Origin of the sequence: Geodermatophilus tzadiensis, from assembly GCF_003002915.1 — a bacterium.
Classification (GTDB): Bacteria; Actinomycetota; Actinomycetes; order Mycobacteriales; family Geodermatophilaceae; genus Geodermatophilus; species Geodermatophilus tzadiensis.
The window spans coordinates 55,300-111,399 of sequence record NZ_PVTG01000006.1 but is presented as its reverse complement, the minus strand read 5'-3'; the positions used below and the strand labels follow the sequence as shown (position 1 = coordinate 111,399).

Here is a 56,100-nt window from a genome sequence, read left to right as displayed (position 1 = left end):
GGCGGGTCTGCCCGTCGGCCGTGGTGAAGTCGCCGCCGACGTAGACCCGCGAGCCGTCCGGCGAGGCCGCGACGACCAGCGCCTGCGCGTTGAGGCTGGGGGCGAACGACGGGACGAGCTCGCCGGTGCGGATGTCGTAGGCCAGCAGGTTGCCCCGGGGCGTCAGCTGGGTCCCCGGTGCCGCGCCGGCCGGGCGGGCGTTGTCGAACTTGCCCGCCGCGTAGACGGTGTTCCCGACCACCACCTGCGACCAGACGATCCCGTCGACCTGCACCGTGGGCAGCGGGTCGGCGGTGACGGTGGTCGGCGTGGCCGGGTCCGCCGGGTCCAGGGGGGCGCTGTCGGCCCGGGCCGCCGTCGGCACGGCCAGGGCCAGGACCCCGGCCACCAGCAGCAGGCCCAGGACGCCGGCCAGCGCCTTCCTCAGCGTGGTCGCCACGCGTGCGGGCATGATCGTTCCCCCAGTCGTTCGTCGAAGCGCCCACCCCGGTCCACGGGGCGGCCGGCCGACACTATGAGTGACGACGGAGCAGCGACCAGGGTGACGACGTCCCACGATCCAGTGACGAACTGCGGTTTCTCCCCCTCAGGAGGGAGACGCGACACCGGCCGATGACTGCGGAGGGTGACCGCCGGACCGGTCCGGGCCCTGCGCCCGGACCGGTCGGGCGGAGGTGCCGGGGGGCCGGTCTCCCGCCTTGGGGGGAGGCCGGCCGGCTGCGGCGCCCCACCGCCTGCGGTGCTCGGTGAGACTGCCCGCGGGGGTCCGTCCCGGCACCACGGCGCCCGGTGCGCGGCCTCCGCCGTCCCGGGGGGACGACCCCGGTCCGCCGACCGAGGAGTCACGCCATGTCCGCAGCGCCGTCCGCAGCGCCGTCCGCAGCGCCGCCCCGCCGGTCGATCGCCGAGACGATGGCCGAGCTGCGTGCGGCGGGCAAGCCGTCGCACCACGCCCCGCTGTACTCCCGGTGGGTCAACCGCCCCCTGGGCCGCCGCCTGGCGGCGGTGGCCGCGCGCGTGGGCCTGACGCCCGACCAGGTCACCGCCGTGAGCGGGGTGGTCACCTTCGCCGGCATCGGCCTGGTGGCGGCCGCCCGCCCGACGCCCCTGGTGGGCGTGGTCGCGGCGCTGCTGCTCGTCACCGGGTACGCGCTGGACTCCGCGGACGGCCAGCTGGCCCGGCTGCGCGGCGGCGGGACCCTGACCGGTGAGTGGCTGGACCACATGATCGACTGCGCCAAGGGCGCGGCGGTCCACCTCGCCGTCCTGGTGTCCTTCTACCGCTTCGCCGAGCCCGCGGGGCCGGCGCTGCTCGTGCTGCCGGCCGCCTTCGGGCTGGTGACCACCGTCGTGTTCTTCGGCACGGTGCTGACCGACCAGCTGCGCCGCGGGGCGGGGGCCGGGGCGACGGCGGAGCCGGGTCCCCGGTCGGCCGCCCGGTCCTTCCTCACCGCGCCCGCGGACCACGGGCTGCTGTGCGTGGCCTTCGCCCTGTTCGGCTGGCTCCCGGCCTTCCTCGTCGCCTACGCCGTCCTCCTCCTCGGGACGACGGCCTACCTCGCCGCCGGCCTGGTGCGCTGGCGCCGGCAGCTCGCCGCCCTCGACGCGGCGCGCTGACCCCGCGCGGGACCCCGACGGTCGCGGGGAGCCGGCCCGGCTCAGTCCTCGGGACGCATCCGGAGGAGCCGGGCGGGCACGCCGCCGTAGACGCCGTGGGCCGGGTACTCCCCCGCCACCACGACCGCCCCGGCGGCGATCACGCACCCGTCGCCGATCCGGGCGCCGTCCAGGACGGTGACCCGTGACCCGATCCAGCAGCCGGCGCCGACCTCGATGCCCCGGTGCGTGACGCCCTGGTCGCGGATGGGGACCTCGCGGCTGGTGAACACGTGGTCCTCGGAGTGGAAGGACACGAACTCGCCCACGATGGTGTCCGCGCCGATGCGCACGCCGCCGGCGCAGCCGTAGAGGTTGTCCGACCCCAGCCCGGCCCCGGCCCCGACGACGAGGCCCCGACCCAGGGTCGCCACGCTCCCGGTGCACTCGACCCGGGTGTTGCGGCCGACGGTGACGCCGTCGCCCAGGTGCACGCCCTCGACGGAGGTGGCGTCGACCAGGCAGCCGTGCCCGAGGGTGACGCCGCGGCCCAGGGTCAGCTGCCGCTTGCCGCGCAGGCGGACGCCGCGCCCCACGAACGGCCGCGACGGACGGCCCGGGAAGCGGACCGCCCCGCGCGCGGCCATCACCCCGCGTTCGACGACCAGCGAGGCGAGGTACCCCACGCCGATCCGCTCGTCGATGGCGAGGGGCCGGCCGCGCAGCTCCCCGGCCCGCCGGATCACCCACCGCCGGAGGACCGCGCCGCCGGGCAGCGCGCCGCCGGGCAGCGCCGGGGCTGGCCCGGGGCGGTGCGGCGCCGGCCCGCCGGTGGTCGTCGCGGTGCTGGCTGCCACGGTCCCCTCCTGGGGTGCGAGCGGTGCCCCCGCCCGGCCCGCCGAGGGCGGGCCGGGCGGGGGCACCGGCGGGTGGTCTGTGTGTGGTGGGGCTCGGCCGGCCGGGGCTCAGGGAGCGCCGGTGAAGGCGAGCACGGGCGCGCCGGGCCGGTAGCCGACCTGCACGGTGACCGTGTCCCGCTGGTCGGCGGGCACGGTGAAGACGTAGACGCCCTCGGCGGAGGAGCCGGCCGCGAGCGTGCCGGAGAACGGTGCCCGCGACGGGTCGTCCAGCGGTGAGCCGGGGGTCGAGTCGGCGCCGTAGGCGAGGTCCACCGCGACGCCGTCCAGGGACACCGGCTCGGCGGTGCCGTTGTCCAGCCGCACGGTGACCCGCAACGCCGGCCCGGCGATGTTCCCGGGGCCGTAGCCGGTGCCGTCGATCGCCTCGACGGACCGGACCGTGGCGCGGACGCCGTCCCCGACCGCGGCCGGCTCGTCGAGACCGACGGCCGACAGGACGGGAGGCGGCTGGTCCCCGCCCTCGGTGGGCCCGGGGACGACCGGCACGGGAGTCTGCGGGTCCGGCGACGGGGCGGCCGCCGGGCCACCGGAGGTGGCGGCGTCCGGCGCGGCGGACGCCGGCTCGGCCGAGCCGCCGCGGCCCAGGACGAGTGCCAGCCCGGCCAGGACGACGACCGCGGCCAGCGTGGCGAGGAGCACCACCCGGCGCGGGCGCGGGCGGGCGTCGGGGCGCGGGGCGTTCATCGGGACGAGCTCCTGGAGATCCGGGTCCGCGGGGGGAGGGACAGCAGGGAGGCCGCGACCAGCGCGGCGGCCAGGGGACGCTCCGGGCTGCGGCCGGCCCGCGGCGGCACCACCGCGGGCACCGGGGCACCGGTGGGGACAGTGGGCACGGGGCGGGTGGGGGCGTCCGCGGCGGTCGCCGTCCGGCGTCCGGAGGGTCGCCGCACCGGGAAGCGACGCCCGGCCAGGTCGCGGGCGAGGTCCTCGTAGCCCACGGCGACCTCGTCCCAGTCGTAGCCGCGGGCCCGCTCCCGGGCGCACCGGCCGGCGCGGGCCACCCAGCCGGGGTCGGCCTCGACCGCGGCGACCTCGCGGGCCACGTCGGCCGCGGTGCGGAAGTAGCGGCCGGCGTCGCCGACGACCTCGCGGTTGAAGTCGACGTCGTAGGCGGTCACCGCCGCGCCGGCGCCGATGGCGCGCAGGAGAGAGGGGTTGGTGCCGCCGACCGAGTGGCCGTGCAGGTAGGTGCAGCAGTTCGCGTAGAGCTGGTCGAGCAGCTCCTGGTCCCACACGCCGCCGAGGAAGCGGACCCGGTGGTCGGCCAGCGCGTGCACGCGGCGGGTGTAGTCGTCGGCGTAGGGCGCCGAGCCGACGACGACCAGGGGCAGGGCGGCGTCGCTGGCGGCGTAGCCCTCGACGACGACGTCGACGTGGTTCTCCGGCTCGAAGCGGGCCACGGCCAGGTGGTAGCCGCCGGGCTCGAGGCCCAGCTCGGCCAGCCGGGAGCGGCCGGGCGTGATGAGCGGGGCCCCGTAGGTGAGCAGCGTGGTGGGCGCGGCGAAGGCGTCGCGGTAGTAGTCGGCGATGCCCTGCGCGTCGGCGATGAGCACGTCGGACCAGCGGACGGCGAGCGACTCGGCCACCCGGTAGTAGCGGCGGCCGACGCCGTTCCACTTGGCGCGCTTCCACTCCAGGCCGTCGACGTGGGTGGCCACGGGGATGCGCGCGGCCCGCAGCGCCGGCAGCAGCGGCGCGTTGGCGGCGTTGAAGACGAAGGCCGCGTCGGTGCGGTGGGTGAGCAGGTGGCGCACCGACAGGGCCGAGTGGCTCAGCGTCTCCAGCGACCGGCGGCGGGCCGCGGGCAGGTGCACCAGCTCCATGCCCAGGTGCTCGGCGGGGTACCGGTCGGTGCCCGGGACGGTCCGGCAGTAGACCACCACCCGGTGCCCGCGCTCGACGAGGCGCCGGCCGACCTCCTCGACGGCGGTCTCGAAGCCGCCGTAGCGGGCCGGCACGCCGCGGGTCCCCAGCATGGCGATGCTCAGGTGGTCCATCGGGTCCATCCGTTCGGTCGGTCCGGCGGAGGGCAGAGCCCTCCGGCCGGGGGTGCGGACGACGCTAGGGAGCGGGCGCCGGGCGGCGCCTCACCCCGCGGGGTGGGGTGAGCGGAGCGGCGCGGTCAGTACGCGCCGGAGCGGCTGAGGACGGCGCGCACGGTCTTGACGAGGATCAGCACGTCGAGCGCGAGCGACCAGTTCTCCACGTAGCGCAGGTCCAGCCGCACGCTCTCCTCCCAGGACAGGTCGCTGCGGCCCGAGATCTGCCACAGGCCGGTCAGGCCCGGCTTGACCAGCAGCCGGCGGCTGACCGAGGAGTCGTACCGGGCCACCTCGCGCGGCAGCGGCGGGCGCGGGCCGACGAGGGACATCGAGCCGCCGAGCACGTTGAGCAGCTGCGGCAGCTCGTCGAGGGACAGGGCCCGCATCCAGCGCCCGACGCGGGTGACCCGCGGGTCGGCGCGCACCTTGAACAGCAGCCCGTCGGAGGCGTTGAGCGCGGCGAGCTCCTCGACCCGGCGGTCGGCGTCGACCACCATGCTGCGGAACTTCAGCATGGTGAAGCGCCGACCGTTCACCCCGACCCGCTCCTGCCGGTAGAGCACCGGCCCGGGACCGTCCAGCCGGACGGCGAGGGCCAGCGCGAGGAGGACGGGCGCGACGACCACCAGCGCCAGCGCGGCGGCGACGCGGTCCACGCAGCCCTTGGCCACCCGGCGCCAGCCGGCGAAGCGGGGCTGCTCGACCGACAGCAGCGGCAGGCCCTCGAAGGGGCGGATGTGCAGCCGCGGTCCGGCCACCTCGATGAGGCCCGGCGCCACGAGGAGCTCCACCCCGGTGCCCTCGAGCTGCCAGGACAGCCGGCGCAGGTACTCCGCGGCGGTCTCGCTGGCGGAGGTGACCGCCACGGTGTCGGCGCCGAGCCGGGCGGCGGTCGCGGCGACGTCGTCGAGGCCGCCGACCGGCACCCCGAGGGCCCCGGCGACGAGCTCGCGGCTCTCCGGCGTCACGCAGGCGGCCACCACCTCCAGCCCGGCGTAGTTCTCCCGCCGCACCCGCGTGGCCAGCTCGACGACCGCGCCGCCGCGGCCGACCACGACGACCCGCTTGGTGCACCGGCCCTGGGCGCGCAGCTGCCGCAGGTGGGTGCGGGCCACGACGCGCCCGGCGAGGGTGAGCACGGTGAGCGACGGGATGGCGAGCACGACCAGCGCGCGGCTGAGGTCGAGCTGCGCGGCGTAGGACACGGTGCTGGTCAGCGCGAGCAGCAGCAGGCCGGCGCGGCCGACGCGGCGGTACTCGTCGCTGCCGGTGCCGTGGACCCGCTCGTCGTAGGCGCCGGTCCCGGCGAGCAGCAGCGGCCAGGCCGCCACCAGCACGGCGACCGCCCAGGCCAGCGGGGCGACGTCCGCGAGCAGCGTCGGGCGGGCCAGCAGCACGGCGCTGGCGGCCGCCGCGGCGACGGCGACGTCGAGGGTCACCAGCCCGGCGGTGTACCGGCCGGCCCAGGGCCGGGTCGCGGGGACCGCGGCGGGCAGGGCGCCCGTCAGGTCGTCGGGCGCCGGTCGCGGCATGGGTGGGCGGCGGGTGGTGGCCCGTCCGGCACCTCGGTGGTCCAGCAGCACGTCTCCCCCTCGGACTGCGTCACTCTGCGTGCGCGGAGGGCGGAGCAGTCACGGAGCGTGCACTCGTCTCGTGTCCCGTTACCGGAGACACGTCCCCCGACGCACGGAGGACACTCACAGAGGGTCATCGCAGGGTCAATGCGGAGAGTGACCGTTCACCCCGAAGGGGAGGGTGGCCCACCCGTCAGCTGCGGGGGTGCACCACGTTCTGCGCCGCCTCCAGACCGAGGGCGACCAGCTCCTCGGCGGCGTCGGCGGCCTCCGCGACGAGCAGGTCGAGTTCCTTGCGCTCGGTGGCGGAGAAGTCCTTGAGGACGAAGTCGGCCGGGTCCTGGCGGCCGGGCGGGCGGCCGATGCCGACCCGCACGCGCAGGTAGTCCTTCGTCCCGGTGGCCCGGCTGATGGAGCGCAGGCCGTTGTGGCCGCCCTCACCGCCGCCGCGCTTGAGCCGGACCGCGGCGAAGGGGATGTCGAGCTCGTCGTGGACGACGACGAGGTCGGTGGCCGGCAGCTTGTGGTAGTCGAGCAGGCCGCGGACGGGCCCGCCGGACTCGTTCATGTACGCCGTCGGCCGGGCGAGGACGACGCGGCGACCGGCCAGCCGGCCCTCGCCGGACAGCGCGCGGGCGCGCGCCCCCTTGCCGGGGGCCAGCTTCACCCCGGCGCGGGCGGCGAGCTCGTCGAGGACCATCGCGCCGACGTTGTGCCGGTTGCCGGCGTAGCCCGGGCCGGGGTTGCCCAGGCCCACGACGAGGAAGGGCCCCTCGGAGGGAGCGGACGCCGCAGGGGCGCCGGCGGTGCCGGCGCCCCTGCGGGTGGTGCTCTCGGTCAGCGGGGACCTCAGCTGTTCTCGGTCGACTCGACCGACTCGCCGCTGCCCTGCGCCAGCGGCTCGGGGACGACGTCGCCCTGGCCGACGCCCGACTCGGCGGGCGCGGACTCCTCGCGCTCGATGCCGGCCTCGGCCTCGGCCTCGGCGAGCTCCGCGTCGAGCTGCTCGGCGCTCGGGGCGGCCATGAGGTTGACGACCAGCGCCTCGGGGTCGGTCAGCACCGTGGCGCCACCGCCCACGGACAGCTCGGCGGCGGTGACGCCGTTGCCGGCGGCGCGGCCGGTGACGTCGACCTCGATGGTCTCGGGGATCGAGGTGGCCGGCGCCTCGACCGAGACGGTGTTCAGCTCGACGCTGACGAGGGTCTCGGCGGCGGCCTCGCCCACGACCACGACGGGGACGTCGACGGTCACGCGCTCGCCGCGCCGGACGACCAGCAGGTCGACGTGCTCGTGCACGCGGGTGAGCGGGTCGCGCTGCACGGCCTTGGTGAGCGCGAGGTGCTCCTGGCCGTCGAGGGTCAGGGTGATCAGGGCGTTGGTGCCGCCGTTGCGCAGCACCGCGGCGAACTCGCGGGCCGGCAGCGACAGGTGGACGACGTCCTGGCCGTGCCCGTAGAGGACGGCGGGGACGCGGCCCGCACGGCGGGTCCGGCGGGCGCTGCCCTTGCCGAACTCGGTGCGGGCCTCGGCGGCGAGGCGGAAGTCAGCCACGGTGGTGTGCTCCTCAGGTGGGTCGGCCGGTGTGCCGGCGGCCGCGCGCGGCACACCTCACGAGGAGCACACGCACGTCGATCACGGAGTCGGACGGACCGCTCCCTCGCCGGGCTTCCGACGAGTGTACGCGCTGCACCCCGGCCGCCCGGACGCAGGACGACCCGAGCACACGCCAGTGGCCCCCTCACACCGCGCGAGTGGGCCACCAGCGTGTGTTCGCCCCACGGCGCCGCGGCGCACGACGTGAGCCGCCCCCGACGGACGAGCTCGGCGCAGGCCGGGGACGGTACGTGGCCGCGGTGTCGGCCGGTGGGCCGACGACGAGCTCAGCTCGCGCCGCCGAAGAGGCTCGTGACCGAGCCGTCCTCGAAGACCTCCTTGATCGCCCGGGCGAGCAGCGGGGCGATGGACAGGACGGTGAGCTTGTCGAACTGGCGGGACGCCTCGATGGGCAGCGTGTTGGTCACGATGACCTCGCTGACCCGGCTGTTCTTGAGCCGGTCGACCGCCGGGCCGGAGAGCACGCCGTGGGTGGCGCAGACGATGACGTCGGCGGCGCCGGCGTCGAACAGCGTCTCGGCGGCCTTCACGATCGTGCCGCCGGTGTCGATCATGTCGTCGACCAGGATGCAGACCCGGCCCTCGACCTCGCCGACGACGCGGTTGGCGACGACCTCGTTGGGCTTGAGCGGGTCGCGGGTCTTGTGGATGAAGGCCAGCGGGACGCCGCCGAGCTTGTCCGACCAGCGCTCCGACACCCGTACGCGGCCCGAGTCCGGCGAGACCACCGTGATGTCGCGGTCGCCCCAGCGGTCCTTGACGTGGTCGACGAGCAGGTCGAGGGCGAAGAGGTGGTCGACCGGGCCGTCGAAGAAGCCCTGGATCTGCGCGGTGTGCAGGTCGACGGTCATCAGCCGGTCGGCGCCGGCGGTCTTGAACATGTCGGCGACCAGGCGGGCGGAGATGGGCTCGCGGCCGCGGTGCTTCTTGTCCTGCCGGGCGTAGGGGAAGAACGGGACGACGACGGTGATCCGCTTGGCCGACGCGCGCTTGGCGGCGTCCACCATGAGCAGCTGCTCCATGAGCCAGGTGTTGATCGGCGCGGCGTGGCTCTGGACGATGAACGCGTCGGACCCGCGGACCGACTCCTCGAACCGGACGAACAGCTCGCCGTTGGCGAACTCGTAGGCCGCGGTCGGGGTCGGGGTGACGCCGAGGTGGCCGGCGATCTCGGCGGCGAGCTCGGGGAAGGCCCGGCCGGAGAAGAGCATCAGGCTCTTGCTGGTGGTCTGCCGGATGGCGCTCATCGGCTCAACTGCCCCTACTGGTCGTGGTGTCCGTTCGGGCTGTCGCCGCCCGCGTCGTCGGCCTGGGCGCCGACGTCTGGCCCGGTGGCCGCCTCGGCGGCCCGCGCGGCGGCGGAGCCCGGCCTACGGCGGCGCACCCAGCCTGCCACATTGCGCTGTGCGGCCCGCGCCACACCCATGGCCCCCGGCGGGACGTCCTGGGTGATCACCGACCCCGCCGCGGTGTAGGCGCCGTCGCCCACGGTGACCGGTGCCACGAGCATCGTGTCCGAGCCGATCCGCACGTGGTCGCCGACGGTCGTGTGGTGCTTGGCCATCCCGTCGTAGTTGACGAACACGGTGGCCGCCCCGACGTTGGTGCCGCGGCCGAGGGTGGCGTCGCCGACGTAGGACAGGTGCGGCACCTTCGAGCCCTCGCCGACGCGGGCGTTCTTCGTCTCGACGAACGCGCCCACCTTGGCGCCCCGCGCGAGGTCGGTGCCGGGCCGCAGGTAGCTGAACGGGCCGACCACGGCCTGCGGGCCGACGACCGCGCCGAGCACGTGCGAGCGGACCACGCTGGCGCCCTCGCCCACCGTGGTGTCGACCAGCGTGGAGTCGGGCCCCACGACGGCGCCGGCGGCCACCGACGTCGTCCCGCGGAGCTGGACGCCGGGTTCGAGCAGCGCGTCGGCGGCGACGGTGGCGGTGACGTCGACCCAGGTGGTGGCGGGGTCGACGACGGTGACGCCGGCGCGCATCAGCTCGTCGAGGACGCGGTCGTTGAGGGTGCGGCGGCGGGCGGCCAGCTCGCGGCGGTCGTTGCAGCCGAGGACGTCGTCGGGGTCCTCCGCGGGGGCGCCGGCCACCGTCTCACCGTCGCCGACGAGCAGGCCGACGACGTCGGTGAGGTACACCTCGCCCTGGTCGTTGTCCTGGCCGATCCGGGCCAGCGCGCCGCGGAACGCCGCGGCGTCCCCGACGTAGACGCCGGCGTTGACCTCGGTGATCGCCCGCTGCTCCGGGGTGGCGTCGCGCTCCTCGACGATGCCGGTGACCGCGCCGGAGCCGTCGCGGACGATCCGGCCCAGGCCGGTCGGGTCCTCGACCCGGGCGGTGAGCACGGTGAGCGCCGCGCCCGCGGCGCGGTGCGCCTCGACCAGCGCGGTGACCGTCTGCTCCCGCAGCAGCGGCGCGTCGCCGTTGACCACCAGGACCGGCCCCGCCAGGTCGGGGACGGCGGCCAGCGCCACCGCGGCGGCGTGCCCGGAGCCGCGCTGCTCGTCCTGCACCACCGGCCGGGCCCCCGGCGCGACCGCGGCCAGGTGGTCGGCCACCGCCTCGCGGCCGGCGCCGACCACCACGAGCGTCTCCGCGGCCCCCAGCGGCGCGGCCGCGGCCAGGACGTGGCCGAGCATGCTGCGCCCGCCGATCTCGTGCAGGACCTTCGGCGTGGCCGAGCGCATCCGGGTCCCCTGCCCGGCGGCGAGGACGACGACGGCGGCGACTGCCTGCTGCGGGCTCACGGATCTCCTCAGACGGTGGGCGGGCCGCCGGCTGCGCGGCCCCGGCGCTGCTGGGGGACTCGGACTCGAACCGAGACTTCCCGGCTCCAAAGGCCGGCGGGCTGCCGATTACCCCATCCCCCACCGCGGCGCCGCCCGTGCGGCGCCACCGGACGAGCGTAGGGGGCGGCCCGGGCGGGGGGCACGGGAGCCGGGCCGGCAGACCTCCCGCTCCCCGGCCTCGCGGGGCGTGGCGCGCAGCGGTGACGTAGGTTACGGCCTCGTAGCCCCGGCCGTCGCGCCGGAGCGGGCACCCGCAGCACGACCCCTGGAGACTCCGTGACCGCTCCCTCCTCCACCCGGCCGACGGCCACCCGGCCCGCGGCCCTCCGCCCGGCCGACCCCGACCGCGGCCTGCCGCCCAACGCGCTGGGCAAGGAGAAGGGACACCTCGAGCAGCTCACGCTCTACGTCTTCGTCGTCGTCCCGTTCCTCGCGCTGGCCGCCGTCGTGCCGGCGGTGTGGGGCTGGGGACTGTCCTGGCTCGACGTCGGCCTGCTCGTCGCCTTCTACTTCGTCCCGCTGCTCGGGGTCACCGTGGGCTACCACCGGTACTTCACGCACGGGTCGTTCAAGGCCACCCGGCCGCTGCGGATCGCGCTGGCGATCGTGGGCTGCATGGCGATCCAGGGCCCGGTGGTGCAGTGGGTGGCCGACCACCGGCGACACCACGCCTTCTCCGACCGCGACGGCGACCCGCACTCCCCCTGGCGCTACGGCGACGACACCCGCGCGCTGCTCAAGGGCATGTTCCACGCGCACCTGGGGTGGCTGTTCGACCGGCGGCAGACCAACGCCGAGCGCTACGCCCCCGACCTGCTCAAGGACGGCGCCCTGCGCGTCACGAGCCGGCTGTTCATCGTCTGGGCGTTCCTGAGCCTCGCCCTGCCGACCGCGATCGGCGGTCTGGTCACCGGCAGCTGGGCCGGCGCCTGGACGGCGTTCTTCTGGGCCGGCCTGGTGCGCACCGCGCTGCTGCACCACGTCACCTGGTCGATCAACTCGATCTGCCACGTCGTGGGCAGCCGGCCCTTCGCCTCGCGCGACCGGGCGACCAACTTCTGGCCGCTGGCCGTCCTCAGCGGCGGTGAGTCCTGGCACAACCTGCACCACGCCGACCCGACCTGCGCCCGGCACGGCGTGCTGCGCGGGCAGATCGACATCAGCGCCCGGGTTATCTGGGTGTTCGAGAAGCTCGGCTGGGCGCACTCGGTGAAGTGGCCCGACCCGGTCCGCCTGGCCGCCAAGCGCCAGCAGCCCGCCGCCGCCTAGCCCACGAGGCGGGCGCCGGGGACGGGGCCGTGCACCACGCGGACGGTGCGGAACACGCCCTCCCCCGCCAGCACGGCGGCCAGCCGCACGGCGGCGTCCTCGTCCTCGGCGAGCGCGGCCACGGTCGGGCCGGACCCGCTGACCAGCGCGGCCAGCGCCCCGGCGTCGGTGGCCGCGCGCAGCGCCCGCCGCAGCGCGGGCCGCAGCGAGACCGCCGCGGCCTGCAGGTCGTTGGTCAGCGCCGCGGCAAGCGCCCGCGGCGGTCCGCTGCGCAGCGCGGCCACGACGGGCTCCGGGGACGGCGCGCCGTCGCCCTCGGGTGCCCGCCCCGCGGCGCGCAGCCGGTCGAGCTCGGCGTAGACCGCCGGCGTCGCCAGGCCGCCCTCCGCGATGCCCAGCACCCAGTGCCACTGCCGTCGGGCCAGCACCGGCGTCAGCTGCTCCCCGCGGCCGCTGCCCAGTGCCACCCCGCCGGCGAGGCTGAACGGCACGTCGCTGCCCAGCCGCGCGGCCAGGGCGGTGAGGTCGCCGCGGGTGGCGTGGGTCCCCCACAGCGCGTCGAGGGCCACCAGGGCGGCCGCGGCGTCGGCGCTGCCACCCGCCAGCCCGGCCGCGGCGGGGATCGCCTTGTCCACCGCGATGGCGGCGTCGGCCACCACGCCGGCCTGCTCGGCGAGCAGCTCGGCGGCCCGCCACACGAGGTTGCGCCGGTCGGTGGGCACCGGGTCGGGACCGCCGGTGCCCTCCCCGGTGACGGTGACCGAGAGCCCGTCGCCGCGGCGCACGGTGACCGTGTCCAGCAGCGAGACGGCCAGGTAGACCGTCTGCAGCGTGTGGAACCCGTCGGGCCGCAGCGGCCCGACGGCGAGCGAGACGTTGACCTTGGCCGGGGCGTGTGCGGTGACCGTGCCGTCGCCGCGGGTGTGCCCGGGACCGCCGGACGAGGACCAGCTCACGGGGTGGTCGCGGCCAGCCGCGCGAAGTCGGCCACCGAGAGCTGCTCGCCCCGGGTGGCCGGGTCGATGCCGGCCGCGCGCAGCCGCGCCTCGGCGGCGGCCGGGCTCCCGGCCCAGCGGGCCAGCGCGGCCCGCAGGCCCTTGCGGCGCATGGCGAAGGCGGCGTCGACGACGGCGAAGGTGGCGGCCCGGTCGCCCGGCGGCGGGTCGTGCCGGTCCAGGGCGACCAGCCCGGAGTCGACGTTGGGTTCGGGCCAGAAGACGCGGCGGCCGATGGTGCCGGCGCGGTGGGCCCGGCCGTACCAGGCGGCCTTGACCGACGGGACGCCGTAGGCCGGGCTGCCCGGCGGGGCGGCCAGCCGCTCGGCGACCTCGGCCTGCACGAGCACCAACGCCCGCCGCAGGGAGGGCAGCAGCTCGAGCAGGTGCAGCAGGACGGGCACCGCCACGTTGTACGGCAGGTTGGCCACCAGCGCCGTCGGCGGGGGGTCCGGCAGCCCGGTGACCCGCAGCGCGTCGGCCTCCACGACGGTGAGCCGGCCGGCGAGGTCGGGTCGCCGCTCGGCCACGGTGCGGGGCAGCAGGTCGGCCAGCCGCGGGTCGATCTCGACGGCGGTCACCGCCGCGGCGGTGGGCAGCAGGCCGAGGGTCAGCGAGCCCAGGCCGGGGCCGACCTCCAGCACCACGTCGTCGGGGCGCAGCTCGGCGGTGCGCACGATCCGCCGGATGGTGTTGGCGTCGTGCAGGAAGTTCTGGCCGAGCGTCTTGGTCGGGCGCAGGTCGAGCTGCCGGGCCAGCTCGCGGATCGCGGCCGGGCCCAGCAGCCCCTCGGCGCCCGGACCGGTCAGCGGAGGCCGAGCCGGCGGGTGCAGGACGGCCAGGCGCCCCAGCCCTGCGAGGCCTGCACGCGCTCGGCCACCGCGATCTGCTGCTCGCGCGTCGCCAGGTGGGCGTTGGCCGCGTACGCGCCGCCGCCGTTGGCGATCCAGGTGCCGGAGCTGAACTGCAGGCCGCCGTAGTAGCCGTTGCCGGTGTTGATGGCCCAGTTGCCGCCGGCCTCGCACTGCGCCAGCTGGTCCCAGACGCCGCCGCCCGCGACGGAGGGCGCGGCAGCCGCGGGGCGCTCCTTGGTGCCCACGCTGACCAGCTCGTCGACCGGCGCGACGGTGACCGCGGTGCCCACCTGCTCACGCGCGGTCTCGACGCCGTCGACGACGGTGATCCGGAAGGTGGTGCTCTGCTCGCCGTCCACGCCCTCCTGGGTGACCGTCCGCTCGCCCTCGTACACCTCGGGGTCCTCGGTCTCCACCGTGCGGTGCGGCACGGGGCTGGTCTGGGTCACCTCGCCGACCTGCACGCGGTGGACCTGCAGCCGCATGCCGGCCAGCAGCGGCTGCGCCGGGTAGAGGCTGGTGCGGTCGTGCCCGCCGAGGACCACGCCCTGCTCGGCGAGGAGGTCGCCGGCCGTGGCGGCGGTCGTGGTGACGACGCGGGTGACGCCGTCGACGACGAGCGTGACGTCCTTGGGGCGGGAGATGGACAGGGCCATGCCGTCGAGCGGGAGCCGCTCGCTGCGGCTGGCCGAGAGCACCAGGCCGTCGCCGCGGTAGCCGAGCTGCTCGAGCGCCTCGTCGACCGACAGCGCGGTCACGTAGACGGTGCTGGAGACGCCGTCGACGGTGAGCTCCAGCGGGCGGGCGCGGTCGAGCACGACGGTGTCGCCGTCCCCGACCTCGGCGTCGACGTCGGGGAGGACGACGTCGTGCGCCTGCGTCTGCAGCCCCGCGTCCTCGAGCACCTCACCCACGGTGTCGGCGTACGTGCTGACCTCGCGGACCTGCCCGTCGACGGTCAGGGTCACCGACTTCTGCGCGGCGTACCAGGCGAGGGAGCCGCCCACCAGTCCGAGGAGGACCAGGGCGAGGAGGGGCAGCTTCAGCGGTCTGGGCACGGCTCTTCCACGGGTCGGGGGGCCGGGCACGGGCCCCCCTCCGGGCAGCAGCCGGCGCCAGGGGGTCCCCGGGCAGCCGGACGCTCCCCGGGTCGGTCCCACCCCGGCTGTCGGTCACGGCACCATGACGAGTGCGGTGCGTGGTGCAAGGTGCACGGAGAGCAAACCAGGGGGCCGACACGTCGACACGGAGCCGCGCCGACACGGTGCGTGACGGACGGGGTGCGTGGGACGGGTGGGACGGGAGCGGTTCGTGGGGCCGGGGACGGCCCCGGTGGGGCGGCCGGTCAGCCGGCGAGCGCGCGCTCGCTGGTGCTCACGGGGCGCAGCCAGGTGACGAGGAAGACCGCGACGGCCAGGCCCGCGGCGAGGCCGGCGAAGCCCCCGGCGACCAGGGCCACCGGCAGCAGGTCGACGTTCTCGGTGACCCGGTCGCCGAGGTCGATGCCCGCGGCCAGCAGCAGGGCACCCAGCGGGAGGAGGGCCAGGACGCTGGTGGCTGCGGCGACCAGGTGCGCGGTCCACGTGCGCAGCGCCTCGTCGACCGGCACGTCGGCGCCCTCCCCGGCCAGCGGGCGCAGCAGCGCGCGCAGCAGGGCGACCTCGGCGAGCAGCCACACGACGAGCGGCACCACGACCGCCACCCAGCCGACCGAGTCGGGCAGGTCCCCGCGCTGCCACATCACCGCCGCGACGGCGACCTCGGCGACGACGACGGCCCGCGTCGTCCAGAGCAGCCACGGCGAGATCTGCTCCCCGCGCCGGGGGCGGCGGGGCGGGGCGGACAGCCGCCAGCGGGGGCGCGGACGGGTGGCCTCGGCCAGCACCACGCCGGTGAGCAGCCCGATGACGAGGGCCGGCAGCCACAGGAAGACCGACGCCTCGGCGAACACCACGACGCTGGCCACGATGGCGAGGACGCCGAGCAGCAGGCCCAGCCGGCGCACCCGGCGGCCGTGCTGGGCCTGTCGCTGCAGCGTGGCGAGCCCCTCGGGGGTGGGGGTCGCGAACTCCACCGCGGCCGAGGCGACGGCGCGGCGGCCGGCCGCCAGGGCCCAGGCCCGCGCGAGCAGCACGCCGGGCACCAGGACGGCGATGAAGAGCACGACGGCGATGAGGCGACCCACGCCACCAGTGTGCATCGCCGCACGGCTCAGCCGGTCGGGTGGACGGCTGCCCGTGAGGTCCGATCGGTCGGCCCCCTGCAGGGGCCCGGCGCGAGCGTGCGGGGGCAGGGGGTCCTTCACCAGCCGCCGAACACGCGCTCGGCGTTCCCGGTGAGCGCGTCGCACAGCTGCGGGAGCTCCACGCCGGTGACCTCGGCCAGCGCCCGGACGGTGTACGGCACCAGCCGCGAGGCGTTGGGCCGGCCGCGGTGCGGCGCCGGGGTGAGGAAGGGCGCGTCGGTCTCGACGAGCAGCTGCCCGACCGGGGTGGCCGCCGCGGCCTCGCGCAGGTAGCCGGCGTTGCCGAAGGTCAGCGTCCCGGCGAAGGACAGCACGAAGCCGCGCTCGACACAGGCCGCCGCGAACGCGGCGTCGCCGGAGAAGCAGTGCATCACGACGTGCTCGGGCGCGCCCTCGTCGTCGAGCACGCGCAGCACCTCGTCGTGCGCGTCGCGGTCGTGGACCACCAGCGCGACACCGTGCTCCTTGGCGATCCGCACGTGCGCCCGGAACGACGCCTCCTGGGCCGCCCAGCCCTCGGGCCCGGTGCGGTAGCGGTCCAGGCCGGTCTCCCCCACCGCGCGCACCCGGGGCAGCGCGGCCAGCCGGTCGATCTCGGCCAGCGCGTCGTCGTCGGCCAACCCCTCGCCGGCCTCGTTGGGGTGGACGGCGACGGCGGCGAGCACCTGCGGGTGCCGCTCCGCCAACGCGGCCGACCACCGCGAGGAGGCGACGTCCACGCCGACCTGCACCAGCCGGGGGACGCCGACGGCGGCCGCGGCGGCGACCTCGGCGTCCACCGCCGCGTCGTCGGCGGGCTCCTCGGTGCGGAACCCGTTCAGCACGATGTCGAGGTGGGTGTGGCTGTCGACCGCCGGGGCCGGCAGCGGCTCCGGGGACGGCGGCGGCTCACCCCGCCGGTTCGCGCGGGACGCGGCCGAGCGACTCACTGCGCGCCGTCCTCCAGCCGGGCCAGCTCCTCGGCCACGATCGACTCGTCGAGCTTGCGGAACACCGGGGTGGGCGGGCTCAGCGGGGTCCCCGACGGCAGCGGCCGGGAGGCCCACACCGCCTGCGCGTCGCCGTAGTCGCCGGTGATCACCGGGTACGGCGAGCCGTCGTCGAGGTCGGTGACCTCCTCGATGCGCGGGGCCGGCGACCACACGCCGGTGCCGCCGAGCAGCTCGTGCACCTTCTGCGCCGAGTGCGGCAGGAACGGCGTGAGCAGCGCGTTGCAGTCGCTGACCGCCTGCAGGGCGGTGTGCAGGACCGTGTCGCGGCGGGCCGGGTCCTCCTTGAGCTTCCACGGCGCCTGGTCGGACAGGTACTTGTTCGCCTCGCCGACCACCCGCATCGCCTCGGTGGCCGCCGCCTTCTGCCGGTTGCGCGACAGCATCTCCCCGATCGGGCCGAAGGCGCCCTGCGTGGCCGACAGGAGGGCCCGGTCGGCGTCGGTCAGCTCCCCCGGCGTCGGGACGGCGCCGACGTTCTTGGCCGCCATCGACACCGTGCGGTTGACCAGGTTGCCCCAGCCGGCGACCAGCTCGTCGTTGTTGCGGCGCAGGAACTCCGCCCAGGTGAAGTCGGTGTCCTGGGTCTCGGGCCCGGCGGCGGCGACGAAGTAGCGCAGCGCGTCGGCGTCGTAGCGGGCCAGGAAGTCGCGGACGTAGATGACCACCTGCCGCGAGGAGGAGAACTTGCGCCCCTCCATGGTGAGGAACTCGCTGGAGACCACCTCGGTGGGCAGGTTCAGCCGGCCGAGCGAGCCGGGGCTGCCGCCCTTGTCGCCCTCTCCGTCGTAGCCGAGCAGCTGAGCAGGCCAGATCTCGGCGTGGAAGACGATGTTGTCCTTGCCCATGAAGTAGTAGGCGTCGGCGTCCGGCGTCTGCCACCACTGCCGCCACGCGTCGGCGTCCCCGGAGCGGCGGGCCCACTCGATGGACGCCGACAGGTAGCCGACGACCGCGTCGAACCACACGTAGATCCGCTTGTCCAGGCGGTCGCGCCAGCCGTCGAGGGGCACCGGCACGCCCCAGTCGATGTCGCGGGTGTAGCTGCGCGGCTTGAGGTCGGTGAGCAGGTTCCGCGCGAAGTTGAGGACGTTGGGCCGCCAGCCGCGGCGGGTGTCGAGCCAGTCGCCCAGCGAGCGGGTGAAGGCCGGCAGGTCGAGGAAGTAGTGCTCCTCCTCGACGAACCTCGGCGTCTCGCCGTTGATCCGGCTCCGCGGGTTGATGAGGTCCACCGGGTCGAGCTGGTTGCCGCAGTTGTCGCACTGGTCGCCGCGGGCGCCGTCGTAACCGCAGATGGGGCAGGTGCCCTCGATGTAGCGGTCGGGCAGCGTGCGGCCGGTGCTCGGGCTGATGGCGCCGAGCGTCGTCTTCGGGAAGACGTAGCCGTTCTTCAGCAGCCCCAGGAAGATCTCCTGGCTGATCGCGGCGTGGTTGGCCGTCGTCGTCCGGGTGAACAGGTCGTAGGACAACCCCAGCGCCTGCAGGTCGCCCACGATGAGCCGGTTGTTGCGGTCGGCGATCTCGCGCGGGGACACGCCCTCGGCGTCGGCGGCGACGGTGATCGGGGTCCCGTGCTCGTCGGTGCCGCTGACCATCAGCACCCGGTTGCCGGCCATCCGCTGGTAGCGGCTGAAGACGTCGGAGGGGACGCCGAAGCCGGAGACGTGGCCGATGTGCCGCGGGCCGTTGGCGTAGGGCCACGCGACGGCGGTCAGGATGTGCCGATCACTCACGCCCCGAGCCTAGGTGGCGGCGTCCACCCGGTTGACCGGCCGTCAGCCGCCGGCGACGGCCGTGGCCGGGACCGGCGGCTCGCCGGCCACCGGGGTGGTGACCGCCAGCCCGCACAGCGCCAGCCCGATGACCGCCACGGTGAGCACCCGCAGCCGCGGGTGGGCCACCGGCTCGGGCTCCCGCTGCCGCGGCGGGGCGGTCTGCGCCCAGGCGAGGACCGAGGGCGCCGAGGCGAGCAGCAGCTTGCCGACGGGGACGGCGAGGGCGAGCAGCGCCGCCGCGGGGACCGGCACGGGAGCGGGCAGCCGGTCCAGCAGCGCGGTGAACTCGCTGACGGCGAGCAGCGCGACGACCAGCCCGACCTCGGCGCCGGCGACGACGGCCGCCATCCGCCGTCCCGGCCCCTCGAGAACGGTGAGCGCGCTGCCGGCGCAGGCGACGATCCAGCCGGCCAGCCCGCCGAGCACGACGACCACCACGGGCGCCGGCGGCGCCGGGGTGGCGGTGAGCAGCCCGTCGAGCCCGGTCAGCCCGACCGCGAGCAGGGCCAGCGACTCCAGCCCGCACACCGCGGCGAGCGCGAGCACGGCCGCGGGCCACCGGGGGGCGGCGGCGGGGGTGGTCGGGAGGGGGGCGTCGAGGACGCTGGTCGCCACGGGTGTGCTCCTGGCCGGGGACGTCGGTCACCGGTCAGGTCGTCGCGCGGGGGCGGGCTCCGGAGGTGCGCCGGAGCCCGCCTCACCCCTCCGGGGGGATCACCGCCCGCCGCGGGCCGCGCGGTCGGCGACCGCCCGCTCGGCCGCGGCCTCCCCCTCGGCGCCCGCGAGCCGGCTGTGCCGCCGTCCGTACAGGAAGTAGATGGCGACCCCCAGCACCATCCAGACGGCGAACCGGACCCAGGTGTCGGCCGGGAGGTTCAGCATCAGGTAGAAGCAGGCCAGCGCCGAGGCGATCGGCAGGAGCGGGACCAGCGGCACCCGGAAGGCGCGGTGCAGGTCGGGCCGGGTGCGCCGCAGCACGATGACGCCGAGCGAGACGAGCACGAAGGCGAACAGCGTGCCGATGTTGACCAGCTCGGCGAGCGTCCCCAGCGGCAGGAAGCCGGCGAGCAGGGCCACGAAGATCCCCGTCCCGATGGTGATCTTGTACGGCGTGCCGTACCGCGGGTGGACGGCGGCCATGCCCGGCGGCAGCAGGTGGTCCCGGCTCATCGCGAACAGCACCCGCGACTGCCCGAGCATGAGGATCATGACGACCGACGTCAGGCCGGCCAGCGCGCCGAGGGAGATGACGCTGGAGACGAAGGACAGCCCGACGCTGCTGAACGCCTCGGCCAGCGGTGCCTCGGTGGACAGCTCCGAGTAGGGCTGCATGCCGACGACGACCAGCGAGACGGCGACGTAGAGCAGCGTGCAGACCACCAGCGAGCCGATGATCCCGCGCGGCAGGTCCTTCCGCGGGTCCTTGGTCTCCTCGGCGGCGGTCGCGACGATGTCGAAGCCGATGAAGGCGAAGAACACGATCGAGGCACCGGCGATGACGCCGCCCCAGCCGAAGCTGCCCTGGGTGAAGCCGAGCAGCTGGATGAGCGGGGCGTGCCAGCCGCCCTCCCCCTCCGCGGCGGGCTCGGCCGGCGGGACGAACGGCGTGTAGTTGTCGGCCGTCAGGTAGAAGAGGCCGAGCACGATGACCAGCAGCACGATGGCGACCTTGATCGCGACGATCACGCTGGTCACCCGTGAGGACAGCTTGATGCCCAGCACCAGGACCGCGGTCATCGCCAGGGCGATGAAGATGGCCGGGATGTTGACCGTCGCGGTCTCCCCGGCGATCGACGTCGGCAGCGGGATGCCGAGGTCGCCGAGCAGCTGGTTGAGGTAGCCCGACCAGCCGACCGAGACCGTCGCGGCGCCCAGGGCCAGCTCGAGCACGAGGTCCCAGCCGATGATCCAGGCGACCGTCTCGCCGAGGGTGGCGTAGGAGAACGTGTACGCCGAGCCCGCCACCGGCACGGTGGACGCGAACTCGGCGTAGCAGACGGCCGCCAGTCCGCAGACGACGCCGGCGATGACGAACGAGAGGGCCACGGCCGGCCCGGCGGTGGTCTTCGCGACCTCGCCGGTGAGCACGAAGATGCCGGTCCCGATGATCACCCCGACGCCGAAGACGGCGAGGTCGAGGCCGGAGAGGTTCTTCTTGAGCCGGTGTTCGGGTTCCTCGGTGTCGCGGATGGAGTCCTCGACGGACTTGATCCGGCGGGTCCCTGCTGCCACGGCGTCCTCCTCGTGCGCACGGAGCGGCCCGTCCTCGGCCGGTCCCGGAGGCAGCGTGGCACGGGGCCGCGGACGCCGCACGCCTACGCTCTCCTCGCCCGCCGTCCCGGCGGGACGGGAGGAGGCAGACGGTGGGCGACCCGCGAACCGAGGGCGCGCCGGAGCTGTACGCGCCCAGCCCCCGACCGCGGCCGGCCGGGGCCCCACGGCCGCCCCGGGGCCGGCCGCAGGGCACCGGCGCGGTCGTCGACTGCGCGGTCTACGTACAGGGCCGGCGCGAGCCGCCGGTGGACCCGATGGAGGCGCTCGACACCGCCGTCGAGCGCGGCGGGTTCGTGTGGCTCGGGCTGTTCGAGCCCACCGAGGCCGAGCTCGACGCGATCGCCGGCCGCTACCACCTGCACCCGCTGGCCGTCGAGGACGCCGTCTACGCCCACCAGCGGCCCAAGCTCGAGCGCTACGACGACGACCTGTTCATGGTGCTCAAGACCGCGCGGTACGTGGAGCACGAGCAGCTGACCGCCACCAGCGAGGTGGTCGACACCGGCGAGGTCATGGTGTTCGTGGGCACCCACCACGTGATCACCGTGCGGCACGGCGACCACAACGACCTGACCGACCTGCGGCACCGGATGGAGGAGGACCGCGACCTGCTCTGCCACGGGCCCGCGGCGGTGCTGTACGCGGTGGCCGACCTCGTCGTCGACACCTTCGTCGACGTCGTCGAGCAGGTGCAGGACGACGTCGACGAGCTCGAGGCGTCGGTGTTCAGCCCGGAGCGCACCGACGACATCGGCCGGCTCTACCAGCTCAAGCGCGAGCTGATGTCACTGCGGCGGGCGGTGGGGCCGCTGGAGGTGCCGCTGCAGAAGCTCTCCGAGCGGCCCGTCGACGTCGTCCCGGAGGCGATGCGCTCCTACTTCCGCGACGTGCTCGACCACGCCATCCGGGTGCGCGACCAGGTGGGCTCGCTCGACGAGCTGCTGTCGTCGATCCTGCAGGCGTCGCTGGCGCGCACCTCGATGGCCGACAACGAGGACATGCGCAAGATCTCGGCGTGGGCCGGCATCGTCGCCGTCCCCACCGCGATCGCCGGCATCTACGGGATGAACTTCGAGTTCATGCCCGAGCTGCAGTGGCGGTGGGGCTACCCGATGGTCCTGCTGGTGATCGCCACCGCCTGCCTGCTGCTCTACCGCGGCTTCAAGCGCAACGGCTGGCTCTAGCCCGGGGCGGGTGTGCGGTCGGCGGGGTCACCTGCGGGCGGGTGAGCCCGAGGACCGCACACTCGCGACCGCGAGGGCACGGTCAACTCGTGCGACCAGCTCGCCGGGCCGGTGGAGGTCCTCGGCGGTCACGAAGACCACCCGCCACCCCGCCTCCTGCAGCCGGTTGAGCCGCTGCCGGTCACGTACGAACTGCCCCGCCCCGCCGTGCCAGCGACCGTCGTACTCGACGGCCACCCGTAGGTCCGGCCAGGCCAGGTCGACCCGAGCGACGAAGCGGCCGCCGACCCGGATGGTGAACTGCGGGACCGGCACGGGTAGGCCGGACCGGACGACGAGGACGCGGAGTCGTGTCTCCTGAGGGGACTCGGACCGCTCGTCCGCCAGCGCACAGACGGCGCGCGCCCGGGCGCTCCCGCGGCCCCGGCACCGTGCCGCACGGGCGCGGAGGTCTGCGAGGTCGACGAGACCGGACGCCAGGACGCGGTCGACCGCGACCACTGCCTCGTCCCCGTCCACCTGGCGGGCCAGGTCGAGGGCGGTGGTCTCCGGCGTGGTGGCCGGGACGCCTCGGCGGCGCTCGACGTCGTCCCCGGCCAGCGAGGCCCGGCGGACGCGCAAGCCGCCGGCCCGCACGGGGTGGCGTCCCGGCGGGAGCGTGAGCTCGACGTCGTCGTCGGTCCTGGCCAGCTCGACGCCCCAGAGCACCGCCGCGCTCCGGCCCGAGACGACGGCGCCGGGGAGCAGCAGCCCCGCCGCGGCCACCGCGCGCAGCTCGTGGGTGACCGGGACGTCCCGGTGCAGGTAGACGTCCCGGAACAGTCGCCGCCAGGCGCTGCTGCGGAGCTGGTCGGCGGTGAGCAACCCCCGGGTGACCGCGGTGGTGCCCCGGAACGGGCCGGTGGTCAGGCGCGACGGCTGCGCCGGGGGTCGGGACACCGCGGCACCGTGCCGTACGGGGCGGCTCCTCCGTCGGCGTCGTCCACAGGTCGGTGCGACCGTGCACCTGTCGGGGCGTCGCCCGCACCGAGGGCCCCGACGAGCGCACAGTCGGAGGTCAGGCGTCCTTGGTGGCGACGACGGCGTCGTAGACGGTGCGGCGGGGCAGGCCGGTGCGGGTGACGACGGCGCGGATGGCGTCCTTGCGGGTGGCGCCAGCGGCCTCCTCCCCCGCCACCAGCGCGGCCAGCTCGTCGGCCGACAGCGCCACCGGCTCGGGTGACGCCCCCGCGACGACGAGCGTGATCTCCCCGCGCACGCCGTCGGCCGCCCACGAGGCCAGCTCCGCCAGCTCCCCCCGGCGGACCTCCTCGTGGGTCTTGGTCAGCTCCCGGCACACCGCGGCCGCCCGGGAGTCGCCGAACGCGGCGGCGCAGTCGGCGAGGGCGTCGGCCAGCCGGTGCGGCGACTCGAAGAACACCATCGTGCGGCGCTCGGCGGCCAGGCCGGCCAGCCGCGACCGGCGCTCGCCGGCCTTGCGGGGCAGGAAGCCCTCGAAGCAGAACCGGTCCACCGGCAGCCCCGAGACCGCCAGCGCCGTGGTCACCGCGGACGGCCCGGGCACCGACGTCACCTCGGCCCCGGCCTCGATCGCCGCTCGCACCAGCGTGTAGCCGGGGTCGGAGACCGAGGGCATGCCGGCGTCGGTGAGCAGCAGCACGGTCTGGCCCTGGTCGAGCGCCGACAGCAGCCCGGGGAGGCGGGCGCGCTCGACCGACTCGTGGAACGTCACGACCCGCCCGGTGAGCGTCACCTCGAGGTCGGTGGCCAGCCGGTGCAGCCGCCGGGTGTCCTCGACGGCGAGGACGTCGGCCTCGGCCATCACCCGGCGCAGCCGCGGGCCCACGTCGCCGGGCTGGCCGAGCGGGGCACCACCGAGCACCAGCCGTCCGGTCACGTCCCGAGCCTGTCACGCCGGCCCGCCCCGGCGGCGCACATACCCTGAGGCGCATGGCGGTCCTGGCTCCCGAGCGCACGGACGCCGGGGACCCGCCGGGCCCGCCGCCGCGCGCGCACCGCCGCCTGCCGCTCCCCCGCCCGCGCACCGACCGCACCCCGCCGCTGCCCGGCGACCGGCTGCTGTCCTGGGTGCTGGCCGGGGTGCTCGGCGTGCTGACGCTGGTCAGCCGGCTGGTCGGGATCGGCTACCCCGACACGCTGCTGTTCGACGAGGCGTACTACCCGCCCGAGGCCCACGACCTGCTCACCTGGGGCCACGAGTACAACCGCGGCTACACCTTCATCGTCCACCCGCCGCTCGGGAAGTGGCTGATCGCGGCCGGGGAGCAGCTGTTCGGCTACGACTCGTTCGGCTGGCGGTTCCCGTCCGCGGTGGCCGGGGCGCTCAGCGTCGTCGTCCTCACGAGGCTGGCGCGGCGGCTGACCGGCTCGACGCTGCTGGGCCTGGTCGCCGGCCTGCTCCTGGCCCTCGACGGCTTCCAGTTCACCGTCTCGCGCATCGGCCTGCTCGACGTGTTCCTGCAGGTCCTCGTGCTCGGCGCGGTCGCCTGCCTCGTCGTCGACCGCGACCGGGTGCGCGCCCGCGTCCGCGCGTCGCTGCCGGTGCCGGCCACCGGCTCCCCGCTCGGGCCGCGCGGCTGGCGGATCGCCGCGGGGGTCCTCTTCGGCTGCGCGTGCTCGGTCAAGTGGAGCGGGCTGTACTTCCTCGCCTTCTTCGCCGTGCTGTCGCTGTTCTGGGACCGCGCGGCGTGGCGCGAGGCCGGTGTCCCGCGGCCGACCGTGACCGCCCTGCGCCGCGGCCTGCCCGGCGCGACGTGGGCGCTGGCGGCCGTGCCGGTGCTCACCTACCTGGCCAGCTTCACCGGGTGGTTCCTGGGCGAGACGGCGCAGGGCCGCTGGTGGGCGCAGCGCAACCCGAAGACGGCGTTCCCGTGGGTCCCCGACGCGCTGCGCTCGTGGTGGCACATGCACGTCGAGTGGTGGGACTTCCACAACGGCCTGTCGACGCCGCACCCGTGGGAGTCCGGCCCCTGGACCTGGCTGGTCAACGGCCGACCGATCCTGCTGTGGAACCCGCAGGGCCTCACCGACGAGGCCGGCGACCAGGTGATCCGCTACATCCTCATGGTGGGGACGCCGACCCTCTGGCTGGCCTTCGCGCCCGCCCTGGTGTGGCTGCTCTGGCGGATCGTCGCCCGGCGCGACCCGGCGTCGGTGCTGGTCGCGTTCGCCGTGGCCGCCGGGTGGGGCACCTGGTTCCTCAACCCCGAGCGCACCATGTTCGCCTTCTACACCGCACCGGTGCTGCCGTTCTTCGTCCTCGCCGTGACGCTGGTGCTGCAGGACGTCCTCGGCCGGCCCGGGGCGACGCAGGGGCGGCGCACGGTGGGCCTGGCCGCGGTGAGCGGCTACGTCGCCGTCGTCGCCGGCACGTTCGCGTTCTTCTACCCGGTGCTGGCCGGGCGGCCGCTCTCGCACGCCGAGTGGCTGCTGCGGATGTGGTTCCCCTCCTGGTTCTGAGGTGGCGCGCGGCCGGGCCCTACGGTGGTCGCCACCGGCTCCGGGAGGACGACGATGACCACCACCGACCGCCCCCGCGTCCTCACCGCGCTCGACGGGGACGTCTGGACGATCACGCTGGACCGGCCCGAGGCCGGCAACGCGCTCGACCCGGCCATGGCCGAGCAGCTCACCGCCGCGCTGGCCGCCCGCCCCGAGGAGACCCGGACGGTGCTGCTGCTGGGCAACGGCGAGCGGTTCTGCGTGGGCGGTGACGTGCGTTCCTTCGCCGGCGCCGAGGACCCCGGCGCCTTCGTCGGCCGGCTGGCGCACGACTGGCACGAGGTGGTGCGCCGGCTGCTCTACAGCCCGGTGCCGGTGGTTGCCGGGGTGCAGGGCGCGGTGGCCGGCGCGGCCGTCGGGCTGGTGGGGGCCTGCGACGTCGTCGTCTGCGCCCGCTCGACGAAGTTCCGCCCCGCCTACGGCGCACTGGGCTTCTCCCCCGACGGCGGCAGCTCGTGGGCGCTCACCCGGGCGCTGGGCGCGCCGCGCGCGCTGGAGCTGATGCTGACCGACGGCGCGCTCACCGCCGCCGAGGCCCACCAGTTCGGGCTGGTCGCGCGGCTGGTCGAGGACGAGGACCTGCGCGAGGCAGCCGTCGCCCTGGCCCACCGGGTGGCGGCGGGGCCGGTGCGCGCGATGGTGCGCACCCGGGGGCTGGTGCGGCGGGCGGCGATCCGGACCCTGGAGGAGCAGCTGGACGACGAGGCGCGGCTGATCGCCGAGTCGGCCGCCGACCCGGAGGGACGCGAGGGCGTGCGCGCGTTCGTCGAGAAGCGCCGGCCCGACTTCCGCGGCGCGGGCCGGCCCTAGCCGCGCGCGGCCGGGCTCACGGGCGGGCGGGCACCGCGGCCACCAGCAGCGGGTCGGGCGGGCCGAGGACGTCGTCGTCGCGGCCGCGGTAGTCCACCGCCGTCAGCACGTGCCGCAGTGCCGCCAGCCGGGCCCGCGGCTCGTCGTCGGCGGCCAGCACCGTCCACGGCGCGCCGGGGGTCGAGGTGGCGCCGACCAGCGCGGCCTCGGCGACGGGATCGGTGTCGGGACGCCGCACCGAGCACCACAGCTTGACCAGCTGCACGCCGCCGGCGACGAGCGCCCGCTCGCGCGCGACGAGCTCGTCGACCGCCACCGGGGCCGGGCCGCACCAGCACCGGTCGGCGACCAGGATCCCGCCCGGCGGGGGCAGCGGCGCGGTGCCGTCGGGAGCGTCGGTCACCACCCGCGCCCACCGCGGGTCGAGGTGCTCGACGAGCGCGGTGGCGATGCCCTGCTGGCCGGCGTCGCGGCTGCCCTCGAGGACGACGACCACGCGGCGGCGCTCCTCGCGCACGCCGGCCTGGAGCTTGAGCAGCTCGACCTGCAGCCGCAGCTCGGCGGCCGGCGGGACGGCCGGCGGGGAGGGGAGCGGCGAGGCGGGCGGGGAGGGGGCCGCCCGGCGGACCGGGGGGTGCGCGGCCCGGTGCGGCGCCGGCAGCGCGGGTGAGGACCGCCGGGGTGCCGGGACGGCGCCGGGCACGGGCAGCCGCACAAGCGTCAGCGGCACCCAGAGCACCCGCGGGGCGCCGTCCCAGTCCAGGCGGACCCGCAGCCGGGCGTCGTCGGGACCGTCGTGCCGCCAGCCGAGCAGCAAGGCCGGGTGCCAGGTGGCGTCGAGCAGCACCTCGACGGCCAGCGCCTCCCGCAGGAGGGCGACCGGACGCTCCCCTGGTGCCACGGGCACGAACGGTAGGCCGCTCGCGGGCCCGCGGCGGGGAGGTCGCCACCGCGTGGGTTGACGAAGTCGGCGGCGCCGCGCTGTCGATCCGTCCCGACCCGGCGGCGTCAGCAGGAGGGCGTCAGCGAGGCGGTGACCACGCTGGAGGTCCAGGTGCCGCGGTGGGCCCACAGGCGGAAGGAGTACGCGGTGCCGTTGACCAGCGGCCCCTCGGTGGCGGACGTCGTCTCCACCGGCGTGATCGACCGGGTCGACTGCACCGTGCCGCCGGAGCTGCGCTCGAGGCGGTAGCCGGTCGCCCACGTGCTGGGGCTGGCCGTCCAGGACAGGGACGCCGACGGCGTGCCGGGGGCCCGCCGCAGCGCCACCGTCTGCCCCACCCAGGCCGCTGAGGTCCCGGTCGACGGCGAGGACCGGGAGGACACCGGACCGGCGCCGGCGACCTGCTCCTCGCCGGCGCTGTACCCGCCCAGGCCGGACACCGGGCCGACGGCCCACCGCGGGGTCGTGCCGGTCGGCGCCGGGGAGGGCTGGGCGGCGTGGCTGATCAACCGCAGCACCAGGGTGCCGGCGGTCGCGGTGGTCACCGCGGGGGTGGTGGCCGTCGTCCCGGTGCCGGCCTGGCCGGTGTGGGCGTCGACGGGCGTGGTGGTGTCGGCGCCGGTGTAGGCCGCCAGGGCGCCGCCCATCCTGACGGAGCTGCCCGTGGGGAAGCTGAACGTCGCGCTCGACTCCCCCGCCGCCTTCTTCCAGTAGAGGGCGGAGATGATCGCGTTCCCGCTGCTGTCGGTGCGGACGTGGGTCCACCCGGCAGGGGTGCTGAAGGGCGCCCCGGTCCAGTTGTGGGTGATGTGGACCACCAGCAGGTCGCCGGCCGCCGTGCCGGCGGGGACCGGCAGCGTGAGCACCTCGGTGCCGGTGGCGGTCGTCACGTCACGGAAGACGATGGGTGTGGTCACGCAGGCCGTGGCCGCCGAGAAGCCGGTCGGCGCCGCCACGCCGTCGGTGGTCCAGACACCGGCGGGGTTGGCCGTCACCGCTGTGAACCGCGCGGAGGCGCCGGGGAACACCACCGTGAGGACCAGGAGGGCGAGGGCGCCGGCGGTGGCGGCAAGCGCGCGGCGGGGCAGCCGCCGCGGGCGCCTCGACCGTGTCATCGCCGTCCTCCGTCCGGGTCCCGCCCGGTGGCGGGGTCCTCGCCGTCCATCGGCCGCGCCCCGGGCCGACTTGAGCGGCCGTGCGGGCCCTCCCCCGGAGGGAGGAGCCGAGGGAGGTGGGGCGGCGTCAGCAGGAGGGCGTCAGCGGCGCGGTGACCACGCTGGAGGTCCAGGTGCCGCGGTGGGCCCACAGGCGGAAGGAGTACGCGGTGCCGTTGACCAGCGGCCCCTCGGTGGCGGACGTCGTCTCCACCGGCGTGATCGACCGGGTCGACTGCACCGTGCCGCCGGAGCTGCGCTCGAGGCGGTAGCCGGTCGCCCACGTGCTGGGGCTGGCCGTCCAGGACAGGGACGCCTCGACCACGGGGGGCACGGGACGCAGGGCGATCGTCTGGGCGACGTACTCGGTGGTGGAGCCGGCCAGCGCGGTGGAGCGGGACGGTGTCGTCCCCGGCCCGACGAAGGACTCGTCCGCCGCGGTGACGCCCTCGCTGTCGGAGCTGAGCTTCCAGCGTTCCCGGAGGCCCCCCGGCGTCGGGAACGGCGCGACCCGCTTGGCCAGGAGGTACACGACCATCGTGTCCTTCACCGTCGTCGTCACCGCCGGCAGGGTGGCCGTCTCACCGGCACTCGTGACCCGGGCGGAGACGGCGACGGGGCTGCTCCGGTCGACGCCGCCGTAGGCGAGGATCCCGCCCACCATGTCCCCGGGGCTGGACTCGGGACGGGTGAAGGTCGCGGTGTCGGTGCCCGTGGCGACCTTGTGGTAGACGGCGGAGGTCACGAGTCCGCCGCTCGTGTCCGTGAACAGGAGGGTCCAGTCGCCGGTCGCGCTGATCGTCGAGGCCCCGTAGTAGGAGACCTGGGCCACCAGGACGTCGCCCACCTGGGTCGTGGCGGGAGGGCTGAGGGTGAGTGGTGACTGGCTCGTCGACGAGGCGGCACCGCGGAACGTGATGGGCGTCCGGGTGCAGGTCTGGACCGCCGTCAGCCCGGTCGGAGGGGCCACGCCGTCGGTGGCCCAGGCGCCGGCCGGGTTGCCGGTCACCGCGGTGAACCGCGCGGAGGCGCCGGGCAGCAGCACCGTCAGGGCCAGGAGGGCCAGGGCGCTGACGACGGCGGCGAGCGCGTGGCGGGGCAGCCGCCGCGGGCGCCTCGACCGTGTCATCGCCGTCCTCCGTCCGGTCCCGCCCGGTGGCGGGGGTCCTCGACGGTGCATCGGCCGCGGACCCTGCCGACTTGAGCGGCCGCTGCACGGGCCCTCCCCGGAGGGAGGACCCGTGCCGGCGCTCAGTGCGCCGCGGCCGTCTCCTGCCACGGGTACTGCACCGGCACGACCGGGTCCTCGACCTGGACCCCGCTGACCGGCCCCTCGACGCCGGCCATGCGGGCCTGGTCGCGGCCGCCGGCCTTCGACGCGTACAGGGCCGTGTCCGCGGCGCCGAGCAGCTCGGCGGCGGGCAACCCGGCCCCGCGCTGGCAGGCGATGCCGACGCTCGCGGTGATCGTGCGCGGCGCCTCGACGTCGGCCAGGACCCTGCGGATGCGCCGCGCGAACGCGATGGCGTCGTCGGCCTCCGCGCCGGGCATGACCACGGCGAACTCCTCGCCGCCGTAGCGGGCGACGACGTCGCCGAGCCGCGCGCTCGACCGCAGCGCCGCGCCGACGCCGCGCAGGACGTCGTCGCCGGCCTGGTGGCCGAAGGTGTCGTTGAGCTTCTTGAAGTGGTCGAGGTCGAAGATCAGCACCGCCAGCGGCGCGTCGGTGCGGGCGGCGAGCGACAGCTCGCGGTCCAGCGCGGCGTCGAAGGCCCGGCGGTTGGACACCCCGGTGAGGCCGTCGGTGAGCGCGCTGCGCTGCAGGTGCTCGAGCAGCGCCACGCGGGCGAAGGCGGTCGCGGCGTGGGCCACGGCCTGCTCGGCCACGCCCACCCGGCGCTGCTGGATGCGCGACCCGGTGCGGGCGTCGTCGGTGAAGGTGAGCACGCCGCTGCCCTGGCCGTCGAGCCCGAACGGGATGGCCACGACGCGGCGGGCGCCGTCGAGCACCTCGTCGACCCAGGGGTCGGGGGCGGTCATCGCGGCGAGGAACGTGCTGCCGTGGCGGCCGACGTCGTCGAGCAGGGAGCCCTCGGCGGGCGCGCCGACGTCCCGCAGCACCTCCACCTCGCCGTCCCCGCGCCGCCGCAGTGCCAGGTCGACGGGGGGACCGGCCTGGCCGGCCGGCACGTGGCAGTGCACCGCGGCGATCGCGGCGTCGGCCGCGTCGACGGTGAAGTCGAGCAGGGCCTCGGCCACCGCGGAGGTGCTCTCCGCCTCGTGCAGCGCCGCGGCCAGCCGGCGCAGCGCCTCCTCGTCGTAGCGGCGGCGCCGCAGCTCGCGCTCGTTGACCGCGCCGAGGACGGCGGTGGTCACCGCCGTCACCCACACCACGGCCAGGAAGACGCTGTAGGTGACCGCGTCGAAGCCCTCGACGCCGCGCGCGGGCAGCGAGCCGGTGGTGATGCCCTCGAGCACGCACATGACGACGAGCGAGTGCCACAGCGCCAGCTTCAGGCCGCTGCGGAAGGAGCTCAGCAGCGAGACGGCCAGCACGTGCAGCACGATCACGTAGACGACGGGGCTGCCGATGCCCCCGGTGACGTAGAGCGCCCACCCGAGGTGCACGGCGTCGAGCATGACCGGCACGGTGATCGCCAGGACCGCCCACCGGCGTCCCCGGCCCGACAGCCTCTGCAGCAGCAGCCCGAACGCCAGCAGCGCCACCCCGGGCGCCACGAGGTACTCGAGGGGCAGCGTCTCCGCCGTCCGCGTGAGCGGCCAGGCCGCCAGGGGCAGGGCCACGACCAGGCCGGTGCGGACGGCGAGCAGCCACCGCAGCCGGTCGGCCAGCGGCAGGAGGTCGAGGTCCTGCGGCGCGGACGAGGATGCCTGGCTCATGTCGTGGTCCTCGGCGTTCGGGGGAAGTCCTGGAAGTCGTGCACGTCGGAGCTGACCCGGGCCAGCGCCAGCTTGGGGTCCCGCTGGTCGAGCCGGCCCTGGACGAAGAGGAAGCCGACCACCCCGCCCACCAGCGCGAGGGGGAACTGGCCGTCCTGGGCCACGGCGACCGCGGTCTCCCCCACCGCGGCGGCCACCTCCGCGACCGCCTCGGCGACCGCCTCGGCGACCGTCGCCGGCGGGGCCGCCAGCGGCTCGGCCTGGACGACGTCACCGGTCCGCGGCGGGTCGTCCGGCGGCGACGGCGTCGGGCTCGGGACCTCCGGGGTGGGGGTCGGCTCCGGCGGAGGCACGGGGAGCACCTCCGGCGTCGGCTCCGGGGTGGGCGTCGGCGTGGGCGTGGGTTCCGGTGGCGGCACCGGCGTGCGGGCCGGGACCGCGGACGGCGTGGGCTCCGGGGTCGGCTCCGGTGCCGGCGGGTGGGGTTCGACGTCGAGCGCCCAGACGAAGGTGGCCGCGGCGCGGCGGCCCTGCGCCCGGGGGTCGTCGGGGACGGAGACGGTGAGCCGGAAGACGGCCCGGGACGCCGCGTCCGGCCGCCAGCCCGTCGGGATGCCGGCGGTGGCGTCGGTGGGCACCTCGGCGAGCGTCCCGCTCCAGACGGGGACGCCCGTGAAGGTGGCGCACCGGGCCGGGTCGGCGAGGGTGCCGGCCTCGATGCCGACCCGCAGGTACGGGGCGAGGTCGCCGCCGGTGCCCGTGGCGCTGAGCTCGACCTCGCCGAGCGACTCGGCCGACCCGGTGACCGCGAGGGCGACGCAGGCGGTCTCGGTGCGCCCGGGGGTCAGGCCGGTGGAGCGGAACAGCGCGGCGCCGCCGCGGTCGTCGACCAGGCTGACCGCGCTGGTGCCGGCGGCCGCGGGGGTGGTGCCGACCGGCAGCCCCTCGGCGGCGAGGGCGGCGAACAGGGCGGCGCCGACCAGCCAGGCGGCGACGCGGCCGCCGCCGGTGGCACGCCGGGGAGCGGTCTGCGGTGCTCGGCGCACGCTGTCCTCCTCCCCGGCGCGGTACCGGCCTCCTGGTGTCATCGGCTCCGGGGCGCGGTTGTTGAGCGGGGCGGGCGACGGGTCAGCCGGCGGTGCCCGCGACCGGGGCGCCGAGCCGGTCGGCGGTGGTGCGGCCCCGCGGTGCGGGGGCGCGGTCGGCGGTGGTGCGGCCCCGGCCGCCGCCGGACCGGCCGGCGGCGACGACGGCGGCCGCGGCGAGCAGGACGGCGGTCGCCGCGATCGGGCCCCACCGGCCCTCGGCCCGCCAGTACGCGGGGAGGCCGATGTAGGGCACCCGCAGCTGCACCTGGCCGATGACGCTGGCCGCCGGCACGTGCGTGGTGTCGTTGCTCTGGTTGGCGTCGCCCCGGGTGACCAGGGCGCCCTGCTCGTCGAAGGACACCAGCCGGTGCACCACGAGCCGGTCGGCCCCCGAGGGGTCGGGGAACAGCAGGATCTGCCCCGACTCGAGGTCCGGCACGGCGACCGGCCGGGTCAGCACCACGTCGCCCTCGGCGAGCTGCGGTGCCATCGAGCCGGAGACCACCACGTGGCCCTCGAAGCCGACGAGCCGGGGCGCCAGGGCCAGGACACCGAGGCCGGCGAGGGCCACCAGGACGACCGCGACGGCGATCCGGGCGGTGGCCGCCGCCCGGGCCGGCCACGAGGGAGCGGGAGGCGTGGTCACGTGTTGCGCGCTTCCCACGTGATGGTGGCGTCGGAGCGGGACCGCTGCGCGTTGTTGTCGTCCTTGACCAGGTAGGAGATGCGCAGGGTCAGCGACGTGCCCGGGGCGACCGGGGTGCCCAGCGACAGCCCGGTGGTGTAGTCGGCGCGGGTGCGCAGCGCGGTGAGCGTGGCCGCCTGGTCGGCGAGGGGGTCGTTGGCCTGCCGGGTGTTGAACAGGAACGTCCGGGTGGCGTTCTGGGTGAACCCGGCGGTGCAGTCCGGCGCCACCGTGGTCGACGCGGTCACGTTCTGCCCGCGCTCCACGCTCATCACGAGGTAGCCGTCCAGGGTGGTGGCGCCGCCGGCCGGCGTGCCGACGTACATCCGGATGTCGGCGGGGACGTCGCCGGTGTAGTCGAGGCGGATGCAGCGGGACCTCGTGGCACCGGGGACGAGGCCGGTCTCGACGGCACTCTGGAACAGGGCCGTGTTGCTGTCGTTGTCGGCCAGCGCGACGCTGCCGGTCTGCCAGGAGTTGCCCGGGTTGGCCGTGCTGGCCGAGAAGGCCGCGTGGGTCGAGCTCCAGGTGAGCGCCATGCTCAGCACCAGACCCACGGGGACCGCGCCGGCCAGCACGGATCGGCGACCGCGGCGCAGGGAGACGCGCACGATGCCTCCTTCACGTGAGGGGACGCAGAGGGGTCTGCGTGCTGGACACAGCAGGCATCGGGCGTCCCGGCGCGAGCCATGAGCGCGACGGCGGAGGGGTCACCCGACCGGGTGAGTCGGGGGGGTGACGGCCGGCGCGGACGGCCCCGGAGACACGTCAGGCCGGGCCCGCGGTGGGCCCGGCCTGAGGTGGGGCGGGTGGAGCTGAGGGGATTCGAACCCCTGACCCCCTCGATGCGAACGAGGTGCGCTACCGGACTGCGCTACAGCCCCGACGCGGACGAGCTTACCGCCCGCCCGCCCCGGCGCCGCGACGGGGGCGGCGCCGGTGGGTGGCCCCCCTGCAGGGTCCCGCCGCGAGCCTGCGAGTGGCGGGGGCAGGGAGGTCCTCTCTCAACCGTTGACGACGCGCGGCTGGTAGAGGTCGACGTCGGCGAAGCCGATGTCGTCGTCGTCGAGGCCCACGACGGCGCTGTCCTGCCAGCCGGCCGGTGCCGGCGTGCGGGCGGCGACGACGCGGCCGGGGCGCAGCGGGTGCACCGGGGCGAGCGGCAGGCTCGGGTGCGGCAGGCCGACGGTGGAGTGGACGACCTCCTCGACCACGGGCTCGGCGTGCAGCGGCTCGGCGACCGGCCGCGGGGCCGGCCGGGCGGCGGGGCGCACCCGGGCGGCGGCGCGGGCGGCCCGGCGGGCGGCGGCCTGCTCGCGGCGGACGGCGGCGCGCAGCACCACCAGGTAGCCGACCAGCGCGACGTCGAGCAGCCCCTGCAGCAGCCACAGCCACGGCGAGACGAGCAGCGCGCCGGCCACCGCGAGCACCGTCAGCGCCACCAGCCCGGTCAGCACACGCCGGCGGACGGCGTGCACGTCGACCCGCAGCTCGCCGGTGCGGCGCAGCGTCTCCCGGTCGACCGAGACCCGCTCGGTCGCCGCGGAGCGGACCGGGTCACCGGCCCGCCGGCGCTGCAGCGTCCGGCCCTCGGCGACCTCCGCACGGGTCGACGAGGTGTCGCGGGTCACCACCATGGGCACCAGCACCACGAACCACAGCACGACCAGAGCGGCGAGCAGCACGCCTGACCCCATCGAGAACACCACCCGTCACACGAGTCACTTGCTGCGGCAGGTTATGCACGCGGCTCACCCGGGAGAGGGAGGCGCGCGGGCGTGTCGCCGGAGCGTTGTGGGACGGCTGGGGTGCCGGTGGCGGCGTGTCGACACGGAGTCACCCGGACACGCTGAGTCAGCGTGCTAGGAGCGGGGCGCGAGGGAGAGCCAGCGGCCCAGGACGCCGCCCGGGAGGTCCTCGGCCAGCAGCGCGTAGGACAGGTGGTCGCGCCAGTCCCCGTCGATGTCGAGGTAGCGGCGCAGCAGGCCCTCGCGGCGGAAGCCGAGCCGCTCCACCAGCCGCTGGCTGGGCAGGTTCTCCGGCCGGATGTCGGCCTGCAGCCGGTGCAGCCCGGCCGCGCCGAACGCGTGGTCGCACACCAGCGCCACGGCCAGCGAGGCCATCCCCCGGCCGGCCGCGCCGCGGTCGATCCAGTAGCCCAGCGACCCCGACCGCAGCGCGCCGCGCACCACGTTGTCCACCGTCACCTGCCCGGCCAGCCGGCCCTCCATCCGGACGGCGAAGGGCAGCGAGCTCCCGCTCCGGGCGCGCCGGGTCACCGAGCGGCGCATCGCCCGGTAGGCCGCCGGCGTGTGCCGCACCGACCACGCCACCCCGGCGGAGGGCTCCCACGGGCGCAGCCAGCTCTCGTTGGCCAGCCGCAGCCGGCTCCACTCGGCGGCGTCGCCCCGGCGCAGGGGGTGCAGCTCGACCGGGCCGTAGGCCAGGTGGGCGGGCCAGCCCGGGTGCTGCAGGGGGTCGAGGTCCAGCTCAGCCGCCCAGCAGCAGCGGCATGACCGTCACCAGCCCGCCCTCGGCGACCTCGGTGACGTCCTCGTCCAGGACGATCAGGCAGTTGGCGCGGGCCATGCGGGCCAGCAGCGCCTCCTCGCCGTCCCCCAGCGGCTCGACGACGTAGCCGCCGTCGGGGTGGCGCATGACCTGGCCGTGCAGGTACTGCCGGTAGCCCAGCGGCGAGACCAGCCGCTCGGCGGAGATCGCCTGCACCGTGCGGCGGAACAGCTGCCGCTTGCCCAGCATCGAGCGGATGGCCGGGCGCACGAAGACCTCGAAGGAGACCAGCGCCGCCACCGGCTCGCCGGGCACGCAGATCACCGGCACCTGGTCGCGGCCCAGCCGGCCGAAGCCCTGCACCGCGCCGGGGTGCATCGTCACCTGACGGAAGCGCATCGGGCCCAGTTCGGCGAGCACCTCCTGCACCAGGTCGCCCTCGGCGGCGTGCGTGCCGGCGATGAGCACCAGGTCGCTGCGCAGCAGCTGGCTCTCCAGCACCTCGGTCAGCCGGCGGCGCTCCGTGGGCAGGATCCCCCAGCGGTAGGCCGAGGCGCCGGCGTCGCGGGCGGCGGCGGCCAGCGCGTAGGTGTTGACGTCGACCACCTGGCCCGGCGCCGGCTGGGTGGTGATGTCGACGAGCTCGCTGCCCGCGGACAGGACGGCGACCCGCGGGCGCGGGCGCACCAGCACCCGGTCGCGGCCGACGGCGGCCAGCAGGCTGATCTGCGCGGGACCGATCGGCATGCCGACGTGCACGGCGGCGGTGCCGGGCGAGACGTCGTCACCGGCCCGGCGCACGTAGCTGCCGGCGGCCGGGCCGGCGTGCACCTGCACCCGCACGACGCCGCCGTCGGTCCACACGGCCGGGACGACGACGTCGGCCCCGGCCGGCAGCATCGCCCCGGCGGCCACCTTCTGCGCCAGGCCCGGCGCCAGCGACGTCAGGCCGGCCGCCCCGGCGACGGTCTCCCCCACCACCGCGAGCTCGACCGGCGCGTCCGGCGCGGCGTCGACGACGTCCTCGGCACGGACGGCGTAGCCGTCGAGGGCGGCCTGGTCGAAGGCCGGCAGCGCGCGGGCGCTGACCACCTCCTCGGCGCAGAGCAGCCCCTGCGCGTCGAGGACGGCGAGCTCGATCGGCTCGGGCTGCGGGACCGCGGCGAGGATCTCGTCGAGGTGGGCCTCCACCGACCGCAGCACCGGCTCCGGCTCGGGCGCCGGGCGCGGCGGGGGCACCCGGCCGGGGTCGATCGCCGCCGTCGCGTGCACGGCCGGCGCCGGCGCGTCGACCGTGGCGCCGCTGCGCAGGTCCAGCGCCGTCGTGTCCCGGGGTGCCGCCGGGGCCCCGCCCGGGCTGTGCTCGCTCATCGCCTCGATGGTCCCCCTTGCGGGGGCCGGGTCAGGCCTGCGACGCGCCCTCGGCGGGCAGGTCGGCCACGAACTCGGTCAGCCACGAGCGCAGCGCCGGGCCGAGGTCCTCGCGCTCGACGGCCAGCCGGACGACCGCCTTGAGGTAGTCGAGCTTGTCCCCTGTGTCGTACCGGCGGCCGTCGAAGACCACGCCGTGCAGCGGCTCGCCGCGCTCGACCAGGGTGGCCAGCGCGTCGGTCAGCTGGATCTCCCCGCCCCGGCCGGGCGGCGTCTGCCGCAGCACCTCGAACACCGAGGGGGACAGCACGTAGCGGCCGATGATGGCCAGGCTGCTGGGGGCCTCGTCGACCGGCGGCTTCTCCACCAGGCCGGTGACCGTGACGACGCCCTGCTGGGTGTCCTCCTGGATGGCGACCGCGCCGTACTTGTCGATGTTCTCCCGGCCGACGTCGAGCAGTGCGATCACCGAGCCGCCGTGCTCGGTCTGCACGGCGAGCATCTCCTCGAGCAGGTGGTCGCGCGCGTCGATCAGGTCGTCGCCGAGCAGCACCGCGAAGGGCTCGTCGCCGACGAAGGCGGCCGCCTGCAGCACGGCGTGCCCGAGGCCGCGGGCCTCGCCCTGCCGGACGAAGTGCACCTGGGCCACGTCGGTGGACTCCGCGACGGCGGCCAGCCGGGCGGCGTCGCCCTTCTTCTCCAGCACCGCCTCGAGCTCGGGAGCGCGGTCGAAGTAGTCCTCGATGGCGGCCTTGTTGCGCCCGGTGACCATGAGCACCTCGGCCAGGCCGGCCCGTGCGGCCTCCTCGACGATGTACTGCAGGGCCGGGCGGTCGACGACCGGCAGCAGCTCCTTGGGCACCGCCTTGGTGGCGGGGAGGAACCGGGTGCCCATCCCGGCGACGGGGATGACGGCCTTGCGCGCCGAGGGGGTCCGCGAGGTCTCCACACCCGGAGCCTAGCCACGCACCGCAGGCTCCCCGTGGGCGGCCGGGGACGGCGCGCGCGGCGGCCTGGGGAGGCGCAGCCGTTCCGCCGGGCTGCCAGGGGCGGGCTCTAGCCTGCTGCGGTGACCGCCCCGCAGGACGTCGACCCGGTGAAGGCGGCGCTGCGCGAGCGGGTCTGGGCCCGCCGCCGGGACCGCTCCCCCACCGAACGCGCGACGGCGTCGGCCGCGGTCGCCACCGCCCTGCTGCGGCAGCTGGCGCGGGTGCGCACGCTCGCGGCCTTCGTCCCCGACGAGACCGAGCCGGGCCACGGCCGGCTGCCGGCCGCGTTCACCCAGCTCGGCGCGCGGGTGCTGCTGCCGGTGGTCCCCGGCGGCGACCCGCAGCTGCACTGGGCGGTCGACACCGGCCGGCTCGCGCCGGGCCGCTTCGGGCTGCTCGAGCCGGTCGGGCCGCGCCTGGGGCCGACGGCGATCGGCGCCGCGGAGGTCGTCGTCGTCCCCGCGCTCGCCGTCGACCGGGCGGGCACGCGGCTGGGCCGGGGCGGCGGCTACTACGACCGGGCGCTGCAGCACGTGCGGCGCGACGCCGTCGTGGTGGCGCTGGTCTTCGACGACGAACTCGTCGACCGGCTGCCCGCGCTCGACCACGACCGCCCGGTCAGCGCCGTCGTCACCCCGGCCGGCGGCTGGGAGGCCCTACCCGCCGGTAGGTGACACGGTGGGCCGACCCGCCGGAGAGACAGGGAGGCCGCGTGTCACCGGAGATCGTCACCATCCTGGCGCTCGTCGTGATCTTCGCGATCGCGACGTTCCTGCCGATCAACATGGGCGCCCTGGCGTTCGTCGCCGCGTTCCTCGTGGGCACGCTCTCCGTGGGGCTGTCCACCGACGACATCCTGGCCGGCTTCCCCGCCGAGCTGGTGGTGACGCTGATCGGCGTCACCTACCTGTTCGCGATCGCGCAGAACAACGGCACCGTCGACCTGCTGGTGCGCGGCGCGCTGCGCCTGGTCGGCGGATACGTGGCCGCCATCCCGTGGGTGATGTTCGCCGTCACCGCCCTGCTGACCGCGATTGGCGCGCTCTCCCCCGCCGCGGTGGCGATCATCGCCCCGATCGCGCTGGGCTTCGCCGCCCGCTACGGGATCAACCCCCTGCTCATGGGCATGATGGTCATCCACGGCGCGCAGGGCGGCGGGTTCTCCCCGATCAGCGTCTACGGCGTCACGGTGAACACGATCGTCGAGGACGAGGGGCTGCCCAGCAGCCCGGTCACGGTGTTCCTGGGCAGCCTGGTCTTCAACCTGGCCATCGCGCTGGCCCTCTTCCTCGTCCTCGGCGGCCGGCAGCTGATCGGCCGCCGGGTGAGCGCGACCGTGCCGGCCGAGGCCGCGCACGCCGACGCCGAGCACGCGGTGACCGCACCCGTGCGCGGACACGGCGCCCCGCCCGGGCCGGCCGTCGGCGGCGGGGACGGCGACCGGGGCAGCGACGGCGGCGGCGACCGGGACGGCGGGCCGGAGCGCCCCCAGCGGGTCACCCTCGACCAGGTCCTCACCCTCGTCGGGCTGGCGGTGGTCGCCGTCCTGGCGCTGGTGTTCGACCTCGACATCGGCTTCGTCTCGATCACCGTGGCCACGGTGCTGGCGCTGTTCGCCGCCGCCCGGCACAAGGGCGCGGTCAGCCAGATCAGCTGGTCCACGGTGCTGCTCATCGCCGGCGTGCTGACCTTCGTGTTCGTGCTGCAGGAGGCCGGGACGATCGACTACGTGGGCGAGGCGGTCATCGGGCTGGGCGCGCCGCTGCTCATCGCGCTGCTGCTGGCCTACATCGGCGGGGTGGTGTCGGCCTTCGCGTCGTCGACGGCGATCATCGGCGTCGCCATCGCGCTGGCGGTGCCCTTCCTGCAGGAGGGCTCGATCGGCGCGGTGGGCGTGGTGGTGGCCCTGTCGGTCGCCTCGACGATCGTCGACGTGAGCCCGTTCTCGACCAACGGCGCGCTGGTGCTGGCCAACGCGCAGGACGTCGACCGGGACCGCTTCTACAAGCAGATCCTCGCCTACTCCGGGATCGTCGTGGTCGTCGGGCCGTTCCTGGCCTGGCTGGTCTTCGTCGTCCCCGGCTGGCTCTGAGACCCCGGGAGGGCTGTCGTGACCGGACCGCTGGACGGCGTGCTCGTCGTCGACCTGACCCGCGCGCTGGCCGGCCCGCACGCGGCGATGATGCTCGGTGACCTCGGCGCCCGGGTGATCAAGGTGGAGAACCCCGGCAGCGGGGACGACACCCGCGGGTGGGGCCCGCCGTTCGTGCAGCCCGACCAGGGTGCGCGGGAGTCGACCTACTTCCTGTCGGCCAACCGCAACAAGGAGTCGGTGACCCTCGACCTCAAGGACGAGGGCGACAAGGAACTGCTGCGCGAGCTGGTGCGGCGGGCCGACGTCCTCCTGGAGAACTTCCGCCCCGGCACGCTGGCCCGCCTCGGCTTCGGCACCGACGTGCTCGCCGAGCTCAACCCGCGCCTGGTCACCCTCTCGATCAGCGGCTTCGGCCACGACGGGCCCGAGGGCAGCCGGGCCGGCTACGACCAGATCGCGCAGGGCGAGGCCGGGCTGATGTCGCTCACCGGCCCCGGCCCGGAAGACCCGCAGCGGGTCGGCGTGCCGATCGGCGACCTGCTGGCCGGCATGTACGGCGCCTACGGCGTGCTCGCCGCGCTGCACGAGCGGGAGCGCACCGGCCGCGGCCAGGTGGTGCGCACCTCGCTGCTGGCCGCGATCGTCGGCGTGCACGCCTTCCAGGGGACGGCGTGGACCGTCGGCGGGCAGGTCGGCCGCGCGCAGGGCAACCACCACCCCTCGATCGCGCCCTACGGCCTGTTCCACTGCCGGGGCGGCAGCGTGCAGCTCTCCTGCGGGTCGGAGGGGCTGTGGCGGCGGCTGTGCGCCGAGTTCGGCCTGGACCCCGAGGCCGAGGGCCTGGCGACCAACGGCGAGCGGGTGGGCAACCGGCAGCGGGTGATCGAGCTGCTCGAGGGCGTCTTCGCCGACACCGACGCCGAGACCCTGCTCGCCCGGCTGGCCGCGGCCGGCGTCCCCGCGGGCAGGGTGCGCACGATCGACGAGGTCTACGGCTGGGAGCAGACGCTGTCGCAGGGCCTGCTCGTCGACGTCGAGCACGCGACGCTGGGCCGGGTGCAGCTGCCCGGTCCCCCGCTGCGCTTCTTCGCCCCGGGTCCCGACGGCGAGACCGAGACGACGCGCCGCGACCACGGAGCACCGCCGGTGCTGGGCGGGTCCGACGAGGCCATCCGCGCCTGGCTGGCCTCCTGAGCGGTCGCGGCGATGATCAGGTGACCTGATCGTCGCGCGTCCTCCCCGACGGTGGGCGGTCCGGTGGGACACGCTGCGGTGAGGTCGGACGAGGATCCCGCGGCGGGCCGAGGGGCCCGTGTCGAACACCGGCCACACCCCGCCCGAGGCGGCTGCGTGCTGCTCCGGCCACCGCCGCCAGGCCGCCCGGTCGGGGCAGGACACCTGCGCGGCGTCGGGCACGCCCGACTACCAGGTGCCGCCGGGGGCGTAGGTCCCGAAGCTCCACTCCTGACCCTCGGGGTCGAGCAGGCGGGCGCGGCGGGTGCCCCACTCGGTGTCCTGCGGGGCGAGGACGGCGGTGCCGCCGGCGTCCACCCCGCGCGCGAAGCGGTCGTCGACGTCGGCCGCGTCGTCGAGCACCAGGTAGAGGCCCGAGCCCGTGGAGTGCCCGACCAGCGGCGGCCGGGTGTAGTCGGCGTCGTAGCTCGCCACCATGAGGACGACGTCGTCGCAGCGGACCTCGGAGTGGGCGACCGTGCCGTCCTCGGCGTCGGCCCGCCGGACGACGGTGAAGCCCACGGCCTCCAGCCAGCGCAGGGCGGCCGGGGCGTCGCGGTAGCTCAGGTAGGCGGCCAGTCGCGCTCCCACGGGGCGCAACCTAGTCGCGCTCCACCGCCCGGGGAAGGGTCAGCCGGCGACGTCGCTGCCGTGCGCCACCCGGCGGCTGGCGTCGGGGTCGAGGCCCTGGACGACGGTCTCCAGCGCCTCGCACAGCGCCTGCGTCTGCTGCTCGGTCAGCGGGTCGAACAGCGCGGCGCGCACCGCGGCGACGTGCCCGGGGGCGACCGAGCGGACGACGTCCCAGCCGGCGTCGGTGAGGACGGCGAGGTTGCCGCGGCCGTCCTCGGCGGACCGCTCGCGGCGGACCCAGCCGCGGTCCTCCAGCCGGGCGACCGTGTGCGACAACCGGCTCTGCGACTGGTTGGCCCGGCGCGCGAGGTCGCTCATCCGGCGGCTGCGCCCCGGCGCCTCCGACAGCATCGCGAGCACGACGTAGGCGGCATGGGTGAGCCCGGCGTCGCGCTGCAGCTGGGCGTCGAGCTCGCGCGGCAGCAGCTCCGCGGCGGTCAGCCACGCCCGCCAGGCGCGCTGCTGCGTCTCGTCCAGCCAGGGCGGTGTCACGCGCGGCAGGTTACCGGCGCGTACGGGTCCGTTCCGCCACTCCCGGCGCGGCCGCTGGACGACGCGGACCGGCGAACGGGTCACAGTGCGTGGACGGCACGCGCGGCGTGTCGCATCATTGGCAGTCGAGGGTCCCGAGTGCCAGCCCGCGGCGGGCGCCGGACCCGCCCGCCCCTGCCCGACCAGGAGAACCGCCGTGCCCACGTACCAGTACGCCTGCACCAACCCCGAGGGCAAGCACGAGTTCGAGGTCGTGCAGTCCTTCACCGACGCCCCCGTGGCCGAGTGCCCGACCTGCGGCGCCACGGTGCGCAAGGTCTACGGCTCGGTCGGCGTCGTCTTCAAGGGCTCGGGTTTCTACCGCACGGACAGCCGCTCGACGGCCTCGTCCTCGGAGTCGTCCCCGGCGTCCTCGACCTCCTCGGAGTCGTCCTCGTCGACGGCGGCGCCGAAGAAGGAGGCGGCCTCGACCTCGTCGAGCGCCTCGTCGTCGTCCTCCTCGGGCGGGTCGAAGGCCGCCGCCTCCTGACGGGGGCGCGTCCACAGCCGGGCGCGCCGTCCACAGCCGCCCGGCACAGCTCCTCCCGGGCGTGCGCGGCGGCCAGCCTGGGTGCGTGCCGCGCCTGCGCCGACCCCGCTCCCCCGTCCTGCTGCTGCGCCGCTGCCTCGCCGCGGCGCTCGTCACCGGGGCGCTCGTGCTCGCCCTGCGGCCACCACCCGCGCCGGCCGCTGCTCCGCCGCCCGGGACGCCGGTGGTCACCGCGGCCACCGACCTGCCCGCCGGCGCGGTCCTGACGACGGCAGGGCTCGCGACCACCGAGCTGCCGGCCGGCGCCGTCCCCGACGGGTCAGCCACCGACCCCGCCGCGCTCGCCGGCCGGGTGCTCGCCGCGCCGCTGCGGGCCGGGGAGCCGGTCACCGACGTGCGCCTGGTGGGCCCCGGCCTGACCGCGTCGCTGCCGGCGGGACAGGTGGCCGCGCCGGTGCGGCTGGCCGACCTCGCCGTCGCCGGGCTGGCCGGCGCCGGCGACCGCGTCGACGTGCTGGCCACCGCCCCGGGCGCGGCGCGGGCGGAGGTGGTCGCACGGGCCGCGCCGGTGCTGGCCGCGCCCCAGGGCGACGACGGCGGGCTGCTGGTGCTCGCCGTCGACGAGGCCACCGCCGCCACTCTCGCCGCTGCCGCCACCACCGCCACGCTCACGTTGAGCCTGCCGGGGCCGCCGTGAGGTGATGAGTGCCGTGCCGAGGGGCTTCGAGGACTTCCTGCTGCGCGGCAACGTGGTCGAGCTGGCTGTCGCCGTGGTCGTCGGTGCGGCGTTCACCGCGGTCGTCGACGCGTTCGTCAGCCAGGTGATGACCTTCGTGCTGACCGCCGCTGTCGTGTACGTCATCGTGGTCCTGCCGCTGCGCAGCACCGCCGAGCGGCGGGCGCGGGGCGGGGAGCCCGGGCTGGTGGCGCCCACGCAGGTCGAACTGCTGGCCGAGATCCGCGACCTGCTGGCCACCGCTCCGGGCGGTCCGGGGACGCCGGCCCGCTAGTCGCTGCCCCAGTGCGGGGGCCGGTCCTCCAGGTAGCGACGGTCCGCGTCGCGCTCGTCGGGCCGCTCGCCCCAGCCCACGTCGCGGTCGTCGGGTGCCCGCTCCGCCGGCAGCGTCGGCGCCGGGGGCGACGCCTCCTGCACCGGGAGCCCCAGCCCCTCGACCACCTCCGCGGCGGCCAGCCCGGCCAGCGCGGAGCCGGGGAGGGCCAGCTTCGCGCCGCGCGTGCCCGAGCCGACGACGACGAGGTCGGCGGCGGCCACGGCGGCGTCGACGAGCACCGGCCACCCGTCGGGCAGCCCGATCGGCGTGATGCCGCCGTAGGCCATCCCGGACTCGGCGACGGCGACGTCCTGCGGGGCGAAGGACGCCTTGCGCGCACCCAGGTGCCGCCGCACCAGGCCGTTGACGTCGGCGCGGGTGGTGGCGAGCACGACGCAGGCGGCCAGCGTGGTCTGCCCGGCGCGGCGCGCGGCGACGACCACGCAGTTGGCCGACGCCTCGAGCGGCACCCCGTAGGCGTCGGTGAAGGCGGCGGTGTCGGCGAGCGCGTCGTCGACCGGGGCGACCCAGGCCGGCCCGGGCAGCGCGGCCAGCGCGGCGGCCACGGACCCGCCGAGCAGGTCGGGCCGGTCGGCGGCGGGGACCCAGGTCAGCGAGCCCAGCACGGGCGGGGCGGGGTCGGTCACGGACCCGATCCTGCCTGCTGGCCGGATCCCGGCGGAGGACGGCCGGTCCCCGGCGGGTGCGCGGCGCGAGCAGCCAGCAGGATGGGCACCATGATCGGTCAGCTCCACTCCGTCGTGATCGACGCGCCCGACGCGCACGCGCTCGCCACCTTCTACGCCGGCCTGCTCGGGATGGAGGTGAGCAAGGGCGGGCCCGGCGACGACTGGGTCGTGGTCACCGGCCAGGGGTACCGGCTGGCCTTCCAGCAGGCGCCGGACCTGGTGCCCCCGGACTGGCCCGACCCGGCCCGACCGCAGCAGTCCCACCTGGACGTCTACGTGACCGACATCGACGAGGCCGAGCCGAAGGCGCTGGCGCTCGGTGCCCGCAAGCTGCCCGGCGGCGGTGGGGACTTCCGCGTCTACGCCGACCCCGTGGGCCACCCGTTCTGCCTGGTGTGGGACGCCGCGTGAGCGGGCCCGAGCTGCCGCGGGTGGACCGCGCGTCGAGCAGCGCCTTCGTCGCCGCCACCGGTTTCGAGCCCGAGGAGATGACCGGCACCCGGGTCACCGGGACCGTCGAGCTGGGACCCGACCAGCACACGCCGTGGGGCGTGGTGCACGGCGGCGTCTACTGCGCGGTCATCGAGTCGGCGGCCTCGATCGGCGCCAGCGTCGCCGTGGCCGACCGCGGCCAGTTCGCCGTCGGGGTCAACAACAGCACCGACTTCCTGCGGCCGGTGACCGCCGGCCGGCTGCACGTGCTGGCCGAGCCCGTGCAGCAGGGCCGCACCCTGCAGCTGTGGCTGGTGCAGCTGACCCGCGCGGAGGACGGCAAGCTCGTCGCCCGCGGCCAGGTCCGGCTGCAGAACGTGCCGCTGCCGGGGGCGTGAGCGGGCGCGCCGCCCGCGCGGTGGCCGCTGCCTCCGCGGTGGCCGCCGCGCACGGCGTCCCCGCGCGCGAGCCGCGGGTGCTGCACGACGGGGTGAACGCCGTGGTGCACCTCGCGCCCGCGCCGGTGGTCGCGCGGGTCGCCACGCTGACGCCGCTGCTGCGCCCCGACCCCTCCCGGCCGTTCGGACGCGAGGTGGCCCTGGCCGGCGCGCTCGCCGCGGCCGGGGCCGCCGTCGTCGCGCCCAGTGACCTGCTGCCGCCCGGCCCGCACGAGCACGGCGGCCTGGTGCTCAGCTTCTGGCGGCACGTCGAGGTGCTGCCGCGGGCGCCGGGACCGGCCGAGGTGGCCGCCGCGCTGGCCGACCTGCACGCCACCCTGCGCCACCTGCCCACCGCCGGCACGCCGCTGGACACCCCGCTCGACGACCTCGCCGCCTGGGTGGAACGGGCCGGCGGGTGGGGCGTCTCCCCCGCCGTCCGCACCCGGGTGGCGGACGACGTCGAGCGGCTGCGGCCCCGGCTGGACAGCGGGCCCGTGCAGGCGCTGCACGGCGACGCGCACCCCGGCAACCTGCTGGCCACGCCGGACGGGTGGCGCTGGGCCGACCTCGAGGACACCTGTCCCGGCCCGGTCGCCTGGGACCTCGCCTGCCTGCGCAGCACCTCGCGGCTGGACGGCCGGGCCGCCCTGGACGCCGTGGGGGCGCCGTCGGACGCCGAGCTCGCCCCGTGGCTGGAGCTGCGGCGGCTGCACGCGCAGACGTGGACGGCCGTCCTGCGGTCGGCTCACACCAGCGGCAGCGCGGGCTCCCGGTAGGTGGTGCCGGCCTGTGCCGGCGGCAGCACGTCGGGGTCGACGACGACGGAGAACAGCGCTCGGGGATCCTGCAGGGTGGCCGGCGGCCGGGCCGCGGCGCGGGGCACGACGCGGTCCCAGCGGGCGGGGCGGCGGTGCGGCAGCAGCTCGCGGCCCTGGAACAGGTAGTCGCCGAGGACCTCGCCGACCAGCAGCCCGGCGCCGTGCTCGACGGGCAGCGCCACCGGGTCGCCGGGGCGGATCTCGTCGAGGAAGGTCGACAGCTGCCGCAGGTCCTTCGACGGCCGCCGTCCGGAGAGCTCCTTGGCCAGGACGCGCAACTCGGCCGGGGAGAGCCCGGTGGCGTCGACGTCGACCCCCGACTGGGTGCCCAGCCCGACGACGCCCGCGGCCAGGCAGGCGCCGAGCTCGTTGTGCGCCCGCGGCCGCACCACCCACACCCGGGTCCCCTCCGGCTCGGCGGCGGGCGGCACGTCGTCGGCGCCCGGCCACACGTAGGGCAGGTCCTCGGGCTCGGCGCCGAACAGCGGCCGGAACAGCGGCCGGTAGAAGTCCGGGTCCTTGGCCAGCAGGTTCGACCGGTGCGACAGGTGCACCGCCTCGTCGCCCACCCACGAGGGCAGCAGGCCGGCGCGGGCCAGCTCGTCCTGGGTGGCGCCCGCGACGTCGGGCGCGAACTCCGCGATCAGCGTGTGCGTGCTGTCGGCGAACCCGCGCTCGCGCCACACCCGCACCATGGCCAGGCCGTAGACGACGAGCGCCGCCGTCCGCCCGCGCCACATGTGCACGACCGGGTGCGAGGTCCAGCCGTAGTCGGGCAGCTCGAGGGCGCGCAGCACCTGCAGCGTCTCCACCCGCTGCTTGCCCAGGCGCGGCGAGTCGAGCAGCCGCGCGCTCTCCTCGAAGTCGGCCACCGGCAGGAAGGTCTGCATCGCGGGCCTTCCTGCCCGTCGCGGCGGGGCGTCAACCGCCGGTCGCGTCCAGGGCGGCCAGCGCCGCCTCCCACCGGGCCCGGCGGGCGTCGTCGTCCTGGTCCCACCAGGCCGGGCCGCGCTCGCCGAGGCCGGTCTTGGCCAGCTGCACCCGGTCGCGGGCGGCGCGCACGGCGGCCGGGTCGGTGCCCGTGCGCACCGCCGAGCGGGCCCTGCCCAGGTGCGAGAGCAGCCGGGCGCGGACGTCGTCGGGCAGCGACGGGTCGGCCGCCCGCCACCGCCGCCCGTCGACGACCAGCCAGCGGCCGTCGTCGGTGAGCCGGCCTCCCTGCGGGGGCCCGGCGCGAGCCTGCGAGCGCTGGGGGGCAGGGAGGTCCTTCCGCTCCCGCCGGGTCACGCCCCGCAGCGGCGGGCCAGCTCCGGCAGCACCTCGCCGAGCGGCGCGTCGACCTTCACGTCGACCTTCGCGTCGCCGCGGGTGGGGCCGAGGTTGACCACGCCGACCGGGATGCCGAGCTCGGCGGCGCGCAGCACAAACCGGTAGCCGCTCATGACCGTGAGCGAGGAGCCGAGGACCAACAGGCTGCCCGAGTGCTCCAGCAGCCGGAAACAGCCGTCCACCCGGTCGCGCGGCACCGTCTCGCCGAAGAAGACGACGTCGGGCTTGAGCGGACCGCCGCCGCACGCGGTGCAGTCGACCATCACGAAGCCGTCGAGCACCTCGTCGGGCAGCTCGGCGTCACCGTCGGGGTTCACCTCGTCCACGCGCGGTCCGAACGCGGGGTTGGCCGCCCGCAGCCGGCGGTGCAGCTCGGCGCGCCCGGCGACGTCGCCGCAGTCCAGGCAGACGGTGCGGTCCAGCCCGCCGTGCAGCTCGACGACGTCCCGGGCGCCGGCGGCCTGGTGCAGCCCGTCGACGTTCTGCGTCACCACCCCGCCGAGCAGGCCGGCCCGCTGCAGCCGGGCGACGGCGGAGTGGCCGGCGTTGGGCCGCGCGGCGGCCATCTGCGGCCAGCCCACGTAGCTGCGCGCCCAGTAGCGGTGCCGGCCGCGCGGGTCGCGGCGGAAGGTCTGCCAGGTCATCGGCGTGTGCCGGCGCAGCGAGCCGGTCGCGCCCCGGTAGTCGGGGATGCCGGAGTCGGTGGACAGGCCGGCGCCGGACAGGACGAGGACGTCGCCGTCGGCGACCAGGTCGGCCAGCTCGTCGAGACCGGGGACCGCGGTCCGGGGCGGCTCGACGGCGGGGAGGGCGGCGCTCACCGGCCCATGGTCCCCCGCGACGGCGACCGGCGCCGCGACCTCAGACGACGGTGGCCAGCTCCCGCTCGAGCCGGCCGAGCAGGTCGTCGTAGACCCGGCGCAGGCCCCTGGGCGCGAAGGTCCGCTCGAAGAAGCCGCCGACGCCCCCGGCACCGTCCCAGGTGGTGCGCACCCGCACGGTGCTGCGGTCGGCGCCGGTCGGGACGACGGTCCAGGTGGTGACCATCGACGAGCGGGTGTCGCGCTCGACGAGCGTCCCCTCGGGTTCGCTCACCTCGATCTCCTGCTCGCGGACCCGCTTGGACGTCGCGGCGAACCGCCAGTGCACGCGGGTGCCCGCGCCCGTGCCGCCGGCCTCCACCCGGTAGTCGCTGAACTGCTCGGGCAGCACGCGCGAGCGGGTGCCCAGGTAGTCGGCGAGACCGGCGCGCACCCGGTCTGCCGGTGCTGCGACGACGCGTTCGGCGGTGGCCACGACCTGTCCCATGGCCTCCATCCTGCCCTCGTCACCAGCGGTCCCGGCGCCAGGGCCGCCAGTTGCCGCAGGGCCGGGTGAAGCCGGGGCCGACCCCGGCACACGGCGGGTGCTCGGCCGGGCGAGGGCGCCGTCGTCGTCCTCGACGTGCAGGTCCTCGCGCAGCGGCCAACCCTTGAGGAACACCTCGCAGTCGCGGTGACCGCCGCGCGACCCCGGCCGGCGCTCCATGCCGGTGGCCCGGGGGACCCGGAGGTCGCGCCATCGGCCGGCCCCGGCGCTGTGGGGGCCACCGCCACGGCGGCGAGGTGCTGCTCGAGCTCGTCGGGTGTGCTGAGCTCCACGGGTGCCTCCTCGATCGGTGGGAGGCCAGGCTCGGGAGAGCCGGTGACGTCGCCCGTGCGGCCGTCCACACCGCGGTGCCCCGTCCACAGGTGGGCGCGGGGGCGTGACACGTCTCACCGGGAGCCCCGGCCACCCCGGGGTAACCCCATCAGGTGACCGAGACGCTGTCCTGCACCCGAGCCGGCTCCGGCGAAGCCCTCCTGCTCCTGCACGGCTGGGGCAGCTCGCGCCGCGACTTCGCCGCGGTCCTCCCCGCGCTGGCCGAGCGCTTCGACGTCCTCGACGTCGACCTGCCCGGGGTGGGCCGCTCGCCGGCCCTGGAGGAGCGGCCGACCGTCGCCGCGGTCACCGACGCCGTGGAGCGGACCCTCGACGGCGAGGGCGTCGGCCGGGTGCACGTCCTGGGTAATTCCCTCGGCGCCCGGGTGGCGATCGAGCTGGCGCGCCGCGGCCGCGCACGCTCGGTGGTCGCGATCGCGCCGTCGGGGCTCAACGTGCCGCCGGAGCGGGTCGTGCAGGGCACCGGCATGGCGCTCGCCCGGGTGGTCATGCGCACCGGCGCGCCGCTGATCGGGCCGCTGTCCCGCTCGGCGGTGGGCCGGGCCGCGCTGCTGGCACCGCTCAAGGCCCGCCCGTGGGCCTCCTCCGCCGAGGAGGCGATCGGCGCCCGCGAGGGGTTCGCCGACGCCCGCGACTGGTGGCGCACGCTGCTGTGGGGCCTGCTGCTCGACGTCCCGCGCGGCCTGGACCGCATCGACTGCCCGGTCACCCTCGTGCAGGGCGTGGCCGACTGGATCTCCTCGGGTCAGACGGTGCGCTACCTGCCGCTGGTCCCCGGCTCACGGTTCGTGCCACTGCTGTGGGCCGGGCACGCGCCGCAGTCGGACCGGCCGCGGACGATCGTGCGGCTGGTCGAGGAGACGGTGGCACAGGCCGCTCAGCCCGCGGACTCCTCGGCGTTGAGGTACGAGCAGCGGAACCGCGCGGCGGACATCGCCTCGGTGAAGCGCGCCTCCCAGGCCGGGTCGTCCGACGCGAAGGCCGTGTAGACCCGGTCCTCGAGCACGACCGGCAGCCCGTCCGGGCCGAGGTAGGCGCGGCGCAGCAGCACCCGCGTCCGCCCGTCGGCCTCGTCGTGCGCCGGCACCCACCGGGCCAGGACGGCGCCGGAGCGGCGCTGCCGGCGCGCGGGCTGCCGGACACCCGGAGGGACGGGGGGGCGGGCCGACCACACGCCCAGCCCGTACAGCAGCAGGCCGGCCAGGAGCAGGAGGACCAGCAGCTCGGCCAGCAGGACCACCATGAACCGACGGTAGCCAGCCGGAGGCGCCGCGGGCAGCCCCGCTAACCTCGTCCGGCAGTCCCCACCCGGCCGGCGGCCGGCGAGCCCCCGTAGCTCAGGGGATAGAGCATCGGTTTCCTAAACCGTGTGTCGCAGGTTCGAATCCTGCCGGGGGCACCAGTGGAACCGCTGGTCAGCGCACTGATCAGCTCAGTCCGCTGACCGGCGGTCGCCCCCGCCGGAGCCTTCAGTCCGCATCCAGTCCGCACGAGCGGCGTCCATCCGCTCCGCGACGGCGTCCAGCTCGTCGCCGAAGAGGTGGCCGTAGCGGTCGAGAGTCATCGCCGCCGATGCGTGCCCGAGCATCGATTGGACGCCCTTGATGGAGGCGCCGGACGCGATGGCGAGCGAGGCCGCGGTGTGCCGGAGCTCGTGCGGCACGAGGCCGGCCAGCCCCACGACGACGGCCGCGCGGTCGAACCAGTCGCGTCGGAAGTTGCCGACCCGCAGCGGCCCGCCGGTCCTCGAGGGGAAGACGAACTCCTCCGGGTCCCGTCCCGCCAGGTGGCTGGCCAGGTCCTGGCGCAGGAACCGCCGCACCGGCACCCAGCGGCGCGCGTGGGACTTGGGCGGCCCGAAGACCGAGCGCCCCTCGGCCTCGGTCACCGACTCGGCCACCTCGATGCGGCCGCGGAGCCGGTCGACCCGCCGGACCCGCAGCGCGGCCGCCTCGCCCCAGCGGAGCCCGCTGTAGCCGAGGACCAGGACGAGCAGGCGGTGCCGCCCGCAGTGGTCGGCCAGGTCGGCGAGCTGCCCGTGGGGCAGGTACCGCCGATCGGTGGTCGGCAGACGCGGGAGGTCGACGCCGGCGGCCGCGTTGCGCGCCAGCCTGCCGTCCTTGCCCGCGGCGTCGGGCATCGACGTCAGGAGGTGGTACGCCTGGCGGGTCCGGCTGGCGGATAGGCCGTCGGCGCGCATGCCGGCCACCCACGCGACCACGTCACCGTGCGCCACTCGGCCGACCGGGACGTTCTCCCACCGAGGGAGCACCCTCGCCCGGAGAAGTGAGCGATAGCAGGCCAACGTCTTGGGCGCGAGGTGCGAGCGGCCCGTGAACCAAGGTGCACGAACGTCCCCAGGACCAGCGCGACCGTCTGCTCGTTGAGCCACCGCTGGGCATCGACCTTGCGACCGAAGGCCTTGGTGACCTCCCGGCCGGACGGGTCGCGGAAGTGGACTCCGTAGCGCTTGCCCGTGCCGTAGAGCGCAGTTCGCTCCAGGGCTCCCGTCTGACGGTTCCTGCGGTGCCAGCGGTCCTGGATGGTGGCCATCTGGCAGTACCTCAGCTCCCAGGCTCGTAGAAGCCGTCGGCGACGTCCGACAGCCGATCGACGAGATACGACGACTGGGTAGGTGAGCGGCTTCGGCCCAGATCTATGGATGGCCGAGGAGCTGTGGACGGCGCCGTGCCTGCAGCCCAGCTGTGACCCGAGGACCAGCTACACGCCACTTCTTCCGTGCTTCTCCAGCCTTGCGGGCGCGCTCTCTGCCAGGTCGCGTCATGGCCGCGCGGCCGGTGCGTCCCGCCCGATCTGTGGGCGATGCCGGCCATGTCGGCGACCGACCCTGGCGGCTCGACCGGCCCGACCACCAGGGACAGACAGGAGCCTCCTGGAGGTTCTCCGGTGCTCCGCCGGTGAGCTCAACGGCTCTCGAACGCCGACGGACGTGTCACTCGAGGCGACCTCTGGGACGGTCACGGCAGGGGCGGTCAGTCGCCGTCGTGCACTGCATTCCTCCCGGTCCCCGTCTGAGGAGGAAGAGCCCGGCGTCTCAGCTCTCTTTCCTCATGGCGCTTGCAGCGGCGCTACTGCTCCGGACAGTCGGACGGGGCACGTTCGTGACGCCGCTCCGCGTTCGACGTGTCGATGTGCTCTTGCGCGCGCGTGTTCGGCCGGCTCATGGAGGTGAGCAGCTCTGTCCGGTCGGGTTCTCGCCACCGCGTCGAGCGTGTTCGCGATCCTCCCTCGGTTGCGGCGATGTCGCCGGCGGTCGCAGCGAGCGATTCGCCGACCTGCTTTCGCCGCTCGTCCAGCTCCGCAGCGAGCTGGCGCTGCCGCCACGCTTCCCGAGGCACGTCGTCCTTCCTCCGGCCGTCCGCACCAGCGTGCCGGTCCTTCGATGCCATACCGCCGGCGTCCCGCCGTCCAGCCGCCTCTGCACACTGTTCGGGTGCGTCGCTGAGCGGCGACGACGATCGACTCGATGCGGCCGAGAGCGACGCCCCTGAACTGACGAGATCCTGGGGGTGCTCGCTGCGCACCTCCGGAGGAGGGACCGAGAGCCCAGCTGCCCCAGGGCGAGCTGTCACCGCATGTCACTCGCCGCAGGACCGAGATGGACGGGCGCCGCTTCGCGCGGGGGCGGATCCGCACGTCTCAGCCTTCGCCTGCGGTGCTAGCCGACCATTCGTCCCCCGCTCACGATCGGGTCATGACGGTGGCGCCGGAGCGATTGCTGCTTGCTCAGCGGCATGCCGCTGCTGTCCAGCAGGCCGCCGAGGCGATCCGGGCGGCCGCCACGACCGTCGCAGCCGTGGCGTTGAGCTACGACGGCATCGCTGCCGCCGCGGACGCCGTCGTCGGCATCGCTGACTCGCCCGCGCCGTACGGGGACCGGGCGGCGTGGGCGCGCGCGCGAGCCGACGACCACCGCCGCCTGGCGCTGCAGATGTGGACGCGCGCTGCCGCGCCCGGTTCCGCCACGCACTGACCGGCAGGTCCCGGCCAGGCGGACTGACACCTCCACGATGCGCAGCCCTGTGACCGGTCGATCGGCGCCGCCCCCGGCCGGCGCGTCCGCTGATGGCGGATGGTCACGCGCGGTCGGTCGTCTCGGACAGGCGGGGCGCCCCTGAGCGCGGGCGGGGTCCCCGCGCGCGGCGCCCAGGGACCGGGCCGAGGTGGCGGCGCGTCGCGCCGCGGCGGCCCAGTCGGCCCGGCGCTCCGCGGCCCCGCGCGTCGTCGAGGCCCGCGCCGGCCGGCAGCGGGTGGAGCAGCTGCGCCGGGGCCTGGAGGCCCGCCGGCTGCTGGCCGCACAGGGCGGGTCAGGTGCGCAGGGTGTGGCTGGGCAGCACGCCGTAGGCGGCGCGGTAGCGCTCGGTGAACCGGCTGGGGGTGAACCCCCAGCGGGCGGCGACGGCGGTCACGGTGACCCCGTCGCCGGGGGCGGCGTCGCACAGCTGCCGGTGCGCCTGCGCCAGCCGCACCTGGCGGAGGTAGGCGGTCGGCGTGGTGTCCAGGTGCCGGCGGAAGGCCATTTGCACCGCGCGCGGGGTGACGGAGGCGGCGCGGGCAATGTCGGCGACGCTGATGTCGAGGTCGGGATGCGAGTCGATGAAGTCGGTTGCGCGCCGCAACGTGCCGGGGTGGGCGTCGAGGCTGTCCGCGGCCGCCGGCTCGGCGACGGCGGTGTTGGGGAAGATCGTCAGGACGGTGGCGGCCAGCAGTCGCGCGACCGGCCCGAGCAGCAGCGGCGACGCGGCGGTCTCGGGCTCGGCGAGCAGGTCGTTGACCAATCGGGTGGTCCGGCGCCACCGTCCGTCGCCGCCGTCGACGGGCCGCAGGGACAGCAGCTCCCACGACGAGCCGTCCTGCGCGGGGTCGCGGCCGGCCACCTCGGTGAGCAGGGAGGCCGGCAGGCCGACGGTGTGCAGGTGCAGGGCGTGGGACCGGGCCACCAGGTCCTTCATGTGGGGGTGGTTGCCGATGCCGACGTCTCCGGGCCGGAAGCTGTGGCCGGCCTTGCCGCTGTCGTAGACCATGCTCCCGTCGAGGACGGTGTTGATCATGACGTCGTCCTGGCCCGTGGCCTCGAAGACGAGATCGGACGCCAGCCGGAAGTCGACGAGGGTGAGCGCTCCGGCCTGTACCTGGTCGAGGGTCACCAGCGGACCGGTGTCAGGGAAGCCGCCCAGCCGCAGCCGTGCCCCGTAGGCGCGGTCGAGGAAGTCGCTGGCCTCCATCCGGTCGGCCGTGGCGTACCGGAAGCGCCGCGGTGGGATGGGGGTCCCAGGGGCCATGACGCGTTCCTCCAATGGCTCGTGCCCCGGCGCTCAGGTGCGCAGGGTGTGGCTGGGCAGGACGCCGAACGTGGCGCCGTAGGTGGCGGCGAACCGGTCGGGCGGCGAGGTGCGAGCCAGCACCTTGTCCAGCCACCACGAACTCGCCCCGGAGTGCTGCGCGACGAGAACTGGCACCCCGCTCTCAGTCCGCAGGCTGCCCAGGACCGCCTGGAGCGCCTCCACCCCTCCCATCGAAGTGCCGACCACCAGGGCGCGATAGCGGTCCCCGGCCGACGGCTTCGCCGTGTCCTGCGCAACCACAGGGCCATGATGCCCGGCCCGGATGGGCCATCACGACGGATCCGTGCGCGATGTGACCCGCGGCCGCGATCGGGGCCTCGATCTGATCGAGTCCCCACCCGCCACAGCGTCGAGGGCGGCGATCTCCGCATCGGGTCCACAGGGTCCGACGGCAGTCGGGTCAAGTGGACCGAGTTCGACCGGCCGACTGAGTCCGAATGGGTCCGCCCTGCAGTTGTCCTCACGGCGCGTAGCTGCTGTCTCTAAGCGGCCCACTATGGGACACCTGTTATCGGGCTGCGCTCCAGATGGCCAAGTCGCCGCCCGGCCTGCAGACGACCTTCTCGCCATCACGGCCGTCGTAGGACCACGACTCGTAGCCGGGTCGCTCCCGCAGCAGATGGTCACGCCGCCCAGCGTGATCGTCAGCGTCCCGCTGGGGTCTATGTCCGCTGCAGTCACTTCTCCGTTGAGCAGCGGCAGGAGCAGGGCTACCCCGCTGACGCTGTACGGCTGAACGGGAGCGTCATCGCCGGTTGAGACGCCGATCGTCGACCAGAGGGAGACGGTCACGTGAGAGAAGCGGAGCTGGACATCGCCCGCGCCTACGCAGAGCTGGTCGAAGAATTGTCCGAGGAGCTCCTGGGCGAGTGCAGTGGCGTGCGCGGCATCGTCCATGGGCATCGTCGGACGCTAGCGCCACGTGCCGGCGGTGTCGCAGAGCGGCCCACATTGGGACACGCCAGGCGGACGGCTAGGGCCGAGGATGTGCCGTCTGAAGGTCGAGGAGGCGGCCAGTCAAGGACGTCAGCGACCCGGGGCCAAGCCCCCGGGGGTACGCACGTCGATCGGACCGAAGCTGACCCTGTCTCTCGACTTGAGTGATGACGTCGGCCAACCGAAGTGTCCCAGGACAGTCGCCCTCGCCGTTACTTAGGGAGAACAGAAGAAGTGAACACAGGCGGATTCC

At 75.9% G+C, this 56,100-nt stretch carries 59 protein-coding genes and 3 tRNA genes (2 of these 62 cut by a window edge); 18 read left to right on the top strand and 44 right to left on the bottom strand.

What is annotated here, in order from left to right; genetic code table 11:
- Window positions 1–451 carry the start of a PKD domain-containing protein gene (locus LY71_RS10250; protein ID WP_170121299.1) on the bottom strand. It extends 4,751 nt beyond the left edge of the window, so 451 of the gene's 5,202 nt are visible here — the first part of the coding sequence; its start codon is at window positions 449–451; its stop codon lies beyond the left edge, outside the window.
- 398 nt (window positions 452–849) lie between these two features.
- Here LY71_RS10250 and LY71_RS10245 point away from each other — a divergent pair, with 398 nt between their 5' ends.
- Window positions 850–1,617 carry a CDP-alcohol phosphatidyltransferase family protein gene (locus LY71_RS10245; protein ID WP_106276978.1) on the top strand — a complete coding sequence of 256 codons (768 nt, stop codon included), beginning with the start codon at window positions 850–852 and terminating at the stop codon, window positions 1,615–1,617.
- A gap of 41 nt (window positions 1,618–1,658) precedes the next feature.
- Here LY71_RS10245 and LY71_RS10240 read toward each other — a convergent pair whose 3' ends face one another.
- From LY71_RS10240 to LY71_RS10200, 9 genes are all read right to left on the bottom strand, one after another.
- On the bottom strand, window positions 1,659–2,453 hold the full coding sequence (locus tag LY71_RS10240) for an acyltransferase (protein WP_106276976.1): 795 nt from the start codon (window positions 2,451–2,453) through the stop codon (window positions 1,659–1,661).
- Between the two features lie 108 nt (window positions 2,454–2,561).
- Complete coding sequence (locus LY71_RS10235; protein WP_106276974.1) at window positions 2,562–3,200, bottom strand: hypothetical protein; 639 nt, start codon at window positions 3,198–3,200, stop codon at window positions 2,562–2,564.
- A complete protein-coding gene (locus LY71_RS10230) occupies window positions 3,197–4,513 on the bottom strand; it encodes a DUF1972 domain-containing protein (protein ID WP_245887812.1) in 1,317 nt (438 codons plus the stop codon). Before LY71_RS10230 ends, LY71_RS10235 begins: the two co-directional genes overlap by 4 nt.
- A gap of 125 nt (window positions 4,514–4,638) precedes the next feature.
- Window positions 4,639–6,090, bottom strand: coding sequence for a sugar transferase (locus tag LY71_RS10225; protein ID WP_245887811.1), 1,452 nt, complete (start codon window positions 6,088–6,090; stop codon window positions 4,639–4,641).
- Window positions 6,091–6,325: 235 nt separating this feature from the next.
- Entirely contained in the window at window positions 6,326–6,889 is a 564-nt protein-coding gene (gene pth, locus LY71_RS10220; RefSeq protein ID WP_106276970.1) for an aminoacyl-tRNA hydrolase, read from the bottom strand.
- A 92-nt stretch (window positions 6,890–6,981) separates the two neighbouring features.
- Complete coding sequence (locus LY71_RS10215; protein WP_106277199.1) at window positions 6,982–7,686, bottom strand: 50S ribosomal protein L25/general stress protein Ctc; 705 nt, start codon at window positions 7,684–7,686, stop codon at window positions 6,982–6,984.
- Window positions 7,687–8,015: 329 nt separating this feature from the next.
- Window positions 8,016–8,996 carry a ribose-phosphate diphosphokinase gene (locus LY71_RS10210; protein WP_106276967.1) on the bottom strand — a complete coding sequence of 327 codons (981 nt, stop codon included), beginning with the start codon at window positions 8,994–8,996 and terminating at the stop codon, window positions 8,016–8,018.
- Window positions 8,997–9,010: 14 nt separating this feature from the next.
- A complete protein-coding gene (gene glmU, locus LY71_RS10205) occupies window positions 9,011–10,501 on the bottom strand; it encodes a bifunctional UDP-N-acetylglucosamine diphosphorylase/glucosamine-1-phosphate N-acetyltransferase GlmU (RefSeq protein WP_106276965.1) in 1,491 nt (496 codons plus the stop codon).
- A gap of 50 nt (window positions 10,502–10,551) precedes the next feature.
- Window positions 10,552–10,624, bottom strand: a tRNA-Gln gene (locus LY71_RS10200).
- 195 nt (window positions 10,625–10,819) lie between these two features.
- Here LY71_RS10200 and LY71_RS10195 point away from each other — a divergent pair.
- Window positions 10,820–11,812, top strand: coding sequence for an acyl-CoA desaturase (locus LY71_RS10195; protein WP_106276963.1), 993 nt, complete (start codon window positions 10,820–10,822; stop codon window positions 11,810–11,812).
- Here LY71_RS10195 and LY71_RS10190 read toward each other — a convergent pair.
- The 8 genes from LY71_RS10190 to LY71_RS10155 all read right to left on the bottom strand — a co-directional run bounded on the left by LY71_RS10190 (window position 11,809) and on the right by LY71_RS10155 (window position 20,902).
- The gene (locus tag LY71_RS10190) at window positions 11,809–12,768 is read right to left on the bottom strand and encodes a 4-(cytidine 5'-diphospho)-2-C-methyl-D-erythritol kinase (protein ID WP_106276961.1); all 960 of its coding nucleotides are present in this window, start codon (window positions 12,766–12,768) and stop codon (window positions 11,809–11,811) included. The genes LY71_RS10195 and LY71_RS10190 overlap by 4 nt on opposite strands.
- A complete protein-coding gene (gene rsmA, locus LY71_RS10185; protein ID WP_281261599.1) occupies window positions 12,765–13,565 on the bottom strand; it encodes a 16S rRNA (adenine(1518)-N(6)/adenine(1519)-N(6))-dimethyltransferase RsmA in 801 nt (266 codons plus the stop codon). Before rsmA ends, LY71_RS10190 begins: the two co-directional genes overlap by 4 nt.
- A 47-nt stretch (window positions 13,566–13,612) precedes the next feature.
- On the bottom strand, window positions 13,613–14,719 hold the full coding sequence (locus tag LY71_RS24440; protein WP_106276959.1) for a resuscitation-promoting factor: 1,107 nt from the start codon (window positions 14,717–14,719) through the stop codon (window positions 13,613–13,615).
- Window positions 14,720–15,006: 287 nt separating this feature from the next.
- A complete protein-coding gene (locus tag LY71_RS10175) occupies window positions 15,007–15,846 on the bottom strand; it encodes a hypothetical protein (RefSeq protein WP_106276957.1) in 840 nt (279 codons plus the stop codon).
- Between the two features lie 116 nt (window positions 15,847–15,962).
- Complete coding sequence (locus tag LY71_RS10170) at window positions 15,963–16,835, bottom strand: TatD family hydrolase (RefSeq protein WP_106276955.1); 873 nt, start codon at window positions 16,833–16,835, stop codon at window positions 15,963–15,965.
- Window positions 16,832–18,628, bottom strand: a complete 1,797-nt coding sequence (gene metG / locus LY71_RS10165) for a methionine--tRNA ligase (protein WP_106276953.1) — start codon at window positions 18,626–18,628, stop codon at window positions 16,832–16,834. The genes LY71_RS10170 and metG overlap by 4 nt, the downstream gene beginning before the upstream one ends.
- 42 nt (window positions 18,629–18,670) lie before the next feature.
- Window positions 18,671–19,285, bottom strand: coding sequence for a hypothetical protein (locus LY71_RS10160; protein ID WP_106276951.1), 615 nt, complete (start codon window positions 19,283–19,285; stop codon window positions 18,671–18,673).
- 99 nt (window positions 19,286–19,384) lie between these two features.
- Window positions 19,385–20,902 (bottom strand): amino acid permease, encoded by a 1,518-nt coding sequence (locus LY71_RS10155; protein WP_106277194.1) that lies wholly within the window; start codon window positions 20,900–20,902, stop codon window positions 19,385–19,387.
- A gap of 131 nt (window positions 20,903–21,033) precedes the next feature.
- On the opposite strand from LY71_RS10155, the gene corA reads away from it, so the two are divergent.
- Window positions 21,034–22,128, top strand: a complete 1,095-nt coding sequence (gene corA / locus LY71_RS10150; protein ID WP_106276949.1) for a magnesium/cobalt transporter CorA — start codon at window positions 21,034–21,036, stop codon at window positions 22,126–22,128.
- Between the two features lie 27 nt (window positions 22,129–22,155).
- On the opposite strand, the gene LY71_RS10145 is transcribed toward corA, so the two are convergent.
- On the bottom strand, window positions 22,156–23,067 hold the full coding sequence (locus LY71_RS10145; protein WP_106276948.1) for a type IV toxin-antitoxin system AbiEi family antitoxin: 912 nt from the start codon (window positions 23,065–23,067) through the stop codon (window positions 22,156–22,158).
- 118 nt (window positions 23,068–23,185) lie between these two features.
- Window positions 23,186–24,025, bottom strand: coding sequence for a 16S rRNA (cytidine(1402)-2'-O)-methyltransferase (rsmI, locus tag LY71_RS10140; RefSeq protein WP_106276946.1), 840 nt, complete (start codon window positions 24,023–24,025; stop codon window positions 23,186–23,188).
- A 53-nt stretch (window positions 24,026–24,078) separates the two neighbouring features.
- Here rsmI and LY71_RS10135 point away from each other — a divergent pair, with 53 nt between their 5' ends.
- Complete coding sequence (locus LY71_RS10135) at window positions 24,079–25,608, top strand: dolichyl-phosphate-mannose--protein mannosyltransferase (RefSeq protein ID WP_106276944.1); 1,530 nt, start codon at window positions 24,079–24,081, stop codon at window positions 25,606–25,608.
- 54 nt (window positions 25,609–25,662) lie between these two features.
- The gene (locus tag LY71_RS10130) at window positions 25,663–26,460 is read left to right on the top strand and encodes an enoyl-CoA hydratase/isomerase family protein (RefSeq protein WP_106276942.1); all 798 of its coding nucleotides are present in this window, start codon (window positions 25,663–25,665) and stop codon (window positions 26,458–26,460) included.
- A 16-nt stretch (window positions 26,461–26,476) separates the two neighbouring features.
- Here the strand turns inward: LY71_RS10130 and LY71_RS10125 are convergent, their stop codons facing one another.
- The 12 genes from LY71_RS10125 to galU all read right to left on the bottom strand — a co-directional run bounded on the left by LY71_RS10125 (window position 26,477) and on the right by galU (window position 38,062).
- A complete protein-coding gene (locus LY71_RS10125) occupies window positions 26,477–27,361 on the bottom strand; it encodes a polyphosphate kinase 2 family protein (RefSeq protein ID WP_106276940.1) in 885 nt (294 codons plus the stop codon).
- Between the two features lie 107 nt (window positions 27,362–27,468).
- Complete coding sequence (locus LY71_RS10120) at window positions 27,469–28,518, bottom strand: fibronectin type III domain-containing protein (RefSeq protein ID WP_106276938.1); 1,050 nt, start codon at window positions 28,516–28,518, stop codon at window positions 27,469–27,471.
- Between the two features lie 127 nt (window positions 28,519–28,645).
- Window positions 28,646–29,686 carry a hypothetical protein gene (locus LY71_RS10115; RefSeq protein WP_106276936.1) on the bottom strand — a complete coding sequence of 347 codons (1,041 nt, stop codon included), beginning with the start codon at window positions 29,684–29,686 and terminating at the stop codon, window positions 28,646–28,648.
- Window positions 29,687–29,808: 122 nt separating this feature from the next.
- Window positions 29,809–31,458 (bottom strand): GGDEF domain-containing protein, encoded by a 1,650-nt coding sequence (locus LY71_RS10110; RefSeq protein WP_106276934.1) that lies wholly within the window; start codon window positions 31,456–31,458, stop codon window positions 29,809–29,811.
- On the bottom strand, window positions 31,455–32,504 hold the full coding sequence (locus LY71_RS10105) for a hypothetical protein (protein WP_106276932.1): 1,050 nt from the start codon (window positions 32,502–32,504) through the stop codon (window positions 31,455–31,457). The genes LY71_RS10110 and LY71_RS10105 overlap by 4 nt, the downstream gene beginning before the upstream one ends.
- Window positions 32,505–32,586: 82 nt before the next feature.
- Entirely contained in the window at window positions 32,587–33,192 is a 606-nt protein-coding gene (locus tag LY71_RS10100) for a signal peptidase I (RefSeq protein ID WP_146146100.1), read from the bottom strand.
- The gene (locus LY71_RS23100) at window positions 33,189–33,842 is read right to left on the bottom strand and encodes a hypothetical protein (protein ID WP_146146099.1); all 654 of its coding nucleotides are present in this window, start codon (window positions 33,840–33,842) and stop codon (window positions 33,189–33,191) included. The genes LY71_RS10100 and LY71_RS23100 overlap by 4 nt, the downstream gene beginning before the upstream one ends.
- Before the next feature lie 199 nt (window positions 33,843–34,041).
- Window positions 34,042–34,115 (bottom strand) — tRNA-Ala (locus LY71_RS10095).
- 120 nt (window positions 34,116–34,235) lie between these two features.
- On the bottom strand, window positions 34,236–34,916 hold the full coding sequence (locus LY71_RS23420; protein WP_245887809.1) for a hypothetical protein: 681 nt from the start codon (window positions 34,914–34,916) through the stop codon (window positions 34,236–34,238).
- Between the two features lie 177 nt (window positions 34,917–35,093).
- Window positions 35,094–35,648, bottom strand: a complete 555-nt coding sequence (locus LY71_RS10085) for a GNAT family N-acetyltransferase (protein WP_281261598.1) — start codon at window positions 35,646–35,648, stop codon at window positions 35,094–35,096.
- Between the two features lie 73 nt (window positions 35,649–35,721).
- A complete protein-coding gene (gene glp, locus LY71_RS10080; RefSeq protein ID WP_106276925.1) occupies window positions 35,722–37,113 on the bottom strand; it encodes a molybdotransferase-like divisome protein Glp in 1,392 nt (463 codons plus the stop codon).
- Window positions 37,114–37,144: 31 nt separating this feature from the next.
- Entirely contained in the window at window positions 37,145–38,062 is a 918-nt protein-coding gene (gene galU, locus LY71_RS10075; RefSeq protein WP_106276923.1) for a UTP--glucose-1-phosphate uridylyltransferase GalU, read from the bottom strand.
- 120 nt (window positions 38,063–38,182) lie between these two features.
- Between galU and LY71_RS10070 the strand changes: the two genes are divergently transcribed.
- Genes LY71_RS10070 through LY71_RS10060 form a run of 3 tightly spaced genes read left to right on the top strand, consistent with a single transcriptional unit; the run spans window position 38,183 to window position 41,391 of the window.
- Entirely contained in the window at window positions 38,183–38,776 is a 594-nt protein-coding gene (locus tag LY71_RS10070; RefSeq protein WP_106276921.1) for a 5-formyltetrahydrofolate cyclo-ligase, read from the top strand.
- A gap of 38 nt (window positions 38,777–38,814) precedes the next feature.
- Window positions 38,815–40,194, top strand: coding sequence for an SLC13 family permease (locus LY71_RS10065; RefSeq protein ID WP_106276919.1), 1,380 nt, complete (start codon window positions 38,815–38,817; stop codon window positions 40,192–40,194).
- A gap of 18 nt (window positions 40,195–40,212) precedes the next feature.
- Complete coding sequence (locus LY71_RS10060) at window positions 40,213–41,391, top strand: CaiB/BaiF CoA transferase family protein (RefSeq protein WP_106276917.1); 1,179 nt, start codon at window positions 40,213–40,215, stop codon at window positions 41,389–41,391.
- Between the two features lie 228 nt (window positions 41,392–41,619).
- On the opposite strand, the gene LY71_RS10055 is transcribed toward LY71_RS10060, so the two are convergent.
- Window positions 41,620–42,021 carry a VOC family protein gene (locus tag LY71_RS10055; protein WP_106276915.1) on the bottom strand — a complete coding sequence of 134 codons (402 nt, stop codon included), beginning with the start codon at window positions 42,019–42,021 and terminating at the stop codon, window positions 41,620–41,622.
- Between the two features lie 39 nt (window positions 42,022–42,060).
- Window positions 42,061–42,555: a MarR family winged helix-turn-helix transcriptional regulator gene (locus tag LY71_RS10050; protein WP_106276913.1), complete on the bottom strand. Its 495-nt coding sequence runs from the start codon at window positions 42,553–42,555 to the stop codon at window positions 42,061–42,063.
- Between the two features lie 196 nt (window positions 42,556–42,751).
- Between LY71_RS10050 and LY71_RS10045 the strand changes: the two genes are divergently transcribed.
- From LY71_RS10045 to LY71_RS10035, 3 genes are all read left to right on the top strand, one after another.
- A complete protein-coding gene (locus LY71_RS10045) occupies window positions 42,752–43,084 on the top strand; it encodes an FmdB family zinc ribbon protein (protein WP_106276911.1) in 333 nt (110 codons plus the stop codon).
- 85 nt (window positions 43,085–43,169) lie between these two features.
- A complete protein-coding gene (gene cpaB / locus LY71_RS10040) occupies window positions 43,170–43,781 on the top strand; it encodes a Flp pilus assembly protein CpaB (RefSeq protein WP_106276909.1) in 612 nt (203 codons plus the stop codon).
- A 4-nt stretch (window positions 43,782–43,785) separates the two neighbouring features.
- Window positions 43,786–44,094 carry an MscL family protein gene (locus LY71_RS10035; RefSeq protein WP_245887808.1) on the top strand — a complete coding sequence of 103 codons (309 nt, stop codon included), beginning with the start codon at window positions 43,786–43,788 and terminating at the stop codon, window positions 44,092–44,094.
- On the opposite strand, the gene LY71_RS10030 is transcribed toward LY71_RS10035, so the two are convergent.
- On the bottom strand, window positions 44,091–44,783 hold the full coding sequence (locus tag LY71_RS10030; RefSeq protein WP_211297245.1) for a YbaK/EbsC family protein: 693 nt from the start codon (window positions 44,781–44,783) through the stop codon (window positions 44,091–44,093). The two genes, LY71_RS10035 and LY71_RS10030, sit on opposite strands and share 4 nt — an antisense overlap.
- A 90-nt stretch (window positions 44,784–44,873) precedes the next feature.
- Between LY71_RS10030 and LY71_RS10025 the strand changes: the two genes are divergently transcribed.
- From LY71_RS10025 to LY71_RS10015, 3 genes are read left to right on the top strand one after another with little or no spacing between them, the layout of a single operon-like run.
- Window positions 44,874–45,236, top strand: a complete 363-nt coding sequence (locus LY71_RS10025) for a VOC family protein (protein ID WP_211297244.1) — start codon at window positions 44,874–44,876, stop codon at window positions 45,234–45,236.
- On the top strand, window positions 45,233–45,655 hold the full coding sequence (locus tag LY71_RS10020) for a PaaI family thioesterase (protein ID WP_211297243.1): 423 nt from the start codon (window positions 45,233–45,235) through the stop codon (window positions 45,653–45,655). The genes LY71_RS10025 and LY71_RS10020 overlap by 4 nt, the downstream gene beginning before the upstream one ends.
- Complete coding sequence (locus LY71_RS10015) at window positions 45,652–46,473, top strand: phosphotransferase (protein ID WP_106276895.1); 822 nt, start codon at window positions 45,652–45,654, stop codon at window positions 46,471–46,473. Before LY71_RS10020 ends, LY71_RS10015 begins: the two co-directional genes overlap by 4 nt.
- On the opposite strand, the gene LY71_RS10010 is transcribed toward LY71_RS10015, so the two are convergent.
- The 4 genes from LY71_RS10010 to LY71_RS09995 are packed head-to-tail and all read right to left on the bottom strand — an operon-like array spanning window position 46,443 to window position 49,152.
- Complete coding sequence (locus tag LY71_RS10010; protein ID WP_106276892.1) at window positions 46,443–47,405, bottom strand: MSMEG_6728 family protein; 963 nt, start codon at window positions 47,403–47,405, stop codon at window positions 46,443–46,445. The genes LY71_RS10015 and LY71_RS10010 overlap by 31 nt on opposite strands.
- Before the next feature lie 31 nt (window positions 47,406–47,436).
- The gene (locus LY71_RS10005) at window positions 47,437–47,802 is read right to left on the bottom strand and encodes a biopolymer transporter Tol (protein WP_245887807.1); all 366 of its coding nucleotides are present in this window, start codon (window positions 47,800–47,802) and stop codon (window positions 47,437–47,439) included.
- On the bottom strand, window positions 47,799–48,665 hold the full coding sequence (locus tag LY71_RS10000; RefSeq protein WP_106276890.1) for an NAD-dependent protein deacetylase: 867 nt from the start codon (window positions 48,663–48,665) through the stop codon (window positions 47,799–47,801). Before LY71_RS10000 ends, LY71_RS10005 begins: the two co-directional genes overlap by 4 nt.
- A gap of 40 nt (window positions 48,666–48,705) precedes the next feature.
- Complete coding sequence (locus tag LY71_RS09995) at window positions 48,706–49,152, bottom strand: SRPBCC family protein (protein WP_106277184.1); 447 nt, start codon at window positions 49,150–49,152, stop codon at window positions 48,706–48,708.
- A 485-nt stretch (window positions 49,153–49,637) separates the two neighbouring features.
- On the opposite strand from LY71_RS09995, the gene LY71_RS09990 reads away from it, so the two are divergent.
- Window positions 49,638–50,534, top strand: a complete 897-nt coding sequence (locus LY71_RS09990) for an alpha/beta fold hydrolase (RefSeq protein ID WP_211297242.1) — start codon at window positions 49,638–49,640, stop codon at window positions 50,532–50,534.
- Here LY71_RS09990 and LY71_RS09985 read toward each other — a convergent pair.
- Window positions 50,423–50,788, bottom strand: coding sequence for a hypothetical protein (locus LY71_RS09985; RefSeq protein WP_106276888.1), 366 nt, complete (start codon window positions 50,786–50,788; stop codon window positions 50,423–50,425). The genes LY71_RS09990 and LY71_RS09985 overlap by 112 nt on opposite strands.
- Before the next feature lie 83 nt (window positions 50,789–50,871).
- On the opposite strand from LY71_RS09985, the gene LY71_RS09980 reads away from it, so the two are divergent.
- Window positions 50,872–50,947: transfer RNA gene (locus LY71_RS09980), tRNA-Arg, on the top strand.
- A gap of 30 nt (window positions 50,948–50,977) precedes the next feature.
- On the opposite strand, the gene LY71_RS09975 is transcribed toward LY71_RS09980, so the two are convergent.
- Window positions 50,978–51,781 carry a tyrosine-type recombinase/integrase gene (locus LY71_RS09975; RefSeq protein WP_245887806.1) on the bottom strand — a complete coding sequence of 268 codons (804 nt, stop codon included), beginning with the start codon at window positions 51,779–51,781 and terminating at the stop codon, window positions 50,978–50,980.
- Between the two features lie 1,479 nt (window positions 51,782–53,260).
- On the opposite strand from LY71_RS09975, the gene LY71_RS09970 reads away from it, so the two are divergent.
- The gene (locus LY71_RS09970; RefSeq protein WP_146146097.1) at window positions 53,261–53,539 is read left to right on the top strand and encodes a hypothetical protein; all 279 of its coding nucleotides are present in this window, start codon (window positions 53,261–53,263) and stop codon (window positions 53,537–53,539) included.
- 334 nt (window positions 53,540–53,873) lie between these two features.
- Here the strand turns inward: LY71_RS09970 and LY71_RS09965 are convergent, their stop codons facing one another.
- From LY71_RS09965 to LY71_RS24660, 3 genes are all read right to left on the bottom strand, one after another.
- Window positions 53,874–54,848, bottom strand: coding sequence for a helix-turn-helix transcriptional regulator (locus tag LY71_RS09965; RefSeq protein ID WP_106276884.1), 975 nt, complete (start codon window positions 54,846–54,848; stop codon window positions 53,874–53,876).
- Window positions 54,849–54,881: 33 nt separating this feature from the next.
- Complete coding sequence (locus LY71_RS09960; RefSeq protein ID WP_146146096.1) at window positions 54,882–55,097, bottom strand: chemotaxis protein CheB; 216 nt, start codon at window positions 55,095–55,097, stop codon at window positions 54,882–54,884.
- A gap of 322 nt (window positions 55,098–55,419) precedes the next feature.
- Entirely contained in the window at window positions 55,420–55,527 is a 108-nt protein-coding gene (locus LY71_RS24660; protein ID WP_425433026.1) for a DUF6188 family protein, read from the bottom strand.
- A 554-nt stretch (window positions 55,528–56,081) separates the two neighbouring features.
- Here LY71_RS24660 and LY71_RS23415 point away from each other — a divergent pair.
- Window positions 56,082–56,100, top strand: the 5' end (the start) of a protein-coding gene (locus tag LY71_RS23415; RefSeq protein WP_170121296.1) for a hypothetical protein. The gene runs 131 nt beyond the window's last position; the window shows 19 of its 150 coding nt (coding positions 1–19); it begins with the start codon at window positions 56,082–56,084; its stop codon lies off the right edge, out of view.

Excerpts from the sequence above, each read along its gene's own strand:
- LY71_RS10025 (WP_211297244.1), top strand. The coding sequence starts at position 44,874 with ATGATCGGTCAGCTCCACTCCGTCGTGATCGACGCGCCCGACGCGCAC.
- LY71_RS10035 (WP_245887808.1), top strand. The coding sequence starts at position 43,786 with ATGAGTGCCGTGCCGAGGGGCTTCGAGGACTTCCTGCTGCGCGGCAAC.
- glp (WP_106276925.1), bottom strand. The coding sequence starts at position 37,113 with ATGAGCGAGCACAGCCCGGGCGGGGCCCCGGCGGCACCCCGGGACACG.
- LY71_RS10130 (WP_106276942.1), top strand. The coding sequence starts at position 25,663 with ATGACCACCACCGACCGCCCCCGCGTCCTCACCGCGCTCGACGGGGAC.
- LY71_RS10225 (WP_245887811.1), bottom strand. The coding sequence starts at position 6,090 with ATGCCGCGACCGGCGCCCGACGACCTGACGGGCGCCCTGCCCGCCGCG.
- LY71_RS10120 (WP_106276938.1), bottom strand. The coding sequence starts at position 28,518 with ATGACACGGTCGAGGCGCCCGCGGCGGCTGCCCCGCCGCGCGCTTGCC.
- LY71_RS10110 (WP_106276934.1), bottom strand. The coding sequence starts at position 31,458 with ATGAGCCAGGCATCCTCGTCCGCGCCGCAGGACCTCGACCTCCTGCCG.
- LY71_RS10135 (WP_106276944.1), top strand. The coding sequence starts at position 24,079 with ATGGCGGTCCTGGCTCCCGAGCGCACGGACGCCGGGGACCCGCCGGGC.
- LY71_RS09995 (WP_106277184.1), bottom strand. The coding sequence starts at position 49,152 with ATGGGACAGGTCGTGGCCACCGCCGAACGCGTCGTCGCAGCACCGGCA.
- LY71_RS09985 (WP_106276888.1), bottom strand. The coding sequence starts at position 50,788 with ATGGTGGTCCTGCTGGCCGAGCTGCTGGTCCTCCTGCTCCTGGCCGGC.
- LY71_RS10210 (WP_106276967.1), bottom strand. The coding sequence starts at position 8,996 with ATGAGCGCCATCCGGCAGACCACCAGCAAGAGCCTGATGCTCTTCTCC.
- LY71_RS09970 (WP_146146097.1), top strand. The coding sequence starts at position 53,261 with ATGACGGTGGCGCCGGAGCGATTGCTGCTTGCTCAGCGGCATGCCGCT.
- LY71_RS10010 (WP_106276892.1), bottom strand. The coding sequence starts at position 47,405 with ATGCAGACCTTCCTGCCGGTGGCCGACTTCGAGGAGAGCGCGCGGCTG.
- LY71_RS10235 (WP_106276974.1), bottom strand. The coding sequence starts at position 3,200 with ATGAACGCCCCGCGCCCCGACGCCCGCCCGCGCCCGCGCCGGGTGGTG.
- LY71_RS10230 (WP_245887812.1), bottom strand. The coding sequence starts at position 4,513 with ATGGACCACCTGAGCATCGCCATGCTGGGGACCCGCGGCGTGCCGGCC.
- LY71_RS10115 (WP_106276936.1), bottom strand. The coding sequence starts at position 29,686 with ATGACACGGTCGAGGCGCCCGCGGCGGCTGCCCCGCCACGCGCTCGCC.
- LY71_RS09965 (WP_106276884.1), bottom strand. The coding sequence starts at position 54,848 with ATGGCCCCTGGGACCCCCATCCCACCGCGGCGCTTCCGGTACGCCACG.
- LY71_RS10245 (WP_106276978.1), top strand. The coding sequence starts at position 850 with ATGTCCGCAGCGCCGTCCGCAGCGCCGTCCGCAGCGCCGCCCCGCCGG.